The sequence below is a fragment of the Cardiobacteriaceae bacterium TAE3-ERU3 genome (genome assembly GCA_019218315.1).
Classification (GTDB): domain Bacteria; phylum Pseudomonadota; class Gammaproteobacteria; order Cardiobacteriales; family Cardiobacteriaceae; genus JAHUUI01.
Genome location: JAHUUI010000002.1, coordinates 57,672 through 115,342, shown reverse-complemented (window position 1 = coordinate 115,342; position 57,671 = coordinate 57,672). Strand labels below are relative to the sequence as shown.

50 protein-coding genes and 1 tRNA gene (2 of these 51 cut by a window edge) are annotated in these 57,671 nt (G+C 47.6%); 39 read left to right on the top strand and 12 right to left on the bottom strand.

All coding sequences use genetic code 11. From position 1 onward, the window contains the following. The 15 genes from smc to KRX19_03865 form a co-directional block, all read left to right on the top strand. A protein-coding gene (gene smc / locus KRX19_03935) for a chromosome segregation protein SMC (GenBank protein MBV7434169.1) crosses the window boundary here: on the top strand, positions 1 to 2,659 show its 3' portion. The gene continues 728 nt to the left of window position 1, outside the view; only the last 2,659 of its 3,387 coding nucleotides appear in the window; its start codon lies beyond the left edge, outside the window; its stop codon occupies positions 2,657 to 2,659. A 189-nt stretch (positions 2,660 to 2,848) separates the two neighbouring features. After that, the gene (locus tag KRX19_03930) at positions 2,849 to 3,799 is read left to right on the top strand and encodes a hypothetical protein (GenBank protein MBV7434168.1); all 951 of its coding nucleotides are present in this window, start codon (positions 2,849 to 2,851) and stop codon (positions 3,797 to 3,799) included. A gap of 22 nt (positions 3,800 to 3,821) precedes the next feature. Further along, positions 3,822 to 5,819: a DUF3488 and transglutaminase-like domain-containing protein gene (locus KRX19_03925; GenBank protein ID MBV7434167.1), complete on the top strand. Its 1,998-nt coding sequence runs from the start codon at positions 3,822 to 3,824 to the stop codon at positions 5,817 to 5,819. A 75-nt stretch (positions 5,820 to 5,894) separates the two neighbouring features. Then, positions 5,895 to 6,341 carry an SUF system Fe-S cluster assembly regulator gene (locus KRX19_03920; GenBank protein MBV7434166.1) on the top strand — a complete coding sequence of 149 codons (447 nt, stop codon included), beginning with the start codon at positions 5,895 to 5,897 and terminating at the stop codon, positions 6,339 to 6,341. Further along, positions 6,338 to 7,780 carry a Fe-S cluster assembly protein SufB gene (gene sufB, locus KRX19_03915; GenBank protein ID MBV7434165.1) on the top strand — a complete coding sequence of 481 codons (1,443 nt, stop codon included), beginning with the start codon at positions 6,338 to 6,340 and terminating at the stop codon, positions 7,778 to 7,780. Before KRX19_03920 ends, sufB begins: the two co-directional genes overlap by 4 nt. Positions 7,781 to 7,808: 28 nt before the next feature. Next, positions 7,809 to 8,579 carry a Fe-S cluster assembly ATPase SufC gene (sufC, locus tag KRX19_03910; protein MBV7434164.1) on the top strand — a complete coding sequence of 257 codons (771 nt, stop codon included), beginning with the start codon at positions 7,809 to 7,811 and terminating at the stop codon, positions 8,577 to 8,579. 9 nt (positions 8,580 to 8,588) lie between these two features. Further along, positions 8,589 to 9,746 carry a Fe-S cluster assembly protein SufD gene (sufD, locus tag KRX19_03905; protein MBV7434163.1) on the top strand — a complete coding sequence of 386 codons (1,158 nt, stop codon included), beginning with the start codon at positions 8,589 to 8,591 and terminating at the stop codon, positions 9,744 to 9,746. After that, entirely contained in the window at positions 9,739 to 10,944 is a 1,206-nt protein-coding gene (locus KRX19_03900; GenBank protein MBV7434162.1) for a SufS family cysteine desulfurase, read from the top strand. Before sufD ends, KRX19_03900 begins: the two co-directional genes overlap by 8 nt. Next, complete coding sequence (locus KRX19_03895; GenBank protein MBV7434161.1) at positions 10,944 to 11,981, top strand: virulence protein RhuM/Fic/DOC family protein; 1,038 nt, start codon at positions 10,944 to 10,946, stop codon at positions 11,979 to 11,981. The genes KRX19_03900 and KRX19_03895 overlap by 1 nt, the downstream gene beginning before the upstream one ends. Before the next feature lie 42 nt (positions 11,982 to 12,023). Next, positions 12,024 to 12,464 (top strand): SUF system NifU family Fe-S cluster assembly protein, encoded by a 441-nt coding sequence (locus KRX19_03890; GenBank protein ID MBV7434160.1) that lies wholly within the window; start codon positions 12,024 to 12,026, stop codon positions 12,462 to 12,464. 2 nt (positions 12,465 to 12,466) lie between these two features. Beyond that, positions 12,467 to 12,976, top strand: coding sequence for a ClbS/DfsB family four-helix bundle protein (locus KRX19_03885; protein MBV7434159.1), 510 nt, complete (start codon positions 12,467 to 12,469; stop codon positions 12,974 to 12,976). Continuing rightward, on the top strand, positions 12,977 to 13,333 hold the full coding sequence (locus KRX19_03880) for a DUF59 domain-containing protein (protein ID MBV7434158.1): 357 nt from the start codon (positions 12,977 to 12,979) through the stop codon (positions 13,331 to 13,333). Positions 13,334 to 13,409: 76 nt separating this feature from the next. Continuing rightward, positions 13,410 to 13,739 carry a Grx4 family monothiol glutaredoxin gene (grxD, locus tag KRX19_03875; GenBank protein ID MBV7434157.1) on the top strand — a complete coding sequence of 110 codons (330 nt, stop codon included), beginning with the start codon at positions 13,410 to 13,412 and terminating at the stop codon, positions 13,737 to 13,739. A 25-nt stretch (positions 13,740 to 13,764) separates the two neighbouring features. Continuing rightward, positions 13,765 to 14,769 (top strand): amino acid ABC transporter substrate-binding protein, encoded by a 1,005-nt coding sequence (locus KRX19_03870; GenBank protein ID MBV7434156.1) that lies wholly within the window; start codon positions 13,765 to 13,767, stop codon positions 14,767 to 14,769. 312 nt (positions 14,770 to 15,081) lie between these two features. Next, positions 15,082 to 15,726 (top strand): hypothetical protein, encoded by a 645-nt coding sequence (locus KRX19_03865; GenBank protein ID MBV7434155.1) that lies wholly within the window; start codon positions 15,082 to 15,084, stop codon positions 15,724 to 15,726. A 339-nt stretch (positions 15,727 to 16,065) separates the two neighbouring features. On the opposite strand, the gene gdhA is transcribed toward KRX19_03865, so the two are convergent. Then, on the bottom strand, positions 16,066 to 17,391 hold the full coding sequence (gdhA, locus tag KRX19_03860; GenBank protein ID MBV7434154.1) for an NADP-specific glutamate dehydrogenase: 1,326 nt from the start codon (positions 17,389 to 17,391) through the stop codon (positions 16,066 to 16,068). A gap of 279 nt (positions 17,392 to 17,670) precedes the next feature. On the opposite strand from gdhA, the gene rnt reads away from it, so the two are divergent. From rnt to KRX19_03770, 18 genes are all read left to right on the top strand, one after another. Further along, positions 17,671 to 18,300, top strand: a complete 630-nt coding sequence (gene rnt / locus KRX19_03855) for a ribonuclease T (GenBank protein ID MBV7434153.1) — start codon at positions 17,671 to 17,673, stop codon at positions 18,298 to 18,300. An 82-nt stretch (positions 18,301 to 18,382) separates the two neighbouring features. Continuing rightward, positions 18,383 to 19,837 carry an IMP dehydrogenase gene (gene guaB / locus KRX19_03850; protein ID MBV7434152.1) on the top strand — a complete coding sequence of 485 codons (1,455 nt, stop codon included), beginning with the start codon at positions 18,383 to 18,385 and terminating at the stop codon, positions 19,835 to 19,837. 1 nt (position 19,838) lies between these two features. Further along, on the top strand, positions 19,839 to 21,407 hold the full coding sequence (gene guaA / locus KRX19_03845; protein ID MBV7434151.1) for a glutamine-hydrolyzing GMP synthase: 1,569 nt from the start codon (positions 19,839 to 19,841) through the stop codon (positions 21,405 to 21,407). 97 nt (positions 21,408 to 21,504) lie between these two features. Beyond that, a tRNA-Met gene (locus KRX19_03840) sits at positions 21,505 to 21,581 on the top strand. A 76-nt stretch (positions 21,582 to 21,657) separates the two neighbouring features. After that, on the top strand, positions 21,658 to 22,137 hold the full coding sequence (locus KRX19_03835) for a ribosome maturation factor RimP (protein MBV7434150.1): 480 nt from the start codon (positions 21,658 to 21,660) through the stop codon (positions 22,135 to 22,137). A gap of 9 nt (positions 22,138 to 22,146) precedes the next feature. Then, positions 22,147 to 23,637: a transcription termination factor NusA gene (gene nusA, locus KRX19_03830; protein ID MBV7434149.1), complete on the top strand. Its 1,491-nt coding sequence runs from the start codon at positions 22,147 to 22,149 to the stop codon at positions 23,635 to 23,637. 20 nt (positions 23,638 to 23,657) lie between these two features. Further along, positions 23,658 to 26,294 carry a translation initiation factor IF-2 gene (gene infB / locus KRX19_03825; GenBank protein MBV7434148.1) on the top strand — a complete coding sequence of 879 codons (2,637 nt, stop codon included), beginning with the start codon at positions 23,658 to 23,660 and terminating at the stop codon, positions 26,292 to 26,294. After that, positions 26,294 to 26,698 carry a 30S ribosome-binding factor RbfA gene (gene rbfA, locus KRX19_03820; GenBank protein MBV7434147.1) on the top strand — a complete coding sequence of 135 codons (405 nt, stop codon included), beginning with the start codon at positions 26,294 to 26,296 and terminating at the stop codon, positions 26,696 to 26,698. The genes infB and rbfA overlap by 1 nt, the downstream gene beginning before the upstream one ends. A gap of 2 nt (positions 26,699 to 26,700) precedes the next feature. After that, entirely contained in the window at positions 26,701 to 27,618 is a 918-nt protein-coding gene (truB, locus tag KRX19_03815) for a tRNA pseudouridine(55) synthase TruB (GenBank protein ID MBV7434146.1), read from the top strand. Beyond that, complete coding sequence (queA, locus tag KRX19_03810; GenBank protein ID MBV7434145.1) at positions 27,619 to 28,668, top strand: tRNA preQ1(34) S-adenosylmethionine ribosyltransferase-isomerase QueA; 1,050 nt, start codon at positions 27,619 to 27,621, stop codon at positions 28,666 to 28,668. A gap of 80 nt (positions 28,669 to 28,748) precedes the next feature. Next, positions 28,749 to 29,396 (top strand): OmpA family protein, encoded by a 648-nt coding sequence (locus tag KRX19_03805; protein ID MBV7434144.1) that lies wholly within the window; start codon positions 28,749 to 28,751, stop codon positions 29,394 to 29,396. 353 nt (positions 29,397 to 29,749) lie between these two features. Continuing rightward, entirely contained in the window at positions 29,750 to 30,115 is a 366-nt protein-coding gene (locus tag KRX19_03800) for an HIRAN domain-containing protein (GenBank protein MBV7434143.1), read from the top strand. Positions 30,116 to 30,236: 121 nt separating this feature from the next. Then, complete coding sequence (locus KRX19_03795) at positions 30,237 to 31,256, top strand: substrate-binding domain-containing protein (GenBank protein ID MBV7434142.1); 1,020 nt, start codon at positions 30,237 to 30,239, stop codon at positions 31,254 to 31,256. A gap of 126 nt (positions 31,257 to 31,382) precedes the next feature. Next, on the top strand, positions 31,383 to 32,756 hold the full coding sequence (gene pstC, locus KRX19_03790) for a phosphate ABC transporter permease subunit PstC (GenBank protein ID MBV7434141.1): 1,374 nt from the start codon (positions 31,383 to 31,385) through the stop codon (positions 32,754 to 32,756). A gap of 9 nt (positions 32,757 to 32,765) precedes the next feature. Further along, positions 32,766 to 34,037: a phosphate ABC transporter permease PstA gene (gene pstA / locus KRX19_03785; GenBank protein ID MBV7434140.1), complete on the top strand. Its 1,272-nt coding sequence runs from the start codon at positions 32,766 to 32,768 to the stop codon at positions 34,035 to 34,037. 50 nt (positions 34,038 to 34,087) lie between these two features. Next, complete coding sequence (gene pstB / locus KRX19_03780; GenBank protein MBV7434139.1) at positions 34,088 to 34,921, top strand: phosphate ABC transporter ATP-binding protein PstB; 834 nt, start codon at positions 34,088 to 34,090, stop codon at positions 34,919 to 34,921. Positions 34,922 to 34,934: 13 nt separating this feature from the next. Continuing rightward, complete coding sequence (gene phoU, locus KRX19_03775; GenBank protein MBV7434138.1) at positions 34,935 to 35,633, top strand: phosphate signaling complex protein PhoU; 699 nt, start codon at positions 34,935 to 34,937, stop codon at positions 35,631 to 35,633. A 265-nt stretch (positions 35,634 to 35,898) separates the two neighbouring features. Further along, complete coding sequence (locus KRX19_03770; GenBank protein ID MBV7434137.1) at positions 35,899 to 36,327, top strand: C40 family peptidase; 429 nt, start codon at positions 35,899 to 35,901, stop codon at positions 36,325 to 36,327. Between the two features lie 74 nt (positions 36,328 to 36,401). On the opposite strand, the gene KRX19_03765 is transcribed toward KRX19_03770, so the two are convergent. The 5 genes from KRX19_03765 to KRX19_03745 all read right to left on the bottom strand — a co-directional run bounded on the left by KRX19_03765 (position 36,402) and on the right by KRX19_03745 (position 44,683). Continuing rightward, positions 36,402 to 38,114, bottom strand: a complete 1,713-nt coding sequence (locus KRX19_03765) for a choline/carnitine O-acyltransferase (GenBank protein ID MBV7434136.1) — start codon at positions 38,112 to 38,114, stop codon at positions 36,402 to 36,404. Continuing rightward, positions 38,114 to 40,351 (bottom strand): DNA topoisomerase IV subunit A, encoded by a 2,238-nt coding sequence (gene parC / locus KRX19_03760; protein ID MBV7434135.1) that lies wholly within the window; start codon positions 40,349 to 40,351, stop codon positions 38,114 to 38,116. The genes KRX19_03765 and parC overlap by 1 nt, the downstream gene beginning before the upstream one ends. After that, positions 40,348 to 42,270 (bottom strand): DNA topoisomerase IV subunit B, encoded by a 1,923-nt coding sequence (parE, locus tag KRX19_03755; protein MBV7434134.1) that lies wholly within the window; start codon positions 42,268 to 42,270, stop codon positions 40,348 to 40,350. The genes parC and parE overlap by 4 nt, the downstream gene beginning before the upstream one ends. Positions 42,271 to 42,406: 136 nt before the next feature. Next, positions 42,407 to 43,624 carry a PilT/PilU family type 4a pilus ATPase gene (locus KRX19_03750; protein MBV7434133.1) on the bottom strand — a complete coding sequence of 406 codons (1,218 nt, stop codon included), beginning with the start codon at positions 43,622 to 43,624 and terminating at the stop codon, positions 42,407 to 42,409. Positions 43,625 to 43,636: 12 nt separating this feature from the next. Next, positions 43,637 to 44,683 (bottom strand): type IV pilus twitching motility protein PilT, encoded by a 1,047-nt coding sequence (locus tag KRX19_03745; protein MBV7434132.1) that lies wholly within the window; start codon positions 44,681 to 44,683, stop codon positions 43,637 to 43,639. A 129-nt stretch (positions 44,684 to 44,812) separates the two neighbouring features. On the opposite strand from KRX19_03745, the gene proC reads away from it, so the two are divergent. The 3 genes from proC to mnmG are packed head-to-tail and all read left to right on the top strand — an operon-like array spanning position 44,813 to position 48,054. Then, a complete protein-coding gene (gene proC / locus KRX19_03740) occupies positions 44,813 to 45,658 on the top strand; it encodes a pyrroline-5-carboxylate reductase (GenBank protein ID MBV7434131.1) in 846 nt (281 codons plus the stop codon). 3 nt (positions 45,659 to 45,661) lie between these two features. Beyond that, the gene (locus KRX19_03735) at positions 45,662 to 46,192 is read left to right on the top strand and encodes a YggT family protein (protein MBV7434130.1); all 531 of its coding nucleotides are present in this window, start codon (positions 45,662 to 45,664) and stop codon (positions 46,190 to 46,192) included. After that, a complete protein-coding gene (mnmG, locus tag KRX19_03730; protein MBV7434129.1) occupies positions 46,189 to 48,054 on the top strand; it encodes a tRNA uridine-5-carboxymethylaminomethyl(34) synthesis enzyme MnmG in 1,866 nt (621 codons plus the stop codon). Before KRX19_03735 ends, mnmG begins: the two co-directional genes overlap by 4 nt. 433 nt (positions 48,055 to 48,487) lie before the next feature. Here the strand turns inward: mnmG and pfkB are convergent, their stop codons facing one another. The 6 genes from pfkB to argH are packed head-to-tail and all read right to left on the bottom strand — an operon-like array spanning position 48,488 to position 54,129. Beyond that, positions 48,488 to 49,429, bottom strand: coding sequence for a 1-phosphofructokinase (gene pfkB, locus KRX19_03725; GenBank protein ID MBV7434128.1), 942 nt, complete (start codon positions 49,427 to 49,429; stop codon positions 48,488 to 48,490). 28 nt (positions 49,430 to 49,457) lie between these two features. Continuing rightward, positions 49,458 to 50,195 (bottom strand): alpha/beta hydrolase, encoded by a 738-nt coding sequence (locus KRX19_03720; protein MBV7434127.1) that lies wholly within the window; start codon positions 50,193 to 50,195, stop codon positions 49,458 to 49,460. A gap of 2 nt (positions 50,196 to 50,197) precedes the next feature. Then, positions 50,198 to 51,895 (bottom strand): NAD-binding protein, encoded by a 1,698-nt coding sequence (locus KRX19_03715; GenBank protein MBV7434126.1) that lies wholly within the window; start codon positions 51,893 to 51,895, stop codon positions 50,198 to 50,200. A 2-nt stretch (positions 51,896 to 51,897) separates the two neighbouring features. Continuing rightward, complete coding sequence (locus KRX19_03710) at positions 51,898 to 52,269, bottom strand: hypothetical protein (GenBank protein ID MBV7434125.1); 372 nt, start codon at positions 52,267 to 52,269, stop codon at positions 51,898 to 51,900. 58 nt (positions 52,270 to 52,327) lie between these two features. Beyond that, positions 52,328 to 52,633, bottom strand: coding sequence for a flagellar biosynthesis protein FlgH (locus tag KRX19_03705; GenBank protein MBV7434124.1), 306 nt, complete (start codon positions 52,631 to 52,633; stop codon positions 52,328 to 52,330). Between the two features lie 59 nt (positions 52,634 to 52,692). After that, complete coding sequence (gene argH / locus KRX19_03700; GenBank protein ID MBV7434123.1) at positions 52,693 to 54,129, bottom strand: argininosuccinate lyase; 1,437 nt, start codon at positions 54,127 to 54,129, stop codon at positions 52,693 to 52,695. A gap of 131 nt (positions 54,130 to 54,260) precedes the next feature. Between argH and hemC the strand changes: the two genes are divergently transcribed. The 3 genes in view from hemC to KRX19_03685 are tightly spaced (each overlapping or abutting the next) and all read left to right on the top strand, a layout consistent with a single transcriptional unit that may run on beyond the window. Beyond that, positions 54,261 to 55,196 carry a hydroxymethylbilane synthase gene (hemC, locus tag KRX19_03695; protein ID MBV7434122.1) on the top strand — a complete coding sequence of 312 codons (936 nt, stop codon included), beginning with the start codon at positions 54,261 to 54,263 and terminating at the stop codon, positions 55,194 to 55,196. Continuing rightward, complete coding sequence (locus KRX19_03690) at positions 55,193 to 55,945, top strand: uroporphyrinogen-III synthase (GenBank protein ID MBV7434121.1); 753 nt, start codon at positions 55,193 to 55,195, stop codon at positions 55,943 to 55,945. The genes hemC and KRX19_03690 overlap by 4 nt, the downstream gene beginning before the upstream one ends. Next, a protein-coding gene (locus tag KRX19_03685) for a uroporphyrinogen-III C-methyltransferase (GenBank protein ID MBV7434120.1) crosses the window boundary here: on the top strand, positions 55,935 to 57,671 show its 5' portion. The gene runs 18 nt beyond the window's last position; 1,737 of the gene's 1,755 nt are visible here — the first part of the coding sequence; the start codon lies at positions 55,935 to 55,937; its stop codon lies beyond the right edge, outside the window. The genes KRX19_03690 and KRX19_03685 overlap by 11 nt, the downstream gene beginning before the upstream one ends.

Below are 57,671 nucleotides of genomic sequence, written 5' to 3'. Positions count from 1 at the left end.
ACATCGCGAACAGCAGCAGGCATATGAAGCAGCGCAAGCAGCCTTGACCGAGCGCATGGCAACAGTCTCACGCAATGAAGCAACATTAGACAGCTTGCGCGAACAAGCACAGACAGCGGAGCGCGCTGTGAGTAAAGCACGAGCATTGCACCACGAAGCGCGTGAAGCACTGCGCAGCAGCGAACGTGAACACGAACGCTTGGCGCAGCACCGACAGCACGCCAAGCAGCAGCTTGAGCAGCAGGAGAAACGCCTCGAACAAATCAGCCGACAGCAAGCTGACGACAAACGCCAACTCAGTGAGACACAACAGCAACTCACCGAGCAAACGCAGCAACTCGATGCATTGAATACAACTATCCCCGAGCTGGAAAACAAGCGCGATACAGATAATCGCTATTATGACAGCCTGCGCCTTGAAGCTGAGCGCCAACAAAGTGCCGTAGCACAAGCCCGTGCACGCCACGAAGAAACTTGCAAGCGCTACCGACAAATAGAAGCTCGCCTTGATGATCACCGCCAGCGTCTCGCTGAACTCGACAATGCTGATGTGGATGATGATCTGGCCTTGCTGCATGAAGAGGCTATTATGGCACTTGAGACGCAGCAAATCACACTCGAAAATGCACAACTGGCTGCCGAGGAAAATGAAGAGGCGATTGCTGCGTGTGAAGCACAATTAACGGCAGCACAAAATGAGCGCGAAGCTGCGCAATATGCTTGGCAACAAGCCTATAGCCGCGCTGAAACTTTAAGAGAATGGCAACAACAGCAGCAGAGTGCTGATACTGACTTACCGGGCTTCAGGCGCTTGCTGGATGAAATTAAAGTAGATGCAGCGTGGCAGCCTGCATTAGAAGGTTATCTCAATATACGCTTACAAGCATGGCATGATGATGGTGCTGACCGTGGCACGGGCTTGCAGTATCACCATGCTGTGGTTGAATGTGGTGACGTTCCACCTGCATGGCTGGGCATTATCCAAAGCAGCGCCGCACTTAAAGACTGGCTAGGCAACATTGAGCCATTGGCGCAGCACGACTGCGATATAGACCTCACTGCGTTGGACGCCGCTCAGCAATATCTCACTCTTGATGGCACACTGATCAGCGCCCATACCACTACTCCGGCAACTCAACATGATGGACAGGGCGCCTTGGCACGAGCTGCGGCACTGAATGAACTCAACGAGCGCTTGCCAAACCTTGAGCAGGCGTTGCAGGAAAGCGAAGCTCAAGTTAACCGTACGCAAGCCGAGCTGCAACAGATGCGCCAAGCTCAGCAGCAAAGCAGGGCTACATTAAAAATACAGGAGCAAGCGCTCGCACAAGCGCAGCGTGAAGTTGCATTACTGGCTGCTAAAAGCGAGCATCAGGCTGCTTTACACGCTGAGCGGCAGCAAACACGCGCTGGTTGGCTGCGAGAAATCAGCGCCTTAGAGCAGGATTTAGCCGCTACCACAGCAGCATTACAGCAAGAAGCTCATAGTGAGCAGCACCCCGAGATCAGCCACGAAGCACTGATGCAGGCTCAACACTGTGCCGATAGTAGCCGCAAAGCATACCAGCAAGCATTTCAGCAACAACAAGCATTGCAGCAAAGCCTTGCCAGCTTACGTGCGCAAGAGCGTGTGTATATTGATCGCGAGCAGCGCAATTTACGTGAACAGGAAGCATTGCAAGCCGAGCGGATCAGCGCCGAGGAAGTGCTAAACGAAAGCGAGACCAATATCGCCTTGCTTGACGATACCCGTATCGTGCAACAGGAAACGCTGGATGAAGTGCGCATTGCACTAGAAGACGCGGAAATGCAGGCGCGTGAACACAGCGAAGCATGGCGTAACAGCGAAAAAGCGATCAACGAAGGCAAGCACCGCATCGAACTCGAGCAAGCGCGTATTGACCAGCTCATTGAGCGCCTTGAGCGCAGCGAAGAAACCTTGCGCAGCTTGACGCAGCAATTTCTGGAATCAGACCGCAAGCCAATTGTATTTGACATCAGTAGTACGCTTGATGAAGCATCACTGGAAAGTGAAGTACGACGTTACAGCCGCGAGTTGGAAGCGTTGGGTGCGGTTAACCAAACTGCGGTAGAAGCTTTTGCTGAAGTTGGTGAGCAGTATCAAACGCTCAAACAGCAATGTGAAGATTTGCGCGATAGCCTTGAGATGCTGAGCACGGCAATTGCTGAGCTTGACGAAGAAACGCGTGGCCGCCTTAGTGAAACCATGGCTGTGGTTAACCATCACTTTGCCAACTTATTCCCGCGCCTGTTCCGCGGTGGTGAAGCAGCGCTGACATGGACGGGGGATGACGTACTTGAGGCTGGCATCACGATCAGCGTAAGGCCGCCGGGCAAGAACGTCAAAAATCTGAGCGTCTTGTCAGGTGGTGAAAAAGCCCTGACAGCTATTGCATTGGTATTTGCACTGTTCCGCTTAAACCCGGCGCCATTCTGCTTACTCGATGAAGTGGATGCGCCGCTTGACGATGGCAACGTCAACCGCCTCACCGCAATGCTGCGCGACATGGCGGACAACACTCAATTCATCATCATCACCCACCACAAAAACACCATGCAGGCTTGCGATCATCTCATTGGCGTGACCATGAGTGAGCCGGGCATCTCGCGGCTGGTTGCGGTGCAGATGAATGATTGATGCTTATGCGGAAGTAAAGAAGATATACATAAGATGCAGATATTCCCCCGATGTCCAGTTATTATTATTTAGGGCACCCCATTTATTTTTTATTAAAACAAATGAATTAATGCTGAATTTGGCGACTAGCGAGGTTGTTATAATCGAGATTATATTATTATTTGGTGGCCATTAAATAGGGAACAAGGAATGTCCAACATCTCATCGAAGCTAATAGCATCATTACGTCGTTACTGGCTACGCAAGCAACCACTATCCAGTGAAAAAATACTTACCAAGCCTGCAAAGATGCCGATTGTACCGACTAGCTATGGTGTATTCTTGGGAGGCGCGCTAATTTTGATGTTTGTGTGGTCGGCAAATCATCAGCTTAATCTTGGCTACGCATTAACGTTTCTTGTTGCGGTAATAGCTATGCTAAGTGCAGGGTTGACAGTTGGTGAGTTAGCCAATCTACGTGTTCGAACCCGACAGCCACAGCCAGTTTTTGTAGGTGATCATGTTTCGTTTCCTATTGAAATTCATGATCCTAAAGGACGGCCTCGCGGAGCAATGTCCTTGTCGTGTGATGGTGGGGCGAATGTATTGGTTGGAGGGATACGCGCTGGTGAGACAGTGACTACCAATCTTACTCTGCCAGCACTATCTCGTGGCTGGATGGGCTTACCGACGATAACAATTACATCTTCCCATCCATTTGGTTGGTTTGTGAGTTGGCAATGGCTGCGCTTAGACAGTAAGGCTGTGGTATATCCTTTTCCGGAAGGTGATTTGCCATTACCTCAATCGTTAACGCCAGAACGTGGTGAAGCCGAGCAGACTTATGCAGGTGAAGAGGAACTGCACGGTTTGGCCATTTATCGACATGGTGATCCACTTTCCCGAGTGGCATGGAAACGCTCCAGCGGGGGGATAATGTATATCAAACAATTTAGTGGGCAAGGCAGTCATCGTATCAATCTTGATATTGCCGAAGCACACGGTGATGTAGAAACACGCTTATCGCAATTAGCGCAATGGATTGTAGATGCTGAGGCAAAAGGCGTTGCATACAGCTTACGTCTTGGAGATGCCTATATTGCACATAATAAAGGGGATGAGCATTTTCATCACTGCCTACGCACACTGGCACTTTACTAGGCTAAATTAACAGGATCTAAGAATGATTAAATGGGTTAGCGCACCTGAATATCGTCGTCAATTAGCCAGTGGATTATGGCTTCAGGTATGGCTAGGCTTTGTATTGACGATGTTGCCGCTATGGTGGTTTCAACCGCGATTTTTCGCTTTGAGCTTGATCGTAGCCACAGGCTGTAAATTTATTGCCATATGGCGTAAGCAATCATGGCTTGGCTGGCTAGGCTTGGCTGCTGTTTTACCAATTGGTTTACTTCTGATTTATAGCAATTACCGTTCACAGAGCTTGACGTTCAGCTTTCTTGCATTGCTTGCTTTGATGGGTACGGCAAAAATGCTTGAATCTCGCAATGAGCGTGATTGCAAGATTTTATTCTTACTCGAATTAACTTTGATGATGGCATTTCTGATGTATTCACAATCTATTGCCATTTTTATCTATTTACTATTCGTACTTGGCTATATTCTACTGGTGCAGATGCGCATTGCGCAGCGAGGTAACCGTGTCATTTTGCTTGGGCGCTGGCAAGAGATTGGCAAGCTGCTAATGCTGGCATTGCCATTTACCATCTTGCTGTTTTTCTTTTTCCCTCGCATTCAGCCGTCATGGGGGATTCCTCGCAATGAAAATCAGGCTGTTACCGGCCTTCCTGATGAGATGGATATGGGAGATATCGCTTCGTTGGTACAGAGCAACGAACCGGTTTTCCGTGTGCGCTTTGCCAATAATGAATTACCACCACCTTCTGAGCGCTACTGGCGTGGGACAACATTGTGGTCATTTGATGGTAAGAATTGGCGGCAACGTAATAATGACATGCGTATTCAGCCATCAAACATTCAATATAATCAAGAGAGCGAATTTTCTTATGATTTAATGCCGGTTAAGGATTCACTTAAATGGCTACCTGCTTTGGAGTTGTCGTTTTCATTTCCCGATGCACTACAAATCGGCGGTTCATATCAGCTCAAGTTACCTGACAATCATAAAGTACCAGCGCGTTATCACTTGAAGTCTGCAGTAGATTATCGCACTGTGGGCGCTCTTGATGATGCAACAAAAGCCGCAGCACTACAATTACCAGATGATGTGGCAATTCCCCAAACGCGCGCCTTGGCTGAGCGCTTGTATCATGAGAGTGGAGAAAATGCGGTAGGTTTTGCTAAGGCGTTTGCCGATTATATCCAAGATGAGGAGTTTTACTATACTCTGGAGCCACCACCTGGCATGGGGAATGTCGAACAATTTTTATTTGAAGGCCGGATGGGTTTTTGTGAGCATTACGCCAGCGCAATGACTCAAGCTGCACGAAGTGTTGGCATTCCTGCAAGAATTGTTATTGGTTATCAGGGTGGTGAGCATAATCCTTTGAATGATGATTTTTTGGTGCGGGAAGAATCTGCACACGCCTGGGTTGAATTATGGGATGATGCGCGCGGCTGGTTCCGCAGCGACCCAACAGCAGCTGTTGCTCCGGAACGCATTAATCAAGCGCAGCTCAATGCATCGAGCCTACAACGTGGTGAAGATCAGCGTGCGTTTGGTACAAGGCTGGCTGAAAATATGGCTTCATTTGCTTGGCTACGCAATGCTTATGGCGCAGCAAATGCATTTTGGCAGGACTGGGTGATTGATCTCAATCGTGATCAGCAGGGAAGTTTACTTGAAAAGCTTGGCTTGAAAGGTGCTGGGAATAAGCTGCTGATAGCTATTTTGCTATTTTGCACTATGGCTGGAGGTACTTTGCTTTGGTTGTGGTGGCAGCGCCGCCCACGTCATGACGATGATGATGTTGCGAAGGCTGTGAGGCTACTGCTAAAGCGCCTTGAACATAGTGGGTTGCGCAAGCGCAACCGCGAAAGTGTGGCGGACTTTTTGCTTCGAATTGCACCATATATGCAGAAGGAGAATAGTGCTGAGCTGAAGCGAATTAGCGCACGTTATGAGCAGGCGCGATATTACGGTAATGAAAACAATTCTCAATTGATTGATTCTATTCATCGTTTTCGCGTTCGTCATTAATAAATTTAGAGATGGGATGCTTGCCCAAATGATAACAAAAAGATATAGTACGCCTTTCGTTCGAATTGAAATCTTATGATACGAATTACCAAGGAAACTGAATATGCTTTTTTGCTGTTGAGCGCACTGCTTGATAGCGATGAAGCGATGCACAGCGCGAATGCACTAGCCGAACTGACAGGCATTGCTGCGCCAGTTAGCGGAAAAGTACTTAAGCGATTGGTACGCGAAGGAGTACTAACTTCGACTCGCGGCGCATACGGTGGCTATCAGTTGTCACGTGAGCCAGAAAATATCACGGCGCTGGACGTTGTGCAAGCTATAGAAGGGCAGCCTGAGCTGGTTGATTGTGCTCATGGTACGTTCGATTGTGCATTTGCTGATCACTGTAGAATCAGCCCTTTTTGGCGTCATTTGAACGATGAAATTACTGCGATGCTTAAAAATCGCACCTTATCAGATATGTTGAGCATTGAACGCGCGGCAAATGCGCGCAAACTAAAGAAAGAGTTACCGTCATGAGTAATGAAGAGTTAAAACAAATAGCAGAAACTGAATACCAGTATGGTTTTGAAACGTTTATAGAGCAGGAAACATTGCCACCAGGTTTAAATGAAGATGTCATTCGCCATATTTCAGCAATGAAAAATGAACCTGAGTGGCTACTTGAATGGCGACTTAAAGCCTACGCTGCATGGCTAAAAATGGAAGAGCCTGATTGGGGGCACCTTAAAATAGCACCGGTTGATTACCAAAGTATTTCCTATTTTTCCAAACCCAAATCAGATAAAGATGGGCCGAAGAGCCTTGATGAAGTAGATCCAGAGTTACTACGCACCTATGAAAAACTTGGCATCCCGCTACAAGAGCAAGAAATGCTTGCCGGGGTTGCAGTTGACGCGGTCTTTGATTCTGTATCAGTTGCTACTTCTTATAAAGGTCGCCTTGCCAAAGAAGGCATCATATTTTGCTCTTTCTCTGAAGCTGTGCAAGAACACCCTGAACTGGTCAAGAAGTATCTCGGTACAGTTGTCCCTACCACAGATAACTTTTTTGCGGCACTGAATGCGGCTGTATTTACAGATGGATCTTTCTGCTACATTCCTAAAGGTGTACGTTGCCCGATGGAGCTTTCTACGTATTTCCGCATTAATGCAGCCAATACTGGGCAGTTTGAGCGTACGTTGATCGTCGCAGATGAAGGAAGCTACGTTTCTTATCTTGAAGGCTGTACCGCACCACAGCGTGATGAGAACCAGCTGCACGCAGCAGTTGTAGAAATCATCGCCCATGAAGACGCGGAAGTGAAATACTCGACCGTGCAAAACTGGTACCCGGGTGATAAGAATGGTCTGGGTGGTATTTATAACTTCGTGACCAAGCGCGGTATTTGCGCCGGTGATCGCAGTAAAATTTCATGGACACAAGTCGAAACTGGTTCTGCTATTACCTGGAAATACCCGAGCTGTATTCTCCGCGGCGATGATTCGGTTGGAGAATTTTATTCGGTCGCTCTAGCGCGCGATTATCAGCAAGTCGATAGTGGCTCAAAGATGATCCATATTGGGAAAAACACCAAATCAACGATCATTTCAAAAGGGATATCGCTCGGTTATGCGCAAAATGCTTACCGTGGGCAAGTGCGCATTCAGTCTGGCGCGGAAAACGCACGCAATTTTTCTCAGTGCGACTCATTGCTGATTGGCTCAGATTGCGGCGCACACACATTCCCGTATCTGATGACGCAAAACCCGACTGCACAGGTCGAGCACGAAGCAACTACAGCCAAAATTGGCGAAGACCAGATTTTCTACTGCATGCAGCGCGGCCTCTCGGAAGAAGATGCGGTCAGCCTGATCGTCAATGGCTTCTGTAAGGAAGTGTTTAATGAGCTTCCGATGGAGTTTGCTGTTGAAGCGCAGCGGTTAATCGAATTAAAACTTGAAGGTAGCGTTGGCTAAGCCTGAACAAAATATAAGGTCCTGAATAATGTTAAAAATTGAAAATCTACACGTCCAAATTGAAGAAGACGGCAAAAAAATTCTAAATGGGGTCAATCTTGAGATTGGCGCTGGTGAAGTCCATGCGATCATGGGTCCTAATGGCTCAGGTAAATCCACTCTAGCAAATGTAATTGCTGGCCGTGAGGGTTACGAAGTGACCGAAGGCAGCATCACTTATATGGGGCAAGATTTGCTCGATATGGATCCGGAAATCCGTGCGTGTGCCGGCTTATTCCTCGCGTTCCAGTATCCGGTTGAGATCCCCGGCGTGAGCAATATGTACTTCCTGAAAGCAGCGCTCAATGCCAAGCGGGCGTATCAGGGTAAACCTGAAGTGGATGCGATGGAATTTTATGAGTTGCTACAACAGCGCATGAAAACAGTCAAAATGAATGACAGTTTTTTGAGCCGCCCAGTCAACGTCGGCTTTTCAGGTGGTGAGAAAAAGCGCAATGAAATTCTGCAAATGGCTGTGCTTGAGCCACAGCTTGCGGTACTTGATGAAACAGACTCAGGGCTGGATATTGATGCACTGAAAGTCGTCTCAGATGGTGTTAATGAACTGCGCAGCCCTGAGCGTTCATTTTTGGTCATCACCCACTACCAGCGCTTGCTCAACCATATTGTGCCGGATTTTGTGCATGTATTGGTCAATGGTCAGGTCGTTGAAAGCGGCGGTAAAGAATTGGCATTGTCACTCGAAGAACGTGGCTATCAGGATTTCCGTGGTGCAGAAACCGGCGCGGCGCGCTCATAAGGAGGCGTCATGACGCAAAAACTGTTTACAGATAAGCCCGCATTGGCAAGCCATGATCTTGCAGAACAAGCATGGCAATCATGGTTTGATTACGGCTCTCTCAAGCGCGTTGAAGATTGGCGCTGGACGCCATTACACACGCTATATGGAATAGAACGCCGCATTGAAGCAGCAGACTATCAGGTCAGCGTACCAGAAGGCGTTGATGAATCGAGTGAGCAGGGTGCTTGCGCTGTATGGCTGAAGACAGCTGACGCACCATTCGCAGCGCTCAACCTCGCAGTGCTTGATGATACATTGCGTATTACGATTCCTGATGACTTCAATAGTGATGAGCCAATCGCGATCAACATTGATCAGCACCGCCGTACGATGCAATTTTCGCGTGTACATATTGAATGCGGTAAATCGGCAAAAGCAGCATTATGGCTTGACGCTGGCGTGAGCAAAGCAGGCGCACAATGCCCGATAATCCATCTTGAAGTTGCCGAGCATGCCGAGTGCGATGCAGTGCTGTGGTTTAATGGTGCACAAGATAGCGCACAGATTGGCCATATTCTCGTGCATCAGCAGGCGGGCGCTACTGTCCGCGTTAATGGTATTGTGCACAGTGGTGCATTAGCTCGCCTTGATGTGAGTGCGAGTTTGCACGGTGATGAAGGGCACTTTGCCTTTGGTGGTGTGCAGTGTTTGAAAGAAAATGAAATTGGTGATTACCACATCCATGTTAGCCATTTAGCGGAGAACTGCACCAGTAAGCAAGTGGTTCGTGGTGCACTTGACGATGAGTCATTCGGTATTTTTGACGGCATGATTTATGTTGCACATGGTGCACAGAAGACTGATGCCGAGCAGGATAGTCGCTATATTTTGCAAAGCCGTAGTGCTAAGTCACACAGCGTACCACGCTTGGAAATTTATGCTGATGACGTGCAATGTGCACACGGCTCAACGGTCGGCTTCCTTGACCCCGAAGCATTGTTTTATCTGCAAAGCCGCGGTATTGACAAAGAAACGGCAAAAAAAATCTTGATTTTGAGTTTCTTACATGAAGCAGTTGTTGTTGAGCATGAAGGCATTTCCGAGGCACTGCACAAAGCAATTAGCGACTTATGGCTCGGTGAAGCTGCAGCCGAAGAAATCAGCGGTGAAATAGACCATGCTTGACGTTTCTGGGCAGTTTCCGGTACTCGCGCAGCGGATACACGATCAGCGCCTTGCTTTTTTGGATAGTGCCGCGAGTACGCAAAAGCCACTGGCTGTTATCGAAGCGATGGATCATTGCTTACGCCAGGATTACAGCAATATCCATCGTGGTGTGCATCTACTCTCCCAACAATTGACCACGCAATACGAAGTGGTGCGAAAAAAAGTTGCCGCATTTGTTAATGCCCCATCAGCTGATGACATCGTTTTTACCAAAGGCACGACTGATGGGCTGAATTTATTGGCTTCTAGCCTTGGCCAGTATGCGCTTAAGCAGGGCGATAAAGTGCTGATCACCGCAATGGAACATCACGCCAATATTGTACCGTGGCAAATCGCCTGCCAACGCTTTGGTGCTGAGCTGGTAGTAGTACCGATGGATAAAAATGGTGAGCTGATTACCGATGATTTTGCCAAATTGTTAGATGGCGTCAAAATCTTTAGTATCGCGCATGTATCTAATGCACTTGGTACGATCAACGATATTGCGCCTCTGATTGCACAGGCCAAAGCAGCTGGTGCAATCACCATTGTTGATGGTGCGCAAGCAATTGCGCATTTACCCGTCGATGTACAGGCATTGGGCTGTGATTTTTACGTCTTTTCCGCGCACAAGCTCTATGGCCCTACCGGTATTGGTATTTTGTACGGGCGTAAAAACTTACTCGATGCTATGCCACCGTATCAGGGCGGCGGTGACATGATTTTATCGGTATCTTTTGAGAAAACCGAATATGCACCTGTGCCACATAAATTTGAAGCTGGCACACCGCCAATTGTTGAAGTAATCGGTTTAGGTGCTGCAATTGACTGGGTACAAGAACAAGGGCTTGATGTACTAGCCGTGCATGAAGAATCATTGCGCGCCGAAGCCGAAGCTGAAATGCGTAAGCTCGAAGGCGTAAACATCATCGGACAGGCTGCACACAAAGCAGCCGTGATTTCCTTTACTCTCGACGGTGTGCATCCGCACGATGCAGGTACGGTATTTGACCAAATGGGCGTGGCCGTGCGTGTTGGGCATCATTGCGCCGAGCCCGTAATGCGCTTTTTTGGTATTCCAGCGACCATTCGTGCATCATTTGCAGCGTATAACAAGCGTGAAGACATTAGCCAACTTCTCGCCGCCATTAAAGCCACACAGGAATTGTTTGCCTAATGGCAACGTCCAATGATATAGACGAACAAAACTGCATTCAGCTATTCACCAGTGAGGATGGTGAAATAGAGCTATCTGTGTCGTTGGATGAAGATACGGTATGGCTTACGCAGGCACAGATGGCGATGTTGTTTGAGGTTAAGCCACAGAACATCACCATGCACTTGAAAAACGTGTTTGCCGAAGGGGAGTTGGAAGAGGCGGCAACTTGTAAGGATTTCTTACAAGTTCAAGTTGAGGGTGGGCGAGAGGTCAAGCGAAAGCGCAAGCACTACAACCTCGATGCGATTATTTCCGTTGGCTACCGTGTCAGTTCGCGCCGTGCGACACAGTTCCGGCAATGGGCTACGCGAACCCTCAAGCAACATTTGGTTGAAGGCTATACCCTGAATCAACGCCGCCTTACCGAACGTGGTATCGAGCACGAGCAGGCAGTGAGCTTGCTGTCACGCACTTTGACCAATCAGGCATTAGTCAGCGATGCCGGTGAGGCAGTAATTGCCGTGGTGCAGGATTACGCACGTAGCTGGAGTCTGCTGCAAGGCTATGATGAGCAGAGCCTGGGTGAAAGCAAATATACCCAGCACGACATGCAGTCCCTTGAATTAAGCGCAGCTTTGCAAGCCATCGCTCAACTCAAAGCGGCATTGCTCGATAAAAACGAGGCAACGGAATTGTTCGGACAACGCCGTGGTGATGGACTCGAAGCTGCATTGGCAAGTATCGAGCAGGGCTTTGGTGACGTATGGCTATACCCAAACGTGGCCAGCCGTGCCGCGCATTTGCTTTACTTCATCATCAAAAATCATCCCTTTGTCGATGGTAACAAGCGCATTGGCTCATTTTTGTTTCTCTGCTATCTGCGTAGTAACCAGCATTTGCTGCGCAAGCCCGTCGAGCAACTGATTAACGACAACACATTGGTTGCGTTGGCATTGCTGGTTGCAGAAAGCCAACCTGAACAAAAAACACTGATGATTCGCTTGATTGAGCACTTTATCGCCACCATATCTGAAACAAAAGATAATTTACATTAAAATGGTTAGCAACAAGCCATGTGCTAATCAAGGAATAACGCTATGAATCACTTAAAATCACTTTATCAGGAAGTCATTCTCGACCACAGCAAAAAGCCGCGCCATTTCCATGCGCTGGAAGCGCCTTCGCATAGTGCGACAGGGCACAATCCTTTGTGTGGTGATAACCTGAAAGTGTATGCGCAGGTCGAAGATGGCGTGATTAAGGACTTGAGTTTCGTCGGTGACGGTTGTGCGATTTCTAAGGCCTCTGCTTCGCTGATGACCGAATTGGCACGCGACAAAACCCTCGAAGAATTCCGCGCCATGTACGATGAATTTCACCATGTCGTTACCGGTCAGGATGAGGTGCCGGATAGCGTGGGTAAACTCGCGGTACTGGTTGGGGTACGTGATTATCCGTCGCGGGTAAAATGTGCAACACTGGCATGGCACACACTTGATGCAGCACTGAATAATCAGGACGTCGTTAAAACAGAATAACCATGGTGCCACAAAGCAAAGCCGAATTATTGGCCGAAATCCACACCCATTACGACCGTTTGCGTCAGGATATACAGCGCGTTGACCCCTTACGTGCTACAGAGCGCAGCCTTGAAGGGCATGCTAAGGGCACAATGATGAGTGTCAACGATTTGCTTGCCTACCTGATTGGCTGGGGCGAACTGGTACTCAAATGGCACTGCTTAAAAGATGCAGGTGAAGCAGTCGATTTCCCCGAAAGTGGTTATAAATGGAATCAGCTTGGCCTACTGGCGCAGAAATTCTATGCAGATTATGATGGGCTGGATTTTGTGGCACGACAACAGCGGCTTGATGGTACTGTGAAGAAGCTGGTTGCGTTGATTAACAGCAAAAGTGATGACGAACTTTATCACCAACCGTGGTATAACGACTGGACAATGGGGCGCATGATTCAATTTAACACATCATCGCCGTACAAGAATGCACGCACAAGACTGCGTAAATGGCTAAAAACAACACAGGAAGCATAAATGGAACTAGATGAAGTCCCCTTCCAGAAAGACATCGAAGACCCAACCCTTACGCCCGTTGAGCGCGATATTATCCTTGCGCTAAAAGAAGTGTATGACCCTGAAATACCGGTAGATATCTACGAACTTGGGCTGATTTACGATATTGTCTACGATAAAAAAACCGGCAATGCCGAGGTACGCATGACGCTTACAGCTCCAGGTTGTCCTGTGGCCGGTATCATGCCGGATTGGGTGCGCGACGCGGTTGAAGGTGTGGATGGTGTGGAACAATGCACCGTAGAGATGGAATGGGATCCACCATGGCGTATGGATATGATGAGCCTGCGCGCTAAAATTGAACTCAATATGATTTAAGGTTATAAGGCTATAACCACAAATGATTATGCTGCACAGTCAGCTACCGCTAAACTAAATTACTCAAGAGGTAACTATGGACACGATTGAACGCATTAAGGACCAGATTGAAAACACGCCCGTACTGTTGTACATGAAAGGCACACCGGATTTTCCAATGTGTGGCTTTTCAGCTAAAGCTGTTGAATGTATGAAGCAGGAAGGTCAACCATTTGCATACGTCAATATTCTGCAGGATCCTGAAATTCGCAGCGAACTGCCTAAATATGCTGATTGGCCAACATTCCCGCAATTGTGGATCAATAAAGAGCTGGTTGGTGGCTGCGATATCATCGTTGAAATGCATGAAAGCGGTGAATTAGCTGATATGCTCAAAGACGTAGAATGGCCTGAGCAAGAATCCTAAATATTCCCTAAACCCAAAGGAACTTATGAAAAAAATCCTCATTAGCGCTGCAATCCTCGCAGCAGCCAGTGCAGCACAAGCTAGCACGTTAGACGATATCAAATCTCGTGGTGAACTGCGCTGTGGCGTTACCCAAGCACTACCGGGATTTTCTGTTGCCGATGAAAATGGACAGTGGAAAGGGCTAGACGTTGACTATTGCCGCGCACTGGCAACCGCCATCTTTGATGACCCGAACAAAGTATCTTTCCGCCCAACATCATCGAAAGAGCGCTTCACAGTCCTCAAAGCGGGCGATATTGATGTGCTTGCGCGTGTTACAACTTGGACGCTCTCGCGCGATGTAGATCTTGGCTTCGACTTCATCGGCACCAACTACTACGATGGCCAAGGCTTCATGGTGCGTAAGGACCTGGGCATTGACAGTGTTAATGAACTTGACGGTGCCTCTATCTGTACCAATACAGGTACCAGTACAGAAGTTAATATGGCTGATTACTTCCGCTCACACGATATGACATATAATCCTGTGATCTTTGAAAAATCAGAAGAAGTAAAGACAGCTTACGACAATGGTCGTTGTGATGCCTATTCTTCGGACGTTTCTGGCTTGTATGTGCAGCGGGACCAACTCGCAGACCCATCGGCACACGTTATTTTGCCTGAAGTTATTTCTAAAGAGCCACTAGGCCCATTGGTACGCCAAGATGATCCACTATTCAAAGACCTCGCAAGCTGGACACACTACTGCATGGTTAATGCTGAAGAATTGGGCGTGACTCAGGAAAACGTTGAAAGCAAGCTTGGTAGCGATAATCCAAATCTCCGCCGCTTACTGGGCGAAGAAGCCAATGGCTCAGAAAAGCTTGGCGTCAGTCAGGACTTTTGCCGCCGCATCGTTGCCAATGTTGGTAACTACGGCGAAGCATTTGCTCGCAACGTCGGTAAGGATTCACCCCTGAAGATCGAGCGTGGCTTGAACAACCTTTGGAATAATGGCGGCATCATGTACGCGCCACCACTGCGTTAAAATTACATAATCATCAAAGCCTGGAAGCGGATCATATGATCCGCTTCTTTTTTGTTTATAGTAATTTTTTCCATCATTTATTCTAAAGAACAAATATTTTGGCCTATTAAGAAGAAAGAAAAGATAGCTATGGGCTGGAGAGGTATTTCGGCACGGGTATCCTTTAGTCAATAACTATAGCCAAGCGATTATAATGGCGCATTTGCAGATCAATTAATAACAAGGGGAGTACATGCCGCATACCAATGTACAAAGCCCGCAGTTACATAGCATAAAAGATCAACTCTTTGATGTGGTGCGGGAGGTAAACCGATGAGATTTAAACGTCCACCGCCCAGTAAGGAATACCAAGATATGGTCAGATATCTTTTTAACCACTTGGAAGAAGCAATACGGTTATATGGCGAAGAAATTATTGAACAGCTTATAACGCTTTTTAAAATTCCGGTTCTTAAAGAAGAAGATGTGGGAGAGATTATTTCTTATCGCCTTGATAAGGAAGAGTTACCGGAATTGACGTTAACATTGAAGCCAAACAGTGAGAAAACGGATATGGATATCCGGGTTAAGATGAATTATTGTTGCCCAAGCGAATATTACGGTGATATCAAGTTCCACTTTGATGTAATGGCTACTTTGACTGCTAATGGAGGCATTGATATCGATCCAGATATTAAAAATTTGACGATTGATTCACCGCCGGCCTGTTTTTACACCTATCAAGATTCTAAATTTTCTCCTGTTAAATATGGAGATTTAGAAGCATTATGGTATGTCATCATAGCGTTTCTTGAAGATTGGGATAGCTGCGTATACGAGATCGCTCGCCAATGTATTTACAATAATATGCCTCAGATCTTTGATGAACTTGCTCGCTTTAAATCCAAGGGAAAAGGCGGCATATTAATTGATAAAAAGTTGGTCACAGAAAACAGCCAGAAAGCTGAGCTTCAATAAAGAGCACTCTTTCTATTTTGTCATTTTACTTTTATCAATATCAACCTACTTTTACAGTAATCATTATTAGATTGCTCAGCCACAATTCTCCGCAAAAATAGGCATAAACTCCTTTTCAGAATATAGAAATTGAATATTAAGAATGGTGAGAGTTTACTCTAAGTTAGCGACGCTCAAATTACCTGGAGCTAATCCTATTTATTTAACTTTATAGGTATTTTCAAATCAAATACATTTCAGCTATCAGTAAGGAAAAATTCATACCTTCATGATGGCTATACATCATTAAGTAACTGGCGGAGTAATCCACCAGTTACAGAGATATGAGCCAGCAAAGCTTTAATAAACGCCTTGTGCCAGCATTGCATCGGCAACTTTGACGAAACCAGCAATATTTGCACCATTGACGTAATTAATGCTGCCTTTTTGCTCTCCATATTTGAGGCAAGCACTATGGATATCAAGCATGATTTGATGGAGCTTTTTATCAACCTGTTCATGGGTCCAGCCCAGACGCTGGGCATTCTGTGACATTTCAAGCCCGGATGTCGCGACGCCGCCAGCATTAGCTGCTTTTCCCGGCGCAAACATGACTCCAGCGGCATGCAGCTTATCAATAGCATCGTTGGTACAAGGCATATTTGCACCTTCGGCAACCAACCTCACACCATGATCAATCAGCAATTGTGCATCACCTGCATTGAGCTCATTTTGTGTCGCACAAGGTAGGGCGATATCGACTTTTACGCTCCACGGGTTACTACCTTCATGGTATTTGAGATTATATTGCTTCGCGTAATCTTCAACGCGGCCATAGTCCTCATTCTTGATTTTCTTGAGCGCTGCAACTTTTTCTTCATTAAATCCATCAGGATCAACTACAGTACCACTGGAATCCGAGCATGTGACGACTTTCGCACCAAGCTGCATGGCTTTTTCAATGGCATATTGGGCAACGTTACCAGAGCCTGATACGGCAACTGTTTTGCCATTGAGGCCATCATTGCGATGATTAAGCATTGCTTCCGTGAAATAAACCAATCCATAACCGGTTGCTTCTGGGCGAATCAGGCTGCCGCCAAAGCTAAGTCCTTTACCGGTGAACACACAGCCGGTTTGGTTGGAGAGTTTTTTCATCATGCCTGTGAGATAGCCAACTTCTCGGGCACCGACACCAATATCACCAGCAGGGACATCTGTATCAGGGCCTAGATGGCGATATAGCTCTGCCATAAATGCCTGACAAAAGCGCATAACTTCATTGTTACTTTTACCTTTAGGGTTAAAATCCGAGCCACCTTTGCCAGCCCCCATTGGCAGAGTAGTCAGGGCATTTTTGAAAGTTTGCTCAAAAGCGAGAAACTTGAGAATGGATAAATTGACTGATGGGTGAAAACGTAAGCCCCCTTTAAATGGCCCAATAGCACTATTGAATTGAATTCGATAGCCGCGATTAACTTGAACGTCACCATTATCATCCGTCCACGCCACGCGGAACTGGATAATACGCTCCGGCTCGACCATGCGTTCAAGTAATCCCTGTGATGTATAAATAGGGTTGTCGGCCAAAAATGGCTTCAATGACTGAAATACTTCAGTAATAGCTTGCTGAAACTCACTTTGGTCCGGATCACGCTTTTGTATTTGCAAGAGAAAATCATCAATATTTTTGCTGCTACCCACAATCTACCTCCTAGGCAAGGTGAAAAAATTTATTTTATCACTTTGTTATTTTTTAAAAATGACCGTTAGTAAAAAAATGTTGATAAATGGTATTTTCTGGTGGATTTAAGATGAATGATAAAAATCTACAGCTAAATAAACACATAACACTCTATGGCAATGATGTATAAATCACGATTTTTGAGACAAAAGCATAATGCGAGTTGGTTAGCGACGCAGGACGCGTTAGAATGCCCGTTGTTTTACACAGAATGAATTGTAATGAGCGAGATGCTTATCAGTCAGCGCTTCCGCAGTTTTTTGCCGGTCGTTGTTGACGTTGAAACCGGCGGGTTTGATCCCGTCAAAGATGCGTTGCTTGAAGTGGCTGCAACGTTCGTGAATTTTAATGAAGACGGCATGCTGGAACCAAAAGCGACGTTGCATTATCACGTTAAGCCATTTGAAGGCGCCAATATTGACCCTGAATCTTTAAAGATTACTGGTATTGATCCATATCATCCTTTGCGACCGGCTTGGACGGAAGAAAAGGTTGCAGATAAGTTGTTCAGCCAAATCCGCGAATACCAAAAGGCACAACAATGTACGCGTACGATCCTCGTAGGCCACAATGCGCAGTTTGATCTCGGTTTTATCAATGCCTTGGCTCGACGCACGAATTATCAGCGCAATCCATTTCACCCGTTTAGCGCATTGGATACAGTCTCGCTTGGTGCGCTGGCATATGGGCAGACGGTTCTCGCACGTATCGCACGCCATGCAGGGCTTGAATACGACAACAAGCGCGCACATGGTGCAAAGTACGACACCGAATTGACAGCAGATATTTTTTGTAAGATCGTCAATACTTGGCAGGAAAAAGTCGGTAGCGTCATCCCCTCTGAAGAATAGTATGTGAGGAAGTCAATTGTTTGACTTTGTGATTGCCTGTTGATCAGTTAAAATATGCCGCCTCTTATAGCTCGGAGGCGTCATGCGCATCATCGAAGAAGCCCTAACTTTTGACGACGTTCTGCTTGTACCGGATTTTTCCGACGTACTGCCACGTGATGTCAATTTAACTGTCCCACTCGCTCGCGGTATTACACTCAATATTCCAGTATTGGCAGCTGCAATGGATACCGTATCTGAAGCACGTCTTGCCATTGCTTTGGCTCAGCTCGGTGGTCTTGCCATCATTCACAAAAATATGACACCTGCCGAACAGGCTGCGCAAGTACGCAAGGTCAAGCGCTTTGAATCAGGCGTCATTCGTGACCCAATTACTACTTCACCTGACCACACGGTAGGGGATGTTCGTCAAATTACCCGTGAACACAGTATTTCTGGTCTGCCAGTTCTTAAAGACGGCAAACTGGTAGGTATTGTCACGCGCCGTGACATTCGCTACGCAGAAGACAGTCAAATGGTTCGTGAGGTCATGACACCGCAAGAAAAGCTCGTCACTGTACGTGAGGGCGAAAGTTCTCAAGCAGTCAAAGCACTGCTGCAAAAACACCGTATTGAAAAGGCACTTGTCGTTGATGATGAATTTGCACTGCGCGGCCTGATTACCGTTAAAGATATCCGCAGCGCACGTGATTATCCTAATGCGTGTAAAGATTCAAATGAAAGCCTGCGCGTTGGTGCGGCTATTGGTCCTGGTGGTGATGCAGATGAACGTATTGAACTACTGATTGATGCTGGTGTCGATCTGATTACGGTTGATACTGCCCACGGGCACTCTAAAGGCGTCATTGATAAAGTGGCCGAGTTGCGCAAGCGCTACCCTGACCTGGCCATCATGGCGGGCAATATCGCTACAGCAAAAGCTGCTGAAGCACTTGCTGATGCCGGAGCAGATATTGTTAAGGTTGGCATTGGCCCGGGTTCAATTTGCACAACACGCGTCGTTGCCGGCGTCGGTGTTCCTCAAATCAGCGCTATAGATAGCGTCTCGGAAGCAATGCAAAAGCGTGGCGTTGCCGTCATTGCTGATGGGGGTATCCGTTATTCTGGAGATGTTGCCAAAGCAATTGCTGCAGGTGCTAACGCAATTATGGTCGGTGGTTTGCTTGCAGGTACTGAGGAATCGCCCGGCGAAGTTGAGCTTTATCAAGGCCGTTCGTACAAAGCTTATCGTGGTATGGGCTCACTAGGTGCTATGACTGCAGGCTCATCTGATCGTTACTTCCAGTCCGGCCAAAAAGCTGAAAAGCTGGTTCCTGAAGGTATAGAAGGGCGCGTACCTTACAAAGGCTCTTTGGCAGGTGTAATTGAGCAATTAATGGGCGGCTTGCGCTCATCAATGGGCTATGTTGGCTGCCACGATCTCGCAGAAATGCGCAGTAAACCGACGTTCGTCAAGATTACCAATGCTGGTGTGCAAGAATCACACGTACATGACGTAACTATTACTAAAGAACCACCTAATTATCAAAGAAGTTAAGATGACCCAAAACGCCAACGGGCTACATGCCCATAAAATTCTGATCCTCGATTTTGGCTCACAATACACACAATTGATTGCACGTCGGGTACGTGAAGCAAACGTGTATAGCGAGATTTATGCTTGGGATGCTGCTGAACAAGCCATTCGTGACTTTGCACCACAAGGTATTATTCTGTCTGGTGGACCAGAAAGCACCACGCTTGATGGGGGGCCGAGAGCACCCGATGTGGTATTTGAACTGGGTGTGCCTGTACTGGGTATTTGCTATGGCATGCAGACGCTCGCTGTGCAGCTGGGGGGCAAAGTCGAAACATCCGACAAACAAGAATTTGGCTATGCTCGAATTAATGACATCAGCGATTGTGCTTTATTCAATCCACTTGATACAGAGCAAGGTCTGGACGTTTGGATGAGCCATGGTGACCATGTGGTTGCATTACCAGATGATATGCGTATCGTTGCGTCATCGCCCAATGCGCCAATTGCTGCTATTGCGCATAAAGAGAAACCTTATTTTGGCTTGCAATTCCACCCTGAAGTCACCCACACGCCACAGGGTAGCGAGATGCTGCGTGCTTTTGTCATTGACATCTGCGGCTGCACACCAAACTGGACGACCGGAAAATTCATTGAAGAAAATACCGTGGCTATCCGTGAGCAAGTTGGCAATGATCGCGTGGTACTCGGGCTATCAGGAGGCGTTGACTCCTCAGTAGTTGCGGCATTACTACACGAAGCCATCGGTGAACAATTAACCTGCGTTTTCGTTGATACGGGGCTATTGCGCCTCAATGAAGGTGATGAGGTAATGGCCGTATTTGCCGAGAATATGGGCGTTAATGTTATCCGCGTCAATGCTCAAGAGCGCTTCTTTAATGCTTTGGCTCAAGAAGCTGATCCTGAGCAAAAGCGTAAAATTATAGGTCGCCTGTTCGTTGAGATCTTCGATGAAGAAGCTGCCAAGCTTGAAAACGTTAAATGGCTGGCACAAGGAACCATTTATCCGGACGTCATTGAATCAGCTGGTAGTGCAACTGGTAAAGCGCACGTCATCAAGTCACACCACAATGTTGGCGGGCTGCCTGAGCATATGAGACTCAAGCTGCTTGAGCCACTGCGTGAGCTATTCAAGGATGAAGTGCGTGAATTGGGTGTTGCCCTCGGATTGCCACCAGCCATGCTTTATCGTCATCCTTTCCCAGGCCCAGGCTTGGGGGTTCGTGTCTTGGGTGAGGTAAAGCCTGAATATGTAGCTTTGTTACAGCGTGCTGATGCAATATTCATTCAAGCATTACGCGAGCACGATCTGTACGACAAAACTTCACAGGCATTTGCCGTATTCCTGCCAGTACGCTCTGTTGGGGTGATGGGGGATGGGCGCCGTTATGATTATGTGATCGCTTTGCGCGCAGTTGAGACGATTGATTTCATGACTGCTCGCTGGGCTCACCTCCCTTATGACTTCCTCGATGAAGTCTCGCGCCGCATTATCAACGAGATAAATGGTATTTCTCGCGTCGTTTACGACGTCTCAGGTAAACCACCTGCGACGATTGAGTGGGAGTAATTCCATAAAATTCAACCCAGTGGCTTATTAGTGGTATTTTTTTCGCCAAAGAGCTTGCATCAGAGTCGAAAATCTCTATAATAGGCCACCTAGTCGATGCGGGATGGAGCAGTCTGGTAGCTCGTCGGGCTCATAACCCGAAGGTCGTTGGTTCGAATCCAGCTCCCGCTTCCAAGTTTTTTTAAAAGCCCTTTTTAAAGGGCTTTTTTCTTGCCTAAACTCAGGTAAGACAATCATTGAGGAGGTATCCGTGTCACGCGAAGAACTGGTCACCGAACTGTGCAAACCGACTGTTGAGTCGATGGGCTACGAATGGTGGGGCGTGGAGTACCACCACAACTCTCACAATGCAATTTTACGCATCTATGTCGATAACCCTAACGGCGGTATCAGCATGGAAGATGTTGTTGCTGTCACCGAGCAGATCAATCCATTGCTGGATGTAGAAGATCCGATAAAAACTATGTACACATTAGAAGTATCTTCTCCTGGCGTTGATCGCCCGCTGTACACTATTGAGCAATTTGCTCGCTACATTGGCCAACCAGTCAAACTTAACGCCCATCAGGCCATTCAGGGTCAACGTAAATTCACTGGCGAAATTGCTGAAGTGGATGTTGATGCAGGTACAGTTGAGTTGGTCTTTACGCACAGCAAGGAACAGCAGCGCGTAACTTTAGAATTCACAAATATTGACAAGGCGCGTCTCGTGCCTGTTTTTGAAGATTGAGGAGCAGTCATGGCCAAAGAACTACTGGCAATTGTTGAAGTTGTTGCCAACGAAAAAGATGTTGATCGCGATGTGATCTTTGAAGCACTGGAGGCTGCTCTTGCCGCTGCAACACGCAAGCGTCATCAAGATGAAGATATTGAAGCTCGTGTAAGCATCAATCAGCGCACAGGTGAATATGAGACCTTCCGAGTTTGGCACATTGTTGATGATGAAGCGATGCTAGAAAACCCTGACGCTGAGATGCGTGAAAGTGTTGCCGAGATCGAATTGCCTGAAGAAAACCTCAAGGCTGGCGATATCTATGAAATAAAGATTGAGAACGAGCCTTTTGGCCGTATCAGTGCACAGCAAGCCAAGCAAATCATCATCCAAAAACTGCGTGAAGCTGAACGTGAAAAAGTCTATCAGCAGTTTATTGAGAAAGAAGGGCAATTGGTTCATGGTATCGTTCGCCGTCACGAACGTCGTAACGCAATTGTCGATATCGGCGGTGTTGAAGGAACAATCCTGCGTGAAGACATGATTCCACGCGAGCCTTTGCGCAATGGTGATCGTATCCGTGGCTATTTGGTCAAGGTTAATCGTGAACTCAAAGGCCCACAACTGCAAATTAGCCGTGTTGCTCCTGAGTTACTGATTGAGCTGTTTACGCTCGAAGTGCCTGAGATCAATATGGGTAATATTGAAATCATGGGTGCTGCACGTGATCCGGGTCAACGCGCCAAGATTGCTGTACGCAGCTTTGATCCACGGATCGACCCTGTTGGTGCTTGCGTTGGTATGCGTGGTTCACGCGTACAAGGTGTAATGAATGAATTAAATGGCGAACGCATTGATATTGTCTTGTGGGATGAAGACCCTGAAGAATATGTGCGTAAGGCTATGGCTCCAGCCAATATTCTCAATTCTCGGGTACACCCGGGTGAAAAGATCATTGATATTGCTGTTGCGGAAGACAAGTTGCCGCAGGCAGTTGGTCGTGGTGGGCAAAATGTCCGTCTTGCGAGTGAACTGACAGGCTGGCATATTAATGTCCTTTCTGAAACCGAGTTCCACGCTCGTAGAGAAGCTGAGCAAGATGAGCAGGAAGCCAAGCTTGCTGAAATGCTTGACCTTGAAGAAGATATTGCCAACGAGCTTACTGCAGCCGGTTATTTAAGCGCTGAAGATATTGCTTATGCAGATCGTGATGATCTTCTTGCGATCGAAGCGTTTGATGATGGTTTAGTTGATGCGTTACTTGAGCGAGCAACCGATTATTTACTCACTCAGGCATTTGTTGCCGGGCGTGACCCAGAAGAAGACATGCAGACACCAATTAGTGAGATGGATCTGCCCGAAAATGTGGTGGAGCAACTAACGGCGCACAACCTCAGCACGCAGGAAGACCTTGCCGAATTGGCAGTGGATGAATTAGTTGACATGACTGACCTTGATAAAGATCAGGCATCGGCAATTATCCTGCAGGCTCGTGAGCCATGGTTCCGTCAATCTTGAAGTAAGCAAAGGGAGGTCATATGACTGTCGCAGAATTAGCAAAACAACTCAAAATCCCGGTAAACCGCTTACTGGATCTGATCAAAGAAGCCCAGATTGATGTCAGCGATGCCGATCAAACAATGTCGCCAGCGCAGAAAGTTGCTCTGACTAAACATTTACAGAGCCGTAAATCTGGCAAACTAAGTATGTCGCCGCGTAGTAACAACGCGAAAAAAACATCAGAAAAGCCCAAAGAAGCACGTAAACCAGCAGCTGGCAAGTCAGCAAAATCCAAGAAAACTGCTAGCGCTGCTGCAACCGAGAAGAAGCTCAGCCCGCTGGAAATCGCCAAGCAAATGGCTGAAAAGAAGCGCATGGAGCAGGGCGAAGTAATGCGCGATAACGAGGAGCGAGAGCGCCGCGAAGCTGAAGAAGCAGAGCGTCAGCGCATTGCCGAAGAGAAAGCGCGCAAAGAACGCAAAGAGAAAGAAGCAGAAGCAGAAGCAAAAGCCGAGAGCGAACGCAAAAAGCTTGAAGAGAAATTCCAATCTCAGCTTGCTGAGCAAGAAAAAGACCGCAAAGCGCGTGAAGAAGCAGAAGCAAAAGCCAATGCTGAAGAGCAGCTGCGTAAGCAAAAAGAACGTGAAGCACGTTCTGCCAAAGAAAAAGAGCAACTTGAGCGTGAGCGCCAGGCCGCACTTGAAGACGTCAAAAAGCGTGAAGGCTATGAAGAAGAAGCAGAGACTCGCTTCCATATTCAAGCCAAAGATAAGCAATATCATGGCAGCAAAAGCGACCGTTCAGGAAAGCGTGCTGTTCGTGGTAATGACGATGATCGCCGTGGTGGTGGCCGTGGCCAAGCCAAGGGTCGTAGTGAGCGCAAAGGTGGTAAATTTGAAAAGCCGGTAGCGCCAGTGAGTAAAGAAGTCCGTATTCCTGAGACGATTACTGTAGGCGAATTGGCACAAAAAATGAGCGTCAAAGCCAGTGATTTGATCAAGGCAATGATGAAAATGGGCTCAATGGTCACCATCAACCAAATTCTTGATCAAGAAACTGCTGCTCTGGTGGCGGAGGAACTTGGCCATAAATACGTGTTACTCAAAGAAAACCAACTCGAAGAGCAGGTCTTTGCTGAAGCAGATGAAAATGCAGGCGAGATGGCTGAACGCGCACCGGTTGTAACGATCATGGGTCACGTTGACCATGGTAAGACTTCATTGCTTGATTATATCCGTAACACCAAGGTAACAGCTGGTGAAGCTGGCGGTATTACCCAGCATATCGGAGCATACCGCGTGACTACTGATGGCGGGCGACAAATCACCTTCCTCGACACCCCGGGACACGCAGCCTTTACAGCAATGCGTGCGCGCGGTGCTGATGTTACTGATGTGGTTATCCTTGTCGTCGCAGCTGATGATGGGGTTATGCCACAGACGGTTGAAGCTATACAGCACGCAAAAGCAGCAGGTGTTCCGCTGATTGTTGCAGTCAACAAAATGGATAAGCCTGAAGCTGACCCTGATAGAGTTAAATCTGAACTCTCACAGCACGGTATTATTTCTGAAGACTGGGGCGGCGAGCATTTATTTGCCCATGTTTCGGCCAAAACTGGTGAAGGCATTGATGATTTGCTTGAGCAAGTATTGATTCAATCAGAGATCCTTGAGCTTCAAGCTCCTGCAACTGGCGTTGGTAAAGGTGTAGTCGTTGAATCACGCCTTGATCGTGGCCGCGGTAGCGTCGCAACAATTCTGGTTAAAGCCGGCTTGATGAAAAAAGGTGACATTATTCTTGCTGGTATGGAATATGGGCGTATTCGTGCAATGCTTGATGAGCATGGTAACGAACTTGATGAAGCAGGGCCATCAACACCGGTTGAGATTTTAGGCCTTTCAGGCACACCAAATGCTGGTGATGATGTCGTCATCGTTGAGAACGAGCGTAAAGCGCGTGAAATTGCCAACTTCCGCCAAGGCAAGTTTAAAGAAGTCAAAATTGCCCGCCAACAGAAGGCAAAACTGGAAAATCTATTCAATAATGTTGGCGATAGTGAAGTTCACACCGTTAACTTGATGATCAAGGCTGACGTTCAGGGCTCCGTTGAAGCGTTGTCTGACTCATTAGTCAAATTGTCTACCGATGAAGTCAAGGTGAATATCGTTTCAACTGGTATTGGTGGTATTTCAGAATCTGATGCTCAGCTCGCAATAGCGTCTGAAGCGATCATCATTGCCTTTAACGTTCGTGCTGAATCCAATGCGAAGAAGCTGATCGAAGAAGAGGGTGTTGACCTGCGTTACTACAGCATCATCTACGAAGCGATTGATCAGGTTCGTGATGCGATGCAAGGTATGTTGTCACCTGAAATTCAGGAGAACATCATTGGTGTTGCAGAAGTTCGCGATGTATTCCGTTCGTCAAAGCTTGGTGCGATTGCCGGTTGTATCGTTGAAGATGGTGTACTGAAGCGTTCTAACCCGATTCGCGTGCTGCGCGATAACGTGGTTATCTACGAAGGTGAGCTTGAATCATTGCGCCGCTTTAAAGATGACGTTGCAGAAGTGCGTGCCGGTACAGAATGTGGCCTCGGCGTTAAGAACTACAACGACGTCAAAGTGGGCGACCAAATTGAGTGTTACGAGCGCGTCAGCGTTGAGCGGAGTCTGTAATGCCTAAAGGTGTAGACAGAACCAAACGCATTGGCGAACAAATGCGCCGTGATCTGGCCTCAGCTGTGGGTGACGTACTCGATCACCCACACGCTACCATGCTGTCATTCACTGATGTGCGTGTCACTCGTGATCTGGCTTACGCCAAGGTCTATGTCACGCACGTGCTTGATAATGAGCACGAACGCGCAGAATTGGTGCAAGCACTCAACGATAAAGCAGGGCAGTTCCGACACTATCTCGCCAAGCGTTTAAGTATTCGTAAAATGCCAGAACTGAAGTTTTATTACGATGAATCAGTTGAGTATGGTGCGAAAATGGAAGGATTGCTTGAAGACTTAGTCAAAGATATTGACGATGACAAGCAATCTGAAAGTGATTCACAGGAATCAGGTAGTCACTGACCATGGCGCGCAGGCGCAAAGGTAGGGCGGTTAACGGTATCTTGCTGCTTGACAAAGCAGTAGGGGTGTCAAGTAATCAGGCAATGCAACGTGTACGCAGTATTTATCGCGCACAGAAAGCGGGGCACGGCGGTACGCTTGACCCATTTGCTGAAGGATTACTGCCGATACTACTGGGCGAAGCGACCAAATTTGGTCGCTTTCTGCTTGATGCAGATAAAAGCTATGAAGTAACACTGGCTTTTGGTAGTGAAACTGATACGGATGATCTCACTGGTGAAGTTATCCGCGAAGCTTATATCCCACAGCAAAACGAAATAGACTGGCCAAATATACTGCAGCGTTTTCACGGCAAACAATTACAAACGCCTCCCATTTATTCTGCATTGAAAATTGCAGGGCAAAGAGCCTACGATTTAGCGCGCAAGGGTGAGTTGCCAGAAATGACGCCAAGAGAAATCACCGTCAATAGCATTGATTTGCTTGAGCATAATCAAAATATGGCGACTTTACGCGTTTCTTGCAGTAAGGGAACATATATTCGTGCATTGGTACGCGACATCGGCCGTGAGCTTAATAGTGCTGCGCATGCAGTTAAATTACGTCGCTGCGGTGTTGGATCACTGATCGGAAATTTTCACGATATACGTGAGTTATCTTCATTACGAGAACAGGAAGATTACGCCGCACTGGATCAGCTGCTATTGCCACTTGATGACTGCGTACGTACGTTACCTAAAGCCAATATTCCAGATGAAAAATTGCGCTTTTTCCGCCATGGTAATGACGTTGAAATATCAAGCAGTTATCCAGACGATGAATATGCCTTTTACCATCAGAATAACTTGCTTGGTGTCGGCAAAATTGTTGCAGGGCGTGCATACCCCGAACGCTTATGTGCTTTAACGGAACAATGCTAAATGAGCAAACAAAAATATAAAAAATCAGACTTTACTTACGACTTGCCTGACGAACTGATCGCCCGTTATCCATTAGCGCAGCGTAGCGCCAGTCGTTTATTGCATGTCCATCCAATCTCAGCGCACAGTGCAGACCTACATGACCACCAAGTAACTGATTTTATTTCTTTACTCAACGACAACGACTTGTTGGTATTCAATAATACCCGAGTTTTGCCTGCTCGCCTTCACGGCTGCAAAGCAAGTGGCGGCAAAGTCGAGATCCTCATTGAGCGGGTCAAATCAGCTCATGAAGTGCGCGCCTATATTCGTGCCTCGAAATCACCGAAATCTGATAGCCAACTCAATATCGATGGCTACCAAGTGACGGTAACAGGGCGAGATGATGCATTATTTACTTTATATAGCACGACGCCGTGGCACGACTTACTTAGTAAAACTGGCGAAATGCCAATCCCACCTTACCTTGATCGTGATGCTGAAAAACTTGATGATGAGCGCTACCAAACGGTCTATAACGCTGTTCCCGGAGCTGTTGCTGCACCGACAGCAGGCCTACACTTTGATCAGGCAATGCTCGATGCCATTGATGCGCGAGGTATTGCAACGACTCAAGTCACTTTGCACGTTGGAGCAGGAACATTCCAGCCAGTTCGCCATGAAAATTTGGACGAACACATCATGCACGAGGAGTGGTTACAAGTCAGTGAAGAGACAGTTAAAGCTGTAAACGACTGCAAGAAAAAAGGGGGGCGAGTCATTGCCATTGGCACAACCAGCTTACGTGCTTTAGAAAGCGCAGCCCAAAGTGGTTTATTACAACCATTCGTCGGTGATACAAACTTGTTTATTACGCCAGGCGATCAATTTTACTGCGTCGATGCATTATTCACCAATTTTCATTTGCCTGAATCCACCTTATTGATGCTAGTAAGCGCTTTTGCTGGAGTTGATAATATTCGCGATACATACCTGTATGCAATCAAGCAAAAATACCGCTTTTACAGCTATGGCGATGCAATGTTTATTGATCGCATCGCACCACATTAATTATTGCAATTAGTTAACATCCACATACACTTGCTGTGTTAACCTAAATCGAATTATTTAACTAATAGAGGATTATAGAAGTGAAAAAATCTGTTTTATTGGCAAGCGCAATTGCATTTGGTCTGACTGGCTGCGTTGGTTCACAAAACCAAAATGCCGCAATTGGTACAGCACTTGGCGCAGTGGCTGGTGGCGTATTAGGGCATCAGGTTAATGACGACAATGGCCGCTATGTTGGTGCCGCAGTAGGTGCTTTGGCTGGTGGCTTGGTTGGTAATTACATGGATCAGCAGCAAAACCAGTTACAGCAACAAATGCAAGGCACTGGCGTTGATGTCAACCGTGTTGACCAAGGCACTTTGCAGCTCAATATACCTGATTCCGTACTGTTTGCTACCAACCAAAGCCAGCTAAACCAGCAGGCGTACAATACGCTTAGCCAAATTGCACAAACACTCCAGCAATATCCAAACACCATTGTGCATGTGTATGGCTTCACAGATGGTAGTGGTACTGATCAATACAACCTGCAGTTGTCACAACAACGTGCACAAAATGCAGCACAGTATTTAATACAGCGTGGTGTTAATCCACAGCGTTTGGTCGTTCAGGGCTATGGCGAACGCTTTGCTACCAGCCAAAACAACCCAAGTGATCGCCGTGTAGAAATCTTTATCCGTGCGGTAGATGAGCGCAACCCTCAAGCTGCATATACGCCAGTTTATTAAAATTAGCCCGTATATCGCATCAAAAGAGCTGCACATGCAGCTCTTTTTGTATTCTTGTAAATTTATAGAGGAGAAAAACTATCTGAACTGAAGCCTAATCCAGCATAAATTTAACATAATATATATTCTACGAAGAAATACAAGCTATACTCACAGCGTGTGACATCATATACAACTGACTTTTAAACATATATCAAAAAAATAGATTTTATGCTTAATAATAAACAATTTGTTATGATACTTTTCCACTACTTGATGGACACACATTAATTGATGCGTCATCTGGTTCGCTCGAGGTCTTTATCCTTAGAAGTGATATTCAAACCACGGTATTTAATTTAAGAGGAGTGGCCATGCTGTCTTTTTTACGCAAGTTTTTCCGCCCTGCACCACAACCTATCGTTGAGCGCGTGCCGATCGCTGGCTTGCAATACTATCGAGCAAATGATCTCGTCCAGTTTATGGATCGTGGTGATACTTTGGATTTGGTACAAGAACCCGGTAATCCACATGATCCTAATGCGATCATGGTTGAGTGGCGGCACAATAAAATTGGCTACATCCCGAGTGAAGAGGCTAAAAATGTGCGCAAGCTGCTTAAAAGACACAAATGCATTTGTGCCAAAATTACCGAGATTGACCCCGCCGCCAACGAAAGACGCTGGGTAAAGCTCAATATTTATCCTTGTTCCGCAGCCAATTTTAAAGAAAATATCTAACATTCATCATGGGTTACAAACAGTCTGGGTTCGTGCCCAACAAAAAATAAGATGTGAAACAAAACAGAAACATTTCACACCTAGACTGCTCCGTGAACGCTTACATACACGGAGTAAATCCATGAAGAAAATCATCCTGAGCGCTGCTGTTGCAGCCATGACTGTTTCTACAGGTGCTTATGCACAAGCCAGCCGTGACTACATCAGCATCGTTGGTTCATCAACTGTTTATCCTTTTGCGACTTTGGTCGCAGAACGCTTCGGCAGAACCAGCGGCTTTAAGACCCCTAAAATCGAATCAACTGGTTCAGGCGGTGGCTTGAAGCTGTTCTGTGCTGGCCTTGGCCCAAGCAATCCAGACATCACCAACGCTTCTCGTGCAATTAAAGATAGTGAAGTTGAAACTTGTAAGGCTAATGGCATTGAAGGCATTACCGAAGTCAAAATCGGTTATGACGGCATCGTTATCGCCAACAGCAAGCAAGCTGATCAATTTGATCTTAGTGAGCAAGAAATTTTCCTCGCGCTCGCCAAAAAAGTACCAAATCCTGATGGCAGCGAAACGCTGGTAGACAATCCATACAAGACTTGGGCTGATGTGAATAGCGACCTGCCTAACCAGAACATCGAAGTGCTTGGCCCTCCTCCAACTTCAGGTACGCGTGATGCTTTCGCTGAGCTGGCGATGGAAGGTGGTTGTAATACCTTCGAATTCATCAAAGCGATGGATAAAGAGCAGCACAAAGCAGTTTGCCACGGTCTGCGTGAAGATGGCGCTTACATCGAAGCTGGCGAGAACGACAACCTGATTGTTAACAAGCTGGTCGCTAACCCTGCTGCCCTTGGCATCTTCGGTTACAGCTTCCTTGAAGAGAATACCGATAAGGTACAAGGCAGCAAAATCGATGGTGTTGCCCCAACTTTTGAAGCAATTGCTGATGGTGAATATCCATTGTCACGTCCGCTGTTCTTCTACGTCAAGAATGACCACATCGGCGTTATTCCTGGCTTGAAAGAATACGTCAGTGCATTCGTATCAGAAGATGCGAGTGGCGCGAATGGCTACCTCAAGCAAAACGGCCTTGTTCCTTTGAGTGGGGATGAGCTCGAAGCAGTTCGCAGCGAAGTTGAAGCACTTTAATTTCCCTGCCTTTGCTGAACAAAAGCGCCGTTTCGATGGCGCTTTTGTCATAAATATGGGTGGCTATTTATACTTAAAGCAACCGCTAAATAGCGCCCTATCCTCCACTTTGATTTGGAAGTCATCATGAATCTATCCAATCTTCAGCTGCTAGGCATCGCTGCACTGATCGGTGCGATCAGTTACTGGGTCGCACGCAGTCGCGCAGTGGGCTATCGCCGCGATCACAACATTCATTCAATGCCGCAATATCACGGCAGTTACGCTTTTCTTTGGGTATTTGCACCTGTCGCATTGTTCTTGCTGGTTTATCTACCAGTCAGCAACGTCATGCTCAGCAATAAGTTAAATGCGCTCATGCTCAATGCGGGCATTGAAAATGCAGGTATGCAGGCACTCGCTGCCAATGCCGTCGGTAACTACCTTTCTGGTGCCACTTCGAGCATCAGCAACAAATTCATGCCCATAGCAGAAGGCTATCAAAGTATTGAGGCCGAGCTGGGCCTTTACCGCACGATCATCGCGATTATCTTGATGGCTGGCGGTGCGTTTTATGCACTTAAACGCAGCACAGCTGATTTTCGTGCACGTAACCAAGTTGAGAAATTTGTACGTTGGCTGATGATTGCTTGCGCAGGTATTGCTGTACTGACTACTTTCGGCATCATCCTTTCGGTTTTGTTCGAGTCTATCCGCTTTTTCGGCAAAGTCTCACCAATGGACTTCTTTTTCAACACCCATTGGAACCCGCAAACCGCACTGCGCGAAGGTCAAGTCGGCGGTTCTGGTTCGTTCGGCGTGATCCCGCTGCTCACCGGCACCCTGCTTATCTCACTGATTGCACTGCTGGTCGCCGTGCCTATTGGGCTATTTTCAGCCATTTATCTCTCTGAATACGCATCCAGCAAGATCCGTGGCTGGGCAAAACCCATGCTGGAAATTCTCGCCGGTATCCCAACGGTTGTTTACGGCTTCTTTGCCGCTTTGACTGTCGCACCGCTGGTTCGTTCACTAGGGCAATCAGTCGGGCTTGATGTTGCTTCTGAAAGTGCGCTTGCAGCGGGGCTCGTCATGGGGATCATGATTATTCCATTTATTTCTTCGCTTTCTGACGACGTTATCAACGCCGTACCGCAAAGCCTGCGTGAAGGCTCTTATGGCTTGGGTGCAACCAAATCCGAAACCATTAAGCGCGTGCTGCTGCCTGCTGCATTGCCCGGCATCGTCAGTGCGGTGATTCTTGCGGCCTCTCGCGCGATTGGTGAAACCATGATCGTGGTCATGGCTGCGGGACTCTCAGCCAACCTCACCTTCAACCCGTTCGAAGCGGTCACCACAGTTACCGTACAGATCGTGACCCTGCTCACCGGCGATCAGGAGTTTGACTCAGCGAAAACGCTTTCAGCCTTTGCGCTTGGTTTAACGCTGTTTGTCATTACTTTCCTGCTCAACGTCTTCGCGCTGCATATCGTGAAGAAATACCGCGAACAATACGAATAAAGGTGCATCATGTCTGACGCCAAACGACTCAAAAAACGCCACGTTGCCGAAAAGCGCTTCCGTGCTTACGGCATCATCTCTCTGCTACTTGCGCTGTGTTTCCTTGTCGGCTTTGTGTATTCGATTGTCTCGGATGCCGTTCCGGCATTTACCCAAACGGAGATCAAGCTCGACATTGATTTTGATCCCGAGCTGATCACCATGGATCCGGAAGCCGACGAAGAGCAGCGTGCTGCACAATTGCGCATGATGAACTACAACGCTTTAATCGGTAATGCTTTGGAGAAAATTTTTCCGGTCAGCGAACAGGATGCATATAGCCTGACCAATGATCTGGTCAGTAGCTCTGCACAGTACCGCTTGATGAATATGCTGCTCAGCGATCCGGAATTGATTGGCACCACCCAAGAAGTTTGGTTGCCAGCCAGTGGTGATCTCGATACCGCATTTCAGGGCTACGTCAACGAAGAGCTAGACGAATCCAACCGCTCGGTAAAAAATAACGTCTTGCAAATGATGGTCACGCTACGCGGAGAAGACCGCTTGCGCACTGGCTTTAACAAGACCATGTTTACCAACGGTGACTCACGCAGCCCACAAGATGCCGGTATCAAAGGCGCAATCATCGGCTCTTTCTATACTCTGCTGGTAACACTGGTACTCTCCTTCCCAATCGCGGTACTTGCAGCGGTCTATCTTGAAGAATTTGCGCCGAAAAACCACTTCACCGACTTCCTTGAGGCCAACATTAACAACCTTGCCGCAGTACCTTCGATCGTATTTGGTTTGCTTGGTCTTGCCGTATTCATTGGGTTTTTCGGCATGCCACGCTCAACGCCACTGGTCGGTGGTATCGTGCTCGCACTGATGACGCTGCCAACGATCATCATCTCATCACGTGCGGCGCTGAAATCTGTTCCCCCATCGATCCGCAGTGCAGCGCTGGGATTAGGCGCTTCGAAAATGCAGGTTATTTTCCATCACGTGCTGCCACTTGCCCTTCCCGGCATGCTGACCGGTACCATTATCGGCATGGCGCAAGCACTGGGTGAAACCGCACCACTATTGATGATTGGTATGGTCGCCTTTATTGCCGACCCCGCCAATGGCATCCTTGATCCTGCAACGGTTATGCCCGTACAGATCTTCATTTGGTCTGACCTGCCGGATCGTGCATTCGTTGCACGCACCTCATTTGCGATCATCATCCTGCTCGGGTTCCTGATGGTCATGAATGCCCTCGCCGTGCTTCTGCGCAAGAAATTTGAACGCAAGTGGTAAATAATATGCTCCTTGATAACGCATCACAGACTACACAGGAAAACGCCATCATGAATGCCGTAGAAAAAAACGCACCACAGAATTTTGACTTTAACAGCATCGAAACCATCGGCACGCCGTTTGTCGATAACCCCAAGATTACCGCCCGCAATGTCGACGTGCATTACGGCGATAAGCAAGCCATTTTCGACGTCAGCCTCGATGTCGCAAATAACGAAGTACTGGCGATGATCGGTCCGTCAGGTTGTGGTAAATCGACCTTTTTACGCTGCTTAAACCGCATGAATGACACCATTGATATTTGTCGCGTGACCGGTGAAATCAAAATCGACAACGAAGATATTTACGACCGTCGCCTCGACGTCGTTAACCTGCGCCGTAACGTGGGTATGGTTTTCCAAAAGCCAAACCCGTTCCCGAAAACTATCTACGAAAACATTGCCTACGGACCGCGTATTCACGGCATGTCGCGCTCTAAAGCCGATATGGACGAAATCGTCGAAACCTCACTGCGTAAAGCTGGCATCTGGGACGAAGTCAAAGACCGCCTCGATAAACCAGGTACCGGGCTTTCCGGCGGTCAGCAGCAGCGCTTGTGTATTGCCCGTGCGATCGCAGTCAAGCCTTCAGTGATTCTGATGGACGAACCTTGCTCAGCACTTGATCCGATTGCGACCGGTAAAATTGAAGAACTGATTGACGAACTGCGCGCTAACTACAGCATTGCCATCGTGACCCACTCTATGCAGCAGGCGGCTCGTGTATCACAGCGCACTGCCTACTTCCACCTTGGCAAATTGGTTGAAATCGGTGAGACTGATCAGATCTTCACCAACCCGGCACACAAACTGACCGAAGACTACATCACTGGACGCTTTGGCTAAAAAGGACATACCCATGAATAAGCACCTCAGCAAACGCTTCGACGAAGCCCTACTCAATCTGCAAAATATGACCGCAGAAATGGGCAAGCTCACTGAGCAACAATTCACCATCATGCATGATTTTCTGCGCAACAATGCACAGCGCAGCGAACTTGAAAAAATTGAAGCATTGGATGAAAAGGTCAACCAGTACCACCTCAATATCAACCAAGAGTGCGTACGCCTAACCGCGACACGCGCTCCGGTTGCCGTTGATTTGCGCTATCTCAGCGCCACTGACCGCATCGCAACCGACTTTGAGCGCATCGGTGATGAACTGACCAAAATTGCCCGCTTTTTACTCAGCGAGGACGTCGATACCGACAGTAAACTCTGGCAAGAATTGCGCCCAACAGCCCGCCTTGCACACAGTATGCTCAGCCGCATCATCAACGTTATTGCGCGTATTGATATTGATGAAGCGATCAAGCTTCTGCACGATGACCGCGAACTTGACGCCAACTATGCCAGCGTGACGCGCCAGCTCATCACCTATATGATGGAAGATCCACGCTATATCAGCCAGGCAGTGAACGTATTGTTTGCGGCTAAAGCGCTAGAGCGCGTCGGTGATCACAGCATGAATATCGCAGAAGCCATTATTTTTTATGATAAAGGCCATGATATTCGCCACAAAACACCAGATGAAGTCAGCAAACTATTGAACTACTGATCCTTCATAAGTGCCGGATCGCCACAAGCATTAGCCGTGGCAACATCCGGCACAATTTGCGCAAGACATTTTCTAACCTTTGCGTTAAAATCCCATTTTTCCCCAAATTCAGTATATGCGCTTTATCAATTTGAGTTTGATCTGCGCTGCAGCGTTACTAAGCAACTTTGCAGCCGCCGACACCCAACGGGCTTACTATACCCGAATGACGACTGCCCCCTTATTTCACAAAATAGATGCCACAGTCAGCCCGGAGCGCATCTCTTTGACGCAAGACTCTCAACGCAATGATCTGGTCGAATTTGCCAAGACGCTAATCGGCACACCATATAAATATGGCGGCACAAACCGCAACGGATTTGATTGCTCTGGATTGGTTCGCTTTGTCTTTGCCAAACTTGGTCATCAATTGCCACGCATTAGCCGCGATCAGTACCAAGCACTAACGCCGATTGAGAACCCTGAAATTGGTGATTTGGTCTTTTTTGGCCGTGGTGGCCGCGTCACCCACGTTGGCATTTATGTCGGTGAGGATAAAATGCTACACGCACCCTCCACGGGCAAAACAGTCGCCATCGATTCTTTTACCAGTGGTTATTGGGGCAAGCGCTATATGGGCGCGCGCAGCGTCATAGAAGCAAGCGATGTTCAAATAGCAAAGATTTCTACCCAAAAAGCAAAAAATATCCAGTAGTAAATTTTCACCAACAAAAAAGGCGAGAAATGTCTCGCCTTTTTTGTTATTTGCAACTGGATAAAGAGCACGCTTTAGCTCTGGCGCAGCAACATCAAAATCCGCCGAATACCGGACTCAAGTTCTTCAATCAAGCTCTCAACCTGCTCACCTTTTGAACGGCGATAAATCACCACAAAGCTGTAGTGATTGCGCAGCGCTGTGTAGTTGATGCCGTATCCATCTTTGCATGTCGGGGCAAAGGCGATGTGGCCAATATGGTCATGCGTGCCGAGAGAGGTTGTGGAAAAAACATCCTCGCCAAGCTGGCGATAGCCGGCATCTTTGAATATGGCCGCATCAACTTCTGCTTCTTTGGCCTGAGTCGCCAAGCCGAGCAAATGGCGATGGACGCCTTCACCACGCTTGCAAGCCTTAATCCGGTTTTTATGCTCAGCCACAAAGTCATCAAATTGCCGCTTTGTTGCGACGCCATCATATAGCGCTTTAATCAAGGCAACAGATTCGCGTGATACCGGGCGCAAACACTCCGTACGCCCATTGGCAAAGTGGCGCATATCCACTGCTTCATAGGTGTTGTGTATTTTGCCAAATGTCGCGTACTGCGCGTATTGCAGTAAAATCTGGCAAAGAGCATCTTTGCTGTAACCCGCAAGTAGCTGCTGATCCGCTTCACTGATAATGATTTCACTGTGACGAATACGCAGCGTTTCAGCACGACGAACATATTCGGCAAGATGCTCTTTAAGCAGCAAACGGGTTTGTTCACCGATACGCCACTCCAGCGCCGTCATGCCTAGATCAGCTGGTAATTGGTTCTTGCGTGAGCAATCTTGCTCATCATAGTGCGCCTGAGCACAAGCAATAATATCAGCAATGGTGCCAGCATCTGTCCATGTATGTTCAAAATGTACGTAATAGCGGTCATCATTCAAATAACATACGTAATTTAAAGGCTTATAAGCCCAAATGTCGCTACCATCGTTGAACAGCGTCTCAGTTAATGCCGCGTCCCCATCCTGATGATGGGTTTCATCAAGGCTGAGGACGAATAACGCCCCTTCAATACACTGCCAGGCATTGCTATTGTCACCTCTGCAAATCAACTGTGCACGGATTTCGCAAGCGTGCTCCGCTGGCAAAATTGACGGTGCTGTAAAGGCAATCTCGGCTTCCTGCTCATGGGCATTCAGAATAATATGAATCACGTGATCAAGCTGAGCCGGGCTGGCAATACCACCTTTTTCATCAAGAACGTTGACTCGCCAAGCATAACCCTTGCACAGAACAACGATATACCCTATCCCGGTTGTATCTTCATTAAAGACGAATTTGTCTATGCCCTGATTTGGGCGACGAGAAGCACCTAAAAGAATCTTTTGCTGCTCACGGCACAGCGCCTGACCGCGCTGTTCATGTGTATCAATGGGTTTGCCGTTACGGTAGTCAGCGTGTACTTGGACCAATGCATTGACAAAATGTGCAACACGCTTAAGGCCGGTCTGGGTCGCAGACCATTCAATGCGCATTGCAACATTGGTTGAAAGCGGCAAGCTGTCACGATTGGCAAGATTTGCTTCACGCCATGTCTCGATTAACCATGAATCAGGGGCTTTGTCTGCAGCAAAACGCTCTAACCGCGCTTGCAAATCTTGGCCTTCACCTGCGTGAAAAGCTTCCGCAGCTTTCTGGCTGTTTTGCAGGGTTTTATCATCGACGATTGGGCTGAGCCAATCAACAAAACGCTTTAGCGTACTTTCCAGCGGTGGTACGGGTAATTGTGACATTATAGATTATCCTCTTTCAAATCACTTATGCTCTCGATGTTGCGGTAGCCCTTAGGCAAAAAATGCCCTTTATGGCCACGAGCTGCGAGATATTGCGTATAGTCTTTACGCTTGATGTACATTTTTTGGCGGCCACTGTGCAGTGCTACTTCACCATCACAGCCAAGGTAGGTCAGTGAATGCAAGCGCACACCATCTTTAAATGCTTTCGAACTGATGCCAATTAGCTGGTTTCCTTTGCCTTTGCTCAGGGCTGGCAATTCACCGGCAACAATGATCAAAGCCCGGCCTTCGTTACTGGTCAGCAAAATATGCCCGTCTTCCTCAATCGGACCATAAATACCCAGAGCTTTTGCTTCTTTGCCGGTATTAAGGATAGCTTTGCCAGTCTTGGTTTTAGACAGCAAATCTTCCCCTTTGATCCTGAAGCCATAGCCATTGTCCGCAGCGACGAGATACATCGCTTCAGGCTCAACGGCAATTGCATCAATGATTTTTTGGTTTGCGTTGAGGCTTAAGCTACCCGACAGTGGCTCACCATAGCTGCGCGCCGAAGGTAAGCCATGCATTGCCAAGGTATAGCAGCGCCCATCATCAGCCAAAAGACATGCTGATTGATTTGAGCGCCCCGCTGCTTGGGTCAAAAATGCGTCACCTGTTTTGTAATTCAAAGCTGCGCCGTCGATATTGTGCCCTTTAGCAGCACGAACCCAGCCCATTTCAGAGAGAACCAGCGTCACAGCTTCACTCGGCATCAGCTCACTTTCATCAAGCGCCGCGGATGCTTCACGCTCAACGAGCATGGTACGACGTGCATCCCCATAAGATTCGCTATCTTCTTTGAGTTCTTTGCCAAGCAATTGATGTAATTTTTTTCGGCTACCGAGCAAGGCGTTGAGCTGATCGCGTTCTGTAGCAAGAGCATGCTGCTCATCGCGAATTTTCATTTCCTCAAGGCGAGCCAAATGGCGCAAGCGTGTGTTAAGGATCGCTTCGGCCTGAATTTCGCTGAGCCCGAAGGTGCTGATCAGGACTGCTTTTGGCTCGTCTTCTTCACGAATAATGCGGATGACTTCATCGATATTGAGATAAGCCAACAGTAAAGCATCAAGAATATGCAGGCGATCATTGACTTGACCAAGGCGGAATTCCAAGCGACTGCGCAAAGTCGCTTCACGGTAATGCAACCATTCGTCGAGAATGTGGCGCAGCGGCTTCACTTGTGGTTTGCCATCTAGCCCAATCATGTTGAACTGCACGCGATAATTCTTTTCCAAATCTGTGGTTGCGAATAAATGCTGCATCAAGCGATCCGCATCAACGCGATTCGAACGTGGAATCAAAACCAAGCGAATCGGGTTCTCATAATCAGATTCATCACGCAAATCTTCCAGCCATGCCAGCTTCTTCGCCTGCATTTGCTTGGCAATCTGCTCTTGCACTTTACTACCTGATACTTGATACGGCAGCTGATCAATGACGATATTGCCGTCTTCATGGTGGTACTTAGCGCGCAGCTTGAGTGAGCCATTGCCACTGCGATACATATCTGCAATTTCGCTGCGCGGCGTAATCAGCTCACCACCGGTAGGGAAATCCGGCGCCGGTATATGCCTGAGCAAGCTTTCTTCGTCTATTTCAGGGTTTTCAAGTAAAGCCAAACACGCTGCAACGACTTCACGCAAGTTATGCGGCGGAATATCTGTCGACATTCCCACTGCAATACCACTCGCACCATTGAGTAAAATATTAGGCAATCGTGCTGGTAAATGCGCTGGTTCGCGCATCGTACCGTCAAAGTTTGCAACCCATTCAACCGTGCCTTGGCTGACTTCACTGAGCAAGCTCTTTGCATAAGGCGTCAGTCGTGATTCGGTGTATCGCATCGCAGCAAATGATTTCGGGTCATCCATGCTACCCCAGTTGCCCTGCCCGTCGATCAACGGATAACGGTAACTGAATGATTGTGCCATGAGTACCATGGCTTCATAGCACGCGCTATCACCATGTGGATGGTATTTACCGAGAACGTCACCCACCGTACGAGACGACTTTTTGTGTTTGGATTGAGCTGACAAACCCAATTCGGACATCGCATAAACGATGCGCCGCTGAACTGGCTTAAGCCCATCAGCAATATGCGGCAATGCACGATCCAAAATAACGTACATTGCGTAGTCGAGATATGCCTTTTCGGTAAAGGCGGCAAGCGTTTGCTGTTCTTCCATCGTCTTCATTCACTGACCTCCGCTTCTTCGGCGGCAAGCGTCATATCATCGGCAATATCGCCCTTCAGTTCCAACCAGTGACGGCGATCGCCACTGCGTTTTTTCGCCAGCAACATATCCATGATCTCATGTAACCCAGCATCTTCAGTGAGCTGTACAAGACGGCGAGTATCTGGGTTCATGGTCGTTTCACGCAGTTGTGGCGGGTTCATTTCACCCAGCCCCTTAAAGCGCGTCACTTCGATATTGCCTTTATAACCATCACGACGAATCTGCTTAATCAGCGCATCCCGCTCACTCGCATCAAGAGCGTATTCAATACGTTTGCCGGCATCGAGGCGATAAAGCGGCGGCATGGCAACGTACAAATGGCCAGCACGCACCAATGCCGGGAAATGACGCACCATCAATGCGCAAATCAGCGTCGCTATGTGCAATCCATCCGAGTCAGCATCAGCCAGTATACAAATCTTTCCGTAGCGCAAGCCGCTCAAATCTTCATTGCCGGGGTCAATACCAATAGCGACAGCAATGTCGTGAACTTCTTGCGAAGCCATCAGCTGGTCGGGATCAACTTCCCAAGTATTGAGGATCTTACCGCGTAACGGCATGATCGCCTGAAAATTACGATCACGTGCCTGCTTCGCCGAACCACCAGCCGAGTCCCCTTCAACGAGGAAAAGCTCACCACTGCGAGGGTCTTGATTGACGCAATCGGCAAGCTTACCCGGCAATGCCGGACCACCAGTAATGCGCTTACGGGCGATATTTTTACCTGCACGCTGGCGCTTTTGCGCATTATTGATCGCCAGCGTAGCAATCGCTTCCCCTATCTCACTTTGCTGGTTTAAATAAAGACCAAATTTATCTTTAACCACACTGCTGATCCAGCCTGCACAATGGCGCGAAGTCAGGCGTTCTTTGGTTTGGCTGGCAAATTGTGGTTCGGGTATTTTGACCGATAAGACGTACTGACAGCCTTGCCAAACATCTTCCGGCGTGAGTTTGACACCACGTGGTAATAATTGGCGGAATTCACAAAATTCACGAATGGCTTCAACCAACCCGGCACGCAAACCATTGACGTGCGTACCACCCAGACTGGTCGGAATCAGGTTCGCATAGCTCTCTTCAATGCCATTGACGCCGGATGATTCAGCAAGCCAAGTCAAGGCAACGTCAATAGTCCCATCGTCGTCAACATGACTGAGGGTAAATGGTTCTTCCGGTAGTGTCTCAAGCCCATCAAGCTGGGTTGTCAGGTAATCATACAATCCATCTTCGTAGCACCACTGTGTGGTTTCATCGCTTTGCTCATCGTAAAAACTGATATGCAAGCCTGAGCACAGTACAGCTTTGGCTTTGAGCGCATGGATCAAGCGGGGGACAGAAAAGTTGGCGCTGTCAAAATACTGCGCATCCGGCCAAAAATGAATACTGGTACCATGCCGGCGTTTACCGATGGATTCAATCTGCTGCAATGGCTCAGTCACATCGCCATTTTCGCAAACCAGACGATACAAGCCGCCACTACGCTCAATTTCGACTTCCAAACGCTTGGAAAGCGCATTCACCACAGATACACCGACACCATGCAAGCCGCCACTGAATTGGTAGTTCTTGCCGGAGAACTTGCCGCCAGCATGCAAGCGGGTGAGGATCAATTCAACACCACTGACGTTCTCTTCCGGGTGAATATCGACCGGCATACCACGCCCATCATCCTGAACTTTAACCGAACCATCTTTATACAGCGTCACATTGATATTCTTTGCATGTCCTGCCAGCGCTTCATCGACACTGTTATCAATCACTTCCAGCGCTAGATGGTTTGGCCGCGTGGTATCGGTGTACATACCGGGACGCCGCTTAACCGGATCCAGTCCTTTAAGTAGCTCGATATCGGCTGCCTGATATTGTTTGGTCATTGTGCGTGTAACAACCTCATATTCCTTACGTAATAGATCTGAGTTGCTTATTTAAGCAAGCCAAAATCCCACAATGCGGGCGCACTATAGCTTAAGAAAAAGCAAAACCCAAATGGAAAAAAACTGAATTAAAACATCACGAACGTTTTTTCCGCTGCTCCGCCAAGCGCGCTTTGAGCATTTCATGCTCCACACTTTCATCACTGCGAACTTTGAAAAACTCACCGGCCGCTTGCAACTCGGGCGGCAACTGGCGTGTAGATTGATTACGCAGACGCACGCGGAAATCATTACTTGAATTCACATTTGCTTCTGCCTCTTCGAAATCAATCAATCCTTGTTCGTAGAGATTGAAAATACACTCATCAAAAGTGAAAACGCCATCATCAGGATTCGCGCGCTTCATCGCATCAGGAATTTTGCTCAACTCTCCATCGTGAATTAACTGCTGGATAAACGGCGTATTCATCATCATTTCCATTGCTGCTATACGCCCACTACCATCTGATTTTCGAATTAACCGCTGAACAACAATACAGCGTAACTGCCCCGCAAGTTCTTTTTGTAGTTGTATGCGTTGATCTCGCGAAAAGAAGTTTATGATTCGGTCTATCGCCTGTACTGCATTGGTCGCATGCAATGTTGCGAGACATAAATGCCCGGTCTCAGCAAAATGCAAGGCATACTCCATAGTTTCCGTATCACGGATCTCACCAATCAAGACAACATTAGGCGCCTGACGTAGTGAGTTTTTTAATGCTGCTCCATAGGAAGCAGTATCAATCCCAACCTCACGCTGAATAACCACCGATTTCTTACTGGTGTACATAAACTCAATCGGGTCTTCAACAGTAATAATATGATCAGCAGCTTCTTGATTACGCAAGTCAATCATCGCTGCAAGTGTGGTAGATTTACCATTGCCAGTTGCACCCGCAACAATGACCAAACCACGACGCACCATCGCTAGCTTCTCAAGGTGTTCACTACCAGGCAAGTTTAGGCTTTCAAGTGAAGGAATGGCACTAGGCACCAAGCGCATAACAATACCCGGCTTATTACGCTGCATATAAGCATTAACACGCAGAATCGTCATATCTGAAACTTCAATCATCGCGTTCATTTCATGAGTATCGATGAACTCTTGATATGCTTCAGGTCGTACAATTGCTTTCAACAAATTAAAGACGTCATCTATTTCTAACCAAACTTTTTTTAGGTAGTGTAGCTCACCATCACGTTTTATCGCAGCATGATTATCAGAGTTAATAAAAATATCCGATGCATTATGTTGCTTGGCAAGCTTGACAATTTGCTCAAACAAAGGCGTTAATTTTTCTTGATCAATAGCCATATATCCCCCTATTTAGAATGCATTTCTGTCATGAGCTTTACTACGTGCCAGCTCAATATCAACTAACCCTTGTGCAACAACATCCTTCAATCCCTGATCCAGAGTCTGCATACCGTATTGCTTACCGGTCTGAATCATTGAATAGATCTGTGCCACTTTATCCTCACGAATCAAGTTTTTGACTGCTGAAGTACCAACCAAAATCTCATGCACAGCAACTCGTCCACCTTCGCGCTTTTTAAGCAACGTCTGCGCTACAACGGCACGTAGGGACTCGGACAGCATTGAACGCACCAGCTGCTTTTCTTCTCCGGGGAATACGTCGATAATACGGTCAATAGTCTTCGCAGCAGAGCTGGTGTGCAACGTACCAAATACCAAGTGACCAGTTTCAGCAGCAGTCAGCGCAAGCCGGATCGTTTCGAGGTCTCGTAATTCGCCAACAAGAATAATATCGGGATCTTCACGTAAAGCTGCACGTAATGCATTACTGAAGCTCTGCGTATCACGATGTACTTCACGCTGATTGATCAAGCACTTTTTACTTTCATGAACAAATTCAATTGGGTCTTCAATGGTAAGAATATGCTCGTGCTTGGTCTCATTAATGTGATTAAGCATTGCCGCCAGCGTCGTTGATTTCCCCGAACCGGTTGGCCCGGTTACTAAAACCAAGCCCCGTGGTACATCAATAATATCGACAAACTTCTCTGGTGCTTTTAATTCCTCAAGTGATAAAACCTTGCTTGGAATCGTACGAAAGACTACCGAAATACCACGATTTTGATTAAACACATTGACACGGAAACGGGCAATACCCCTAATTTCGGTCGAAAAGTCCGCTTCCCAGTGTTCTTCAAAGGATTTAACTTGTGCATCATTCATAATGCCATAAATCATTTGCCGCAGTTCTTGCGCTTCAAGCGGGGGAGCATTAAGCCGCCTGACGTCACCATCGATCCGTACTACAGGTGGCATACCAGCACTTAAGTGCAAATCTGATGCGCCTTGTTTATGGGTAAAGTGCAGCAAATCATCCAATGAAGCTGTCTTTGACATTTTGTGTCCCTCTCAAATAGAACCAAACCGTAACAAACGACTATCTTAGCTTGAAATCAGCAGACTGACCAAAGTTTCATTCCATGATAAAATTCGCGACTCAATAAATTGCCGTAGAGGCTTATTAAAATGAATTTACCCACAATAGGTTTCATTGGCTGTGGCCACATGGCTCAAGCCATTATTTCTGGCCTGCTCGCAGATGAAAACAACACCTTCCCTGCAACTAATATCTTAGCTACCTGCCAAAGCCAAGCCAGCGCTAATCGTGCCAGCGAACTCTGCGGCATAGAATGCAGGGCGGATAATCAATGGCTGATCCAGCAAGCTGACATCATTATCCTCGCTGTCAAGCCCCAGCAAATTCGTACAGTATTGGAAGAAATAACCAGCTATGATCTCAATGAAAAAATCATCGTGACACTGGCAGCCGCAATCAATTCCACCTCCTACCGCAAGTTCATCGGTGATGATCTACCATTGATCCGTGCCATGCCCAATGTTGGTGCTGAAGTAAATGCTTCACTAACCGGTATATACACCGATCAGGATTTATCAGATGAAGATGCTGGCCTGATTGAAGCAATCTTCTCTACTGTGGGCGAAATCGCTTGGCTTGATGATGAAGTACAAATTGATGGCATAACAGCGATTACCGGTAGTGGTATCGCCTACTTCTTCCGTTTTATGCAGGCAATGGCTAAAGCTGGTGAGCAATACGGCTTTGAGCGAGATGAAGTGTACGACTTAGTGACCTTGACTGCGATGGGCGCTGCTACTTTGGCACTGGAAAATGATGCAGAAAAACCTGATTTTGCAGACCTATGCCGAAGTGTTGCAGTTGAAGGGGGTACCACCGCACAAGCTCTCGCCGTGTTTGAGCAAGCTGAGCTAGATCGCGTAGTCACTCAGGCAATGGATGCTGTTGTGAACAAATCCACCGACCTCAGACAATCGCTAACCAAAGATTGGTGATCCATGATTATATTTATTATTAAATTACTGATTGCGGTATTTATTGTTCGCTTTCACGTCAATGCCTACCGCCTTGGCTACAATCCTGTAGTCGATAAGCTTAACCAGTTGACCGATCCCGTCGTCCTCCCCTTTAAACGCTTAATGCCCAGCAAGCGCTACGACTATGCAGCTTTGGTCCCTGCAGTGATTATCGCCGTACTGGCTGCATTTGTGCTGTTCCGAAATATTTCAATTGCTTTGCTGTTTGGCATCAACATACTTTTCATCACCACTTGGCTACAAGTAATTTTCTATACCATGTTGATCGTTGTGATCGGTTCATGGCTCCAAACTGATCCGCGTCAACCAGTCATGCAAGTTGCGCTGTCTTGCTCGGATTGGCTGCTTGCGCCAATTCGTCGCATCATTCCATCACTTGGTGGGCTCGACTTTTCACCAATCATTGCCTTGTTTGCGATCCAATTCGCGCAAAGTGGGATGTATAAGCTAACTTTTTCTCTGATTGGCTCTGCACTGGTTGGTCATCCATGAAATACCCCCAGCAATATCAAGTTATCGTTGTTGGTGGCGGCCATGCAGGTGTCGAAGCAGCCTGCGCTGCTGCGCGCATGGGTGCACGCACGCTACTACTGACCCACAATATTGAAACAATTGGCCAAATGAGCTGTAATCCAGCAATCGGCGGTATAGGTAAAGGACATCTGGTCAAAGAAGTCGATGCTCTTGGTGGTCTGATGGCTAAAGCTGCTGATTTATCTGGCATTCAGTGGCGCATTCTCAATAGCCGCAAAGGTCCGGCTGTACGTGCAACTCGGGCTCAGGCTGACCGTATTCTTTACAAAGCGGCTATCCGCAATATGGTCGAACACCAAGCCAATCTCGATGTTTTCCAGTCGCCGGTTACAGACGTCATTCTTGATGGCGAGCAGGTCTGCGGCGTCAAAACACAGCATCAAATTGATTTTTACGCTGATACTGTGGTGCTCACAGCCGGTACTTTTCTCGGTGGCAAGATCCATGTTGGCCTGAACAATTTTGCAGGTGGTCGCGCTGGTGATCCTCCATCAAATGAGCTGTCTGCACGTCTGCGTGACTTACCGTTTGATGTTAATCGCCTGAAAACCGGTACGCCTCCTCGTATTGATGCACGCTCAGTTGACTATAGTGTGCTTGCCGAACAGCCCGGCGATGAACCGATGCCAGTATTTTCATTCCTTGGTAACGTCAGCCAGCACCCACGGCAAATATCGTGCTATATCACGCACACCAATGAAAAAGCGCACGACGTCATCCGTAAATACCTCGACCAATCGCCCATGTACACTGGTGTTATTGATGCCAGTGGGCCACGCTACTGCCCTTCGATTGAAGACAAAGTCATGCGCTTTACCGATAAAAGCAGCCATCAGGTCTTCATCGAGCCAGAAAGCCTAACCACGAACGAGCTCTACCCTAATGGCGTTTCAACCAGCTTGCCTTTCGCAGCACAAATTGAATACATTCAGGCGATGAAGGGGCTGGAAAAGGCCTTTATTACTCGCCCTGGTTACGCAATCGAATACGATTTCTTTAATCCACAAGGCTTATATCACCACCTCGAAACCAAGACCATCCGCAACCTCTTCTTTGCTGGTCAGATCAATGGCACCACAGGCTATGAAGAAGCTGCGGCACAAGGGCTTCTGGCTGGTATCAACGCCGCACTGCGCGTCCAGCAACGAGACCCTTGGTATCCACAACGTGAGCAAGCCTATATCGGCGTCTTGGTCGATGACCTCGTTACTCAAGGAACATCAGAGCCCTACCGCATGTTTACCTCGCGTGCCGAATATCGCCTGCTGTTACGCGAAGACAATGCCGATGCACGCCTAACCGCAATTGGTCATGAGCTTGGCGTTGTCGGAGAAGAGCACTACCGCGCATTCAGCGAGAAAATGGAGGCCATTGAGCGTGAGCAAGGCCGCCTTGCACAAACTTTGGTTCGCCCAACACAGCTACCAGAACTCAAGCAGCCTGTTCATGCCATTGAACTGCTCAAGCGACCTGAAATTGATTATGCGACGCTAGCCGCATTGCCTGAATTCGACGCCCCTGAACTCGACCCAGCCGTCATTGAGCAAATTGATATTCATGCAAAATATGCTGGATACATTGCCAGACAACAAGACGACGTCGCAAAAATGCGTGGTCAACGCGAGCAAGCACTTCCTACACCGTTTGACTACTTGGCTGTGCGCGGGCTTTCTTCCGAAGTTGCAGAGAAGCTACAGCGGATTCAGCCAATAAGTATGGATCAGGCTGCTCGTATTCCGGGGGTCACACCTGCGGCTTTATCGTTATTGCATATTTACCTGAAAAAACACCATATCAACACACGAGAATCAATTTCATGAAACTATTTGGCAAAAAACCCCGTCTTGAGTGGAAATTGATCACTTCAAAAGGTGGTCCCAAGAAGCCTTTTTTTCGTACTCCCGTTCCTGGCGGATGGTTGATCAGTTCAGCCGAGGGAGAAAGCCTCACTTTCCTTCCCGACAGCGAACACAGATGGAATGGCGACTCACTACCCTTCATTGAAGATTAACCAATAGGTTATTGGATCAAATGGCCTCGCCATGCGAGGCCATTTTTTTATGGCAAAGCACCTTAATGGCACATACTGCATTAGCCAGAATAGAGCATTGGTTACTCAAAATCTGGCCACAGAATAATACCCAAACAACCCCAAAATACATTCGATACAAAAAGCCCATTGAGTATTTTCATAACTACTCAATGGGCTTTAGAAGTTTTGGCGCAATAAACACGCCACACTAATATTAAGGGTTACTCTTTAGTGATGGTTACTTTTTCACGAATACGTTCAATTTCATCTTGTGGCGGCAAAGAAATCCCTACAGCCATAATATTGGCGACGCTGTACGCAGTCGCTGTGCGTGCAATTTCTTCCAAAGGACGATTCAGCAGCAAGCCACGAACTGTCCCGGCAACCATGGCATCACCAGCGCCAACCGTACTAGCCACTTTGACTTTTGGCGGCTGTGCATGAATAACAGTATCTTCGGTTACAAACCATGCCCCTTTTTCTCCAGCCGATACCACTGCGAGTTTAACTCCACGAGCGATAAACTCTCTTGCCTGTTCAACGATATCTTCAGCGGTCTCAATCGAGCGACCAGTCAAGCCTTCCAGCTCATGAATATTAGGTTTGATGACATGCGGCAACACATCAGCATTCATCATTGCTTTTAATGCACGATCACTGGTATCTATCACCAAATAACGGCACTTATCACGATATTTCGCAGCCATACGCGCATAAAAGTCTTTTTCAATACCCGGTGGCAACGATCCACCAAAAACAAGAACCGTATTCTCGTCAACTTCACGATCAAGATAATCAAGCTGCTGCTGCAACAATTCAGTACTGACGTTTTGACCAGGCATATTGATGTCGGTTGTTTCGCCATTGCTGTTATCAACGATTTTTATGTTACGGCGAGTATCACCCGGGTAACGAATGAAATCATCAACGATGTCATGCGCTTCAAAAGCACGAGTAAATGGTGCATCATTGTGTGCCCCCATCCACCCGGTAACACGGCTATGAATTCCAGCCTCTGCGAGATTTAACGCAACGGTCAGCCCTTTACCACCTGGTGTAACGAACATATCTTCCCCGCGGTTAACGCGCCCACGCTCCCAGTCTGAAACGTGCATAGTCAGGTCAATGGCCGGATTAGGAGTCACGGTTATTACTTTTTCCATTTTCAACTCTCCTTAGTTAATCTTCAATTCAATCTATTGGCTTTGCAAGAAAGCGCAAAACTTCTTCGCTGAATGCATCACTGCGCCAAGTATTGGTCGCTGTAATATGGCTCGCAAATGGCATTACCCAAAGGCCTGCTGACGGTATGGTGCGATACATATCCAAAACATCACCCAGCGGAGCGACTGGATCACGGTCACCGACAATCAACAAAGTCGGATTTTTTATTCGCTGTAAATCTTCAAGCTGGTGACTATGTGCAGAAGTCTGCGGATCAAGAGCTTGGCTAACACGGGCAATCACTTTTTTCCATGCCTCAGCGCCACCTTGTGGCTCATGAAGCTTAGACAACCATTTGTGCAATCCAAAGCGCTGCCAATATCCAGGGTCAGCCATGCTTTGGGTTTGTTCATGGGTTCCCGTATTTTTACGGTATGTGATGCGGTAAACAACCAAGCGCTTAATACGCTGTGGATAATTTAATGTTAACCATAAAGCGACTGCGCCTCCCATAGAAGACCCGCAAACATGCGTCTGCTCAACGCCAAGTTCATCAAGTAATGCAATCACCGCCTCACCCATACCATCCACAGTAAGCCTTTCACCTTCAAGCGGTGAGCGACCATGCCCCGGTAAATCGGGGACAATCACGCGGTGGCGCTTGGCAAGCGCATCAATCTGCGGCTGCCATTCTTCACCGGCCATGCCACCACTGTGTAGCAATAATAACGGCGAACCTTTACCTTCACAATGATAATAAAGCATATTTAATCCAATTTATTGAAAATATAATTCATTAATAATGATCGCGTATGTTCTTTGCCGTGCATCGCATAGTACAGCTCGCCCTCATCAATGGCTGCACGATGAATCCGCTGCTCCACTATCCGCTCTTTATAGATAATCAAAACACGATCATCTTTTTGCAGTGCGGTAGCAGGCTTTGGTAACAATATCTCTTGTTTGTTACGCAGCAATAACAGCGGAATCGCATCGTGCTGTGTATCCGGCTGGTGTGGATGCATCCACAAGCTCTGCATACGCAATAAATGGCCATTTGCCAGCTCTTTAACAACTGCTGGAGCACGCTGCTCATCAATGCGCAAAATATATTGGTATGGAACATGGTTACCAGCCAATGCCTCAATCCTTTCGAGCATGGCTTTGCCCCACTTTTCATTCTGATGGCGCAGCAAAACCAAAAAGCGGCTCATGAGTGGGCGAGCTACCTCGGGGAAACTTTTACTGACGATTAATTCAGCCTCTTCCATGACGCTATCAAAACCAGCCACGTCAAACAGACGATGATTACTGCTGCGGTTCTGTTTACCCACTACAAACAGCGACGGATGCATACTCTTTGCTGTCATCACAATAGAGAGGTTATCCGGATCATTCGTGCGCCCGGCAACAATCGCAGTCGCACGGTCTATGCGTGCTTCACGCAAGGTCACAGCTTCGGTGCCCGTCCCGATAACGTGGCGATCTTTGGCTTCTATGCCTGTATCTATGATGGTCGTATCTACGCCCTCATAGTCTAAAAAGCGTTCAAGCGTTTTCCCGAGATTGTCGTAGCCACAAATAATCCAGTGCCCGCGCGGTGGCTGCGGCGCATAGTGATGCTCCGTGCCTGGTTTGGCATGCATAAGCGACATCAGCTTGGCAATGGACGGTCGGCGCAAGCCAATGGTCAGCCTTTCTGTAAAGATTCGGTTCGTATTGATGACAACATCCGTCGCAAATGATTTTGCATTGGCACTGCCACGCCGGGTAAAGGTACGACAAATCACTTTGAAGCGAGAACGGTCACTGGAAAGCAAGCGTGCTGCCAGTGCTACCTTAATGTTCACCGTTTCTTCATCGGTGATGGCAATGACAGCACGGCAGTGCGGCGAACCAATTCCAGCTTTCTCAAGTAATTCGACATCAGACGCATCACCTTGTATCGCAAGCACTCGATGCAAGGCTGGATCGAGTGACATCCTGTTGACTCGATTCTGGTCTTGCTCAATCACCACACACTGATAATCGTCAGCCAAAAAAGAACTCACCAACCGTTGCCCAGCTTCACCAAAGCCACAAATAATCACAAAACGCTCGCGCTGCGACAATACTCTACGTGCAAAGCGGCTCTCTTCCAGTGCATGCTGGAAAGTTGGATCCTGCATTAGTGCGATAATTTTACCGGCCGCATAAAGCCAGGCCGGAACGGTGTAATAAATACTGAATGCAACCCAGATACGCTGCCAATCGGAAAATGGCACCGGCACTTCACCATAACCAATCGTCGTCGCGGTATAGCTCACCCAATAAAATGACTGAAAGACACTGAGATAAGTCATCTCACCGTCTTCACCAACCATCGGGATTAACGACATCCCAAGTACTGCGACCGAGTAAGCACTCAGCAGAATCAGCGCCGGACGTCGTATCTGGCGTAAAATCAGATAGACAATATCATTCACAATTAGCGCCGTAAGGTTGCCACTTCAATCACAACCAAAATCACCGACACGAGGTTAGCCACCAAAGCACCTGCGGTAAATGAAACGATTGTTGACAGTGTCGCTGCATCGAGCAAACCAGTGTTGAATGTCCATACACCAATCGCTGACAGCAATTGGACATCAGCAACGAGACTCGTTGCCAACAACAGCGCACCGAGATGCGAACGGTCACCAAACTTGAGAATGGTACATACCACACTCACCACAAATGCTAAAAATAATTCAATTTTATCGTGATGCTCGGGATTGTCGATGCTGCCATAGACGAATCCAAAATTGAGCGTAAGCGCCAATAAAATAAAGAAGCTGAACCAAACGCGTTCACTGCGCATAAAATACCTACCAAACGTTATCAAAAACCAACCCAAAAGGGTTGGCATAATTTAAAAATTAGCGATTTGTACCATAGCCGATTAATGCACCTGCTGCCGCGCCATACACTGTCGATTCTGTGTCCTGACCAACGACTTGCCCTAATCCACCACCAATCATAGACCCATAAGCTGCCCCTTCAAGCGGATTGCGCTGCTGGCTATAGCGTTGATGGCTTGCTGGTAGCAAGCTGGGCTGATCAAGTGGTGAATACGCCGGTGCTGGCGTAGATTGCGCAGCCAAAGGCACACCAGAGGGTGGCGGCTGATTAGCGCAGCCTGCTACGGCCACTACTACGGACAAAACCAATACTGTCTTAAACATGAGCGACCTCCCGATGGATACGCTTTAACACACAATTCCTTTCGCCATTGTCGCACAGTTTAGCGCGACTGTTGCCGCCACTTGTCGATTTGAACTCGAACTTGCTCAGGTGCAGTTCCACCGATGTGTTTACGTGCAGCAACCGACCCCTCAAGTGTGAGGTAATCATAGACATCATCTCCAATAACATTACTCAATCGCTGCAACGTATCCAAAGACAAATCACTGAGATCAGCGCCTTGCTCTAAAGCTATATGCACTGCTTGACCAACCACCTCATGCGCATCGCGGAAAGCAACGCCACGACGAACCAGATAATCGGCAAGATCTGTCGCTGTAGAGAAGCCCTGCTTCGCAGCTGCGTACATTTTGTCTCGATTAGGCTGCAAATGAGGCACCATATCCGCAAAAGCACGCAGACAATTAAGCACCGTATCAACGGTATCGAAAACTGGCTCTTTATCTTCTTGGTTGTCCTTGTTATAAGCCAAAGGCTGGCTCTTCATAAGAGTAAGGAGTGCGAAAAGGTGCCCATAAACCCGCGCACTTTTGCCACGCACCAACTCAGGAACATCAGGATTTTTTTTCTGCGGCATAATTGAAGAACCCGTGCAGAAACGATCCGGTATATCAATGAAAGCAAATGCACTGCTGTTCCACAAAATCAATTCTTCACAAAAGCGTGATAAGTGCATCAATAAAATACTGGCTGAGGCACAAAATTCAATCGCAAAATCCCGGTCAGAAACAGCATCAAGTGAGTTACGGCAAACACCATCAAAATTCAGTAGTTTCGCCGTCATTTCGCGGTCTATCGGATAAGTCGTACCGGCCAGTGCTGCTGCACCCAGCGGCGATTGGTTCAGGCGAGCGCGGCAATCGAGCAAGCGCCCACCATCTCTCTCCAGCATCTCGAACCAGGCCAGCAAATGGTGGCCAAATGTAATCGGCTGAGCTACTTGCAAGTGCGTAAATCCCGGCATGATGGTATCTGCTTCGCGCTCGGCCACATCGAGCAGACCATGCTGAAAGCGACGCAATTCGCCGAGACATGCATCAATCGCCGCGCGCAAGTACAGGCGTAAATCCGTTGCAACCTGATCATTTCTCGAGCGCCCAGTGTGCAGTTTTTTGCCGGTAATGCCGATCAAATCAGTAAGGCGCTTCTCGATGTTCATATGCACATCTTCGAGCGCAATAGACCACTCAAACCGCCCTTCAGATATTTCCTCACGAATTTGGCTCAATCCACTGCGAATTTGCGCCAGCTCCTGCTCATTGAGCACCCCGACTGCCGCAAGCATTTCAGCGTGCGCCAATGAACCGTTAATATCTTCATCAGCCATACGGCGATCAAATGCTACCGAAGCAGTGAATTCTGCAACAAAGGCATCGGTCGATTCCTGAAAGCGCCCACCCCAAGTCTGGTTGGCTTTTATCCCCTTCTGCTCAGCTTGATCAAACCCTGTGCCGCTATCAATACCTTCATTATGCATGTTCTGTCCCATAAATTAATTAAGCCCTACTGCCTTATAAATAAATGTCGCTCGCTCTAACTAGCTTGCTCAGCGTGATTCAAAGCGCTAAGCTTAGCGCCTGTTTGAGATGAAGTCGATATACACAGCTTATGAATTCCGTCACCAATAAAGAAATTCGCATCGCAACGCGACAAAGCAAACTGGCACTTTGGCAAGCCGAGCACGTCGCCAAACTGTTACGCGAATACTATCCCGAGCTCTCCGTATCATTAGTGCCAATTGTCACGAAAGGCGATAAGATCCTCGATACCCCACTCGCGCGAATCGGCGGCAAAGGATTATTCATCAAGGAATTGGAAGTCGCTATTCAACAAGGTGAGGCTGATATTGCTGTTCACTCAATGAAAGATGTCGGCGTTCACTTTCCCGAAGGATTTACACTCGCGGCCATCCTCAAGCGCGAAAACCCCTTTGATGCTTTTGTCAGCAATCACTACGCTCAATTTGAGGAACTGCCTCAAGGTGCAAAAGTTGGCACCTGTAGCTTACGCCGCCGTATGCAGCTCTCAGCAATCAGGCCAGATCTAGAATTACTGGATCTGCGTGGCAACGTCCAAACCCGCTTAGCCAAACTGGATAATGGTGATTTTGATGCCATTGTCCTCGCCAGCGCCGGCTTGATTCGCCTTAACCTTGAAGATCGTATTCAGCACCATTTTTCACCCCAAATTAGCCTTCCAGCTATTGGGCAAGGCGCCATTGGGATTGAATGCCTAGATACTCCAGAAATGCTTGATTTACTTGCGCCATTTAACGACCCTGAAACAGCGCAATGTGTACGTGCCGAACGCATCATCAACACTCGTCTCGAAGGTAGTTGCCAAGTACCAATAGCAGCTTATGGCCATAATCAAGATGGTCAATTCCATTTTGAAGCCAAAGTTGGCTATCCGGACGGTAGCAAAGTACTACATTACACACAGTCAGGCGACTTCGCCGAGGCAATGGATATTGCCCAACAAGCAAGTGAGCAACTTATTGCAGAAGGTGCTTTAGATATTTTGGCAGCTTTACAGGCAACGTGAAGCATCACCTGATTTATACCCGAGATACGCAGGATTGGCAGCGCTTTGTCAGCCGCTATCCTGCGTTAGCGCAACACAGTAGCCACTACCCCTTGCTCTGCATCGAAGAACAAGCACTAACACCACCGGATATTAATTTTCTAAAAACTGCGGACTATTTGGTTTTCACCAGCCAACATGCGGTAGAGCACCTGGTTAATCAATACACACCTTCCACTGAACAGTACTGCATTGCGATCGGGCAACGCACAGAAGCAGCCCTGAGCCAGAGCATACCGAATACGCCTATCGAAACTGCGCCCCCACCTTATAACAGCGAAGCACTGATTGAATCATGGTGGCCTGATGCAAAACGAATTGCCATTATTGGCGCACCGGGTGGCCGCACACTACTTTTGGAGTCATTGGGCAAGCGAAACCACACACAGTTCATCTCTACCTACACACGTCAATGCCGCCAGCATCATTCTCAGCTGCCATATCAACCAGACAAGTTCAATATCATCATGATCACGAGTGGCAGCAGCTTGAAGTGTCTGGTTGAAATTACCCCGCAAAAAAAGTTGAAGCTGTTACAATATCAAGCGATCATGGCTTGCATCAGCCCCAGGCTTGCCGAACTTGCCCGAAAGTCCGGATTTCAACAGGTCTTCAGTGCATCCCAAGCAAATGAAGATACTCTGGTGAGCGCAATTGCGGCATGGCGGCCACCTTTTTCAGGAACTATGGAGTACATTAATGAGCAGTAAAAACAATAAGCCGGTCAATAACCCGGCTAATAAAGACAAGAAACCACAGACAACCTCTGCATCTGGTCCCAGCAAATCTGCTTCAAATAAAGTGGACCAAAATAGCAAGCCTGTATTGGAAAACAACAAGCCACAGGCAAACAACACTAAAGATAACAAAACGCCAGCAGAGAAATCTTCGGTCGCCAACACCGCCACATCAGGCGCAAATAATAGCTCTGCTGCATTAGCAAGCAACGCCGATAAAGGCAACAACAAATCAAGTGATACTTTGGCTAAACCTATCCCTCCAAATAGCAAACCAGTAAGTGCCGCCAAGCCAACAACTTCCAGCACAACGCCTAACAAAGAAGCAGAAAAAAAAGCAGCAGACAGCAAACCAACCAACGCTTCTGCGAATAACAAAGGCAACGGTACACCTCCTCCCACACCGCCAAGTAAGAACGGTCCGTCAAAGCGAAGCCCACTACCATTGATCATCAGTCTGATCGCACTTGGTGTCAGCGGGTATGCTTTGTACAGCAGTATGCAGCAGGCACAATCCAATCCGGAAGAAGTCCAAAAGCTGCAAGAACAAATTGCGCAATTACAAAGTTCAATAGCTGAAAAAACCAATAAAGGCGATGTATCCAAGTTAGATGAGAGCATCAAGAGCCTTGAAAATCAGGTGGGAGAGCTTAAATCTGCACCAGCGCAAGGGCTTGGAGAAGCACAAATTCAAAGCTTGATTGCCGAGCAAGTTGACCAAGCCAAGCAGTCTTTGCAGGAGTCAGCCACATCACAGCCTCAGCAAGCTGGCCAGCCTACGCTGAGTAAAGAACAAGTTAGCACTATGATCAAGGAAGCGCTGATCAGTAGCGCTGATGGCGGTAAAAACGCGCAGCCTGCAATTGATTTAAGTAGTGAAATTAATGCCATCAAGCAAAACAAGGCAGAGATAGAGCAGTACCTTGAGCAAATCAAGCAACAAGGTGAATCACTTAAATCTGCACTGTCACAAACTGCTGAACAGGCGCAATCTAACCTCAGTAAATCAGTCAGCCAAGCTGAGCAAAAGATTACCGCAGCTGATCAGCAGCCTATTGTTTACCCATTAATCAACACCCTGACATTGGCCGAAGTTGCGAGCAATGCTCATCAGTTTGGTCTTGCCAGCCAATATTTGCAGCAAGCCAAAGCAAGCTTTGATGACTTACACCTCAACCAGCAACCATATGCTCAATTCGCTGGACAAATTGAAGAGTTAGCACAAAAGACTAAAGCCCTGGCAAAACAACAAAATAGCCAGCAAGAAATCGATAACATGATCAATAGTGTCGGAAACTGGCCATTTATCAGCACTGACCCTGAGAATGTACTCGATAACAAACCATCTAATAAACCAACTGAAAGCTGGAAGGATGACATTAAGCACATCGGCAACAGCATTCTTTCAAGCACTGTCACCATTACCAAAAATGATGCAGCGGGCCTGACTTGGGTCAACGAAAACCCTCATCTTCAGGAAATCATTCGCGAGAATGTACGCTTGGATCTGGCTATGATCCGCAATGCACTGCTGGTCGGCGATCAAGAGCGCGCTCAACAAATTGCAGCGACACTGCATGATCGAGTAGCACATTACTTTGATACCAATGCAGAGCAAGTCAAGCAAGCCATGAACCAGCTTAGCGAGCTTACCCAGCAGCAAAATGATAAGCCAGACATAGCTGCTCTTATCAAATCT

Coding starts and splice junctions, on each gene's coding strand:
- KRX19_03705 (MBV7434124.1), bottom strand. CDS start 52,633: ATGTTTAAGACAGTATTGGTTTTGTCCGTAGTAGTGGCCGTAGCAGGC.
- grxD (MBV7434157.1), top strand. CDS start 13,410: ATGGACACGATTGAACGCATTAAGGACCAGATTGAAAACACGCCCGTA.
- rnt (MBV7434153.1), top strand. CDS start 17,671: ATGAGCGAGATGCTTATCAGTCAGCGCTTCCGCAGTTTTTTGCCGGTC.
- rbfA (MBV7434147.1), top strand. CDS start 26,294: ATGCCTAAAGGTGTAGACAGAACCAAACGCATTGGCGAACAAATGCGC.
- KRX19_03885 (MBV7434159.1), top strand. CDS start 12,467: ATGGTGCCACAAAGCAAAGCCGAATTATTGGCCGAAATCCACACCCAT.
- KRX19_03745 (MBV7434132.1), bottom strand. CDS start 44,683: ATGTCAAAGACAGCTTCATTGGATGATTTGCTGCACTTTACCCATAAA.
- KRX19_03870 (MBV7434156.1), top strand. CDS start 13,765: ATGAAAAAAATCCTCATTAGCGCTGCAATCCTCGCAGCAGCCAGTGCA.
- nusA (MBV7434149.1), top strand. CDS start 22,147: ATGGCCAAAGAACTACTGGCAATTGTTGAAGTTGTTGCCAACGAAAAA.
- KRX19_03720 (MBV7434127.1), bottom strand. CDS start 50,195: ATGCTTTATTATCATTGTGAAGGTAAAGGTTCGCCGTTATTATTGCTA.
- pfkB (MBV7434128.1), bottom strand. CDS start 49,429: ATGGAAAAAGTAATAACCGTGACTCCTAATCCGGCCATTGACCTGACT.
- KRX19_03925 (MBV7434167.1), top strand. CDS start 3,822: ATGATTAAATGGGTTAGCGCACCTGAATATCGTCGTCAATTAGCCAGT.
- KRX19_03765 (MBV7434136.1), bottom strand. CDS start 38,114: ATGTCACAATTACCCGTACCACCGCTGGAAAGTACGCTAAAGCGTTTT.
- sufC (MBV7434164.1), top strand. CDS start 7,809: ATGTTAAAAATTGAAAATCTACACGTCCAAATTGAAGAAGACGGCAAA.
- truB (MBV7434146.1), top strand. CDS start 26,701: ATGGCGCGCAGGCGCAAAGGTAGGGCGGTTAACGGTATCTTGCTGCTT.
- guaA (MBV7434151.1), top strand. CDS start 19,839: ATGACCCAAAACGCCAACGGGCTACATGCCCATAAAATTCTGATCCTC.
- infB (MBV7434148.1), top strand. CDS start 23,658: ATGACTGTCGCAGAATTAGCAAAACAACTCAAAATCCCGGTAAACCGC.
- KRX19_03735 (MBV7434130.1), top strand. CDS start 45,662: ATGATTATATTTATTATTAAATTACTGATTGCGGTATTTATTGTTCGC.
- KRX19_03880 (MBV7434158.1), top strand. CDS start 12,977: ATGGAACTAGATGAAGTCCCCTTCCAGAAAGACATCGAAGACCCAACC.
- parE (MBV7434134.1), bottom strand. CDS start 42,270: ATGACCAAACAATATCAGGCAGCCGATATCGAGCTACTTAAAGGACTG.
- argH (MBV7434123.1), bottom strand. CDS start 54,129: ATGCATAATGAAGGTATTGATAGCGGCACAGGGTTTGATCAAGCTGAG.
- KRX19_03795 (MBV7434142.1), top strand. CDS start 30,237: ATGAAGAAAATCATCCTGAGCGCTGCTGTTGCAGCCATGACTGTTTCT.
- pstC (MBV7434141.1), top strand. CDS start 31,383: ATGAATCTATCCAATCTTCAGCTGCTAGGCATCGCTGCACTGATCGGT.
- mnmG (MBV7434129.1), top strand. CDS start 46,189: ATGAAATACCCCCAGCAATATCAAGTTATCGTTGTTGGTGGCGGCCAT.
- guaB (MBV7434152.1), top strand. CDS start 18,383: ATGCGCATCATCGAAGAAGCCCTAACTTTTGACGACGTTCTGCTTGTA.
- pstA (MBV7434140.1), top strand. CDS start 32,766: ATGTCTGACGCCAAACGACTCAAAAAACGCCACGTTGCCGAAAAGCGC.
- KRX19_03865 (MBV7434155.1), top strand. CDS start 15,082: ATGAGATTTAAACGTCCACCGCCCAGTAAGGAATACCAAGATATGGTC.
- parC (MBV7434135.1), bottom strand. CDS start 40,351: ATGAAGACGATGGAAGAACAGCAAACGCTTGCCGCCTTTACCGAAAAG.
- KRX19_03800 (MBV7434143.1), top strand. CDS start 29,750: ATGCTGTCTTTTTTACGCAAGTTTTTCCGCCCTGCACCACAACCTATC.
- pstB (MBV7434139.1), top strand. CDS start 34,088: ATGAATGCCGTAGAAAAAAACGCACCACAGAATTTTGACTTTAACAGC.
- sufD (MBV7434163.1), top strand. CDS start 8,589: ATGACGCAAAAACTGTTTACAGATAAGCCCGCATTGGCAAGCCATGAT.
- sufB (MBV7434165.1), top strand. CDS start 6,338: ATGAGTAATGAAGAGTTAAAACAAATAGCAGAAACTGAATACCAGTAT.
- KRX19_03710 (MBV7434125.1), bottom strand. CDS start 52,269: ATGCGCAGTGAACGCGTTTGGTTCAGCTTCTTTATTTTATTGGCGCTT.
- KRX19_03890 (MBV7434160.1), top strand. CDS start 12,024: ATGAATCACTTAAAATCACTTTATCAGGAAGTCATTCTCGACCACAGC.
- KRX19_03750 (MBV7434133.1), bottom strand. CDS start 43,624: ATGGCTATTGATCAAGAAAAATTAACGCCTTTGTTTGAGCAAATTGTC.
- hemC (MBV7434122.1), top strand. CDS start 54,261: ATGAATTCCGTCACCAATAAAGAAATTCGCATCGCAACGCGACAAAGC.
- phoU (MBV7434138.1), top strand. CDS start 34,935: ATGAATAAGCACCTCAGCAAACGCTTCGACGAAGCCCTACTCAATCTG.
- queA (MBV7434145.1), top strand. CDS start 27,619: ATGAGCAAACAAAAATATAAAAAATCAGACTTTACTTACGACTTGCCT.
- proC (MBV7434131.1), top strand. CDS start 44,813: ATGAATTTACCCACAATAGGTTTCATTGGCTGTGGCCACATGGCTCAA.
- KRX19_03920 (MBV7434166.1), top strand. CDS start 5,895: ATGATACGAATTACCAAGGAAACTGAATATGCTTTTTTGCTGTTGAGC.
- KRX19_03930 (MBV7434168.1), top strand. CDS start 2,849: ATGTCCAACATCTCATCGAAGCTAATAGCATCATTACGTCGTTACTGG.
- KRX19_03900 (MBV7434162.1), top strand. CDS start 9,739: ATGCTTGACGTTTCTGGGCAGTTTCCGGTACTCGCGCAGCGGATACAC.
- KRX19_03895 (MBV7434161.1), top strand. CDS start 10,944: ATGGCAACGTCCAATGATATAGACGAACAAAACTGCATTCAGCTATTC.